The organism is Lachnospira rogosae (ex Hitch et al. 2025), assembly GCF_040096455.1.
GTDB classification, from domain to species: domain Bacteria; phylum Bacillota; class Clostridia; order Lachnospirales; family Lachnospiraceae; genus Lachnospira; species Lachnospira rogosae.
Window position 1 is genome coordinate 1 of sequence record NZ_JBBMER010000007.1, and the last position, 57,671, is coordinate 57,671.

General features: G+C 36.2%; 53 protein-coding genes, 1 tRNA gene and 2 riboswitches (1 of these 56 running past the window's edge). Of the genes, 8 read left to right on the plus strand and 46 right to left on the minus strand.

Annotation, left to right across the window (positions count from 1 at the left end):
• Positions 1-345: 345 nt before the first annotated feature.
• From WMO14_RS09580 to hpf, 19 genes are all read right to left on the minus strand, one after another.
• Positions 346-431: transfer RNA gene (locus WMO14_RS09580), tRNA-Ser, on the minus strand.
• 412 nt (positions 432-843) lie between these two features.
• Positions 844-1,581 (minus strand): 2-C-methyl-D-erythritol 4-phosphate cytidylyltransferase, encoded by a 738-nt coding sequence (gene ispD / locus WMO14_RS09585; RefSeq protein WP_022503033.1) that lies wholly within the window; start codon positions 1,579-1,581, stop codon positions 844-846.
• Positions 1,578-2,609: a tRNA (adenosine(37)-N6)-threonylcarbamoyltransferase complex transferase subunit TsaD gene (gene tsaD / locus WMO14_RS09590; protein WP_022503034.1), complete on the minus strand. Its 1,032-nt coding sequence runs from the start codon at positions 2,607-2,609 to the stop codon at positions 1,578-1,580. Before tsaD ends, ispD begins: the two co-directional genes overlap by 4 nt.
• A gap of 182 nt (positions 2,610-2,791) precedes the next feature.
• On the minus strand, positions 2,792-3,376 hold the full coding sequence (locus tag WMO14_RS09595) for a DUF6715 family protein (protein ID WP_022503035.1): 585 nt from the start codon (positions 3,374-3,376) through the stop codon (positions 2,792-2,794).
• Between the two features lie 3 nt (positions 3,377-3,379).
• Positions 3,380-4,294: a ribonuclease Z gene (locus WMO14_RS09600; RefSeq protein ID WP_055177292.1), complete on the minus strand. Its 915-nt coding sequence runs from the start codon at positions 4,292-4,294 to the stop codon at positions 3,380-3,382.
• 28 nt (positions 4,295-4,322) lie between these two features.
• Positions 4,323-4,760 carry a ribosomal protein S18-alanine N-acetyltransferase gene (gene rimI, locus WMO14_RS09605; protein ID WP_090140469.1) on the minus strand — a complete coding sequence of 146 codons (438 nt, stop codon included), beginning with the start codon at positions 4,758-4,760 and terminating at the stop codon, positions 4,323-4,325.
• Positions 4,761-4,762: 2 nt separating this feature from the next.
• Positions 4,763-5,464 (minus strand): tRNA (adenosine(37)-N6)-threonylcarbamoyltransferase complex dimerization subunit type 1 TsaB, encoded by a 702-nt coding sequence (gene tsaB, locus WMO14_RS09610; protein WP_022503038.1) that lies wholly within the window; start codon positions 5,462-5,464, stop codon positions 4,763-4,765.
• A gap of 1 nt (position 5,465) precedes the next feature.
• Entirely contained in the window at positions 5,466-5,903 is a 438-nt protein-coding gene (gene tsaE, locus WMO14_RS09615) for a tRNA (adenosine(37)-N6)-threonylcarbamoyltransferase complex ATPase subunit type 1 TsaE (protein WP_022503039.1), read from the minus strand.
• 12 nt (positions 5,904-5,915) lie between these two features.
• Positions 5,916-6,488 carry a YcxB family protein gene (locus tag WMO14_RS09620; RefSeq protein WP_022503040.1) on the minus strand — a complete coding sequence of 191 codons (573 nt, stop codon included), beginning with the start codon at positions 6,486-6,488 and terminating at the stop codon, positions 5,916-5,918.
• 106 nt (positions 6,489-6,594) lie between these two features.
• A complete protein-coding gene (locus WMO14_RS09625) occupies positions 6,595-8,913 on the minus strand; it encodes a Tex family protein (protein WP_055177285.1) in 2,319 nt (772 codons plus the stop codon).
• A gap of 269 nt (positions 8,914-9,182) precedes the next feature.
• Positions 9,183-9,656 (minus strand): hypothetical protein, encoded by a 474-nt coding sequence (locus WMO14_RS09630; protein ID WP_349153737.1) that lies wholly within the window; start codon positions 9,654-9,656, stop codon positions 9,183-9,185.
• A 30-nt stretch (positions 9,657-9,686) separates the two neighbouring features.
• Positions 9,687-11,006, minus strand: coding sequence for an aspartate kinase (locus tag WMO14_RS09635; protein WP_055177283.1), 1,320 nt, complete (start codon positions 11,004-11,006; stop codon positions 9,687-9,689).
• 157 nt (positions 11,007-11,163) lie between these two features.
• Positions 11,164-12,387 (minus strand): homoserine dehydrogenase, encoded by a 1,224-nt coding sequence (locus WMO14_RS09640; RefSeq protein ID WP_349153738.1) that lies wholly within the window; start codon positions 12,385-12,387, stop codon positions 11,164-11,166.
• Positions 12,388-12,475: 88 nt separating this feature from the next.
• Positions 12,476-12,925, minus strand: coding sequence for an ACT domain-containing protein (locus WMO14_RS09645; RefSeq protein WP_055177278.1), 450 nt, complete (start codon positions 12,923-12,925; stop codon positions 12,476-12,478).
• A 531-nt stretch (positions 12,926-13,456) separates the two neighbouring features.
• Positions 13,457-13,550: riboswitch (cyclic di-GMP riboswitch) on the minus strand.
• Between the two features lie 59 nt (positions 13,551-13,609).
• Positions 13,610-15,229, minus strand: coding sequence for a 4-alpha-glucanotransferase (gene malQ, locus WMO14_RS09650; protein ID WP_349153739.1), 1,620 nt, complete (start codon positions 15,227-15,229; stop codon positions 13,610-13,612).
• A 42-nt stretch (positions 15,230-15,271) separates the two neighbouring features.
• On the minus strand, positions 15,272-15,748 hold the full coding sequence (locus WMO14_RS09655; protein WP_022503047.1) for a chemotaxis protein CheW: 477 nt from the start codon (positions 15,746-15,748) through the stop codon (positions 15,272-15,274).
• A gap of 57 nt (positions 15,749-15,805) precedes the next feature.
• The gene (gene prfB / locus WMO14_RS09660) at positions 15,806-16,930 is read right to left on the minus strand and encodes a peptide chain release factor 2 (protein ID WP_022503048.1); all 1,125 of its coding nucleotides are present in this window, start codon (positions 16,928-16,930) and stop codon (positions 15,806-15,808) included.
• A 310-nt stretch (positions 16,931-17,240) separates the two neighbouring features.
• The gene (secA, locus tag WMO14_RS09665; RefSeq protein ID WP_055177274.1) at positions 17,241-19,808 is read right to left on the minus strand and encodes a preprotein translocase subunit SecA; all 2,568 of its coding nucleotides are present in this window, start codon (positions 19,806-19,808) and stop codon (positions 17,241-17,243) included.
• Between the two features lie 306 nt (positions 19,809-20,114).
• On the minus strand, positions 20,115-20,645 hold the full coding sequence (hpf, locus tag WMO14_RS09670) for a ribosome hibernation-promoting factor, HPF/YfiA family (RefSeq protein WP_022503050.1): 531 nt from the start codon (positions 20,643-20,645) through the stop codon (positions 20,115-20,117).
• Between the two features lie 632 nt (positions 20,646-21,277).
• Between hpf and ymfI the strand changes: the two genes are divergently transcribed.
• A complete protein-coding gene (ymfI, locus tag WMO14_RS09675; protein WP_349153740.1) occupies positions 21,278-22,018 on the plus strand; it encodes an elongation factor P 5-aminopentanone reductase in 741 nt (246 codons plus the stop codon).
• Positions 22,019-22,039: 21 nt separating this feature from the next.
• On the opposite strand, the gene WMO14_RS09680 is transcribed toward ymfI, so the two are convergent.
• Positions 22,040-23,206 (minus strand): cation diffusion facilitator family transporter, encoded by a 1,167-nt coding sequence (locus tag WMO14_RS09680; RefSeq protein WP_022503052.1) that lies wholly within the window; start codon positions 23,204-23,206, stop codon positions 22,040-22,042.
• Positions 23,207-23,519: 313 nt separating this feature from the next.
• On the opposite strand from WMO14_RS09680, the gene WMO14_RS09685 reads away from it, so the two are divergent.
• A complete protein-coding gene (locus WMO14_RS09685) occupies positions 23,520-25,010 on the plus strand; it encodes a serine hydrolase domain-containing protein (RefSeq protein WP_349153741.1) in 1,491 nt (496 codons plus the stop codon).
• Positions 25,011-25,219: 209 nt separating this feature from the next.
• On the opposite strand, the gene WMO14_RS09690 is transcribed toward WMO14_RS09685, so the two are convergent.
• From WMO14_RS09690 to WMO14_RS09710, 5 genes are all read right to left on the minus strand, one after another.
• On the minus strand, positions 25,220-26,389 hold the full coding sequence (locus tag WMO14_RS09690; protein ID WP_070101794.1) for a glycosyltransferase family protein: 1,170 nt from the start codon (positions 26,387-26,389) through the stop codon (positions 25,220-25,222).
• A gap of 702 nt (positions 26,390-27,091) precedes the next feature.
• Positions 27,092-28,387, minus strand: coding sequence for a 3-phosphoshikimate 1-carboxyvinyltransferase (aroA, locus tag WMO14_RS09695; protein ID WP_055306824.1), 1,296 nt, complete (start codon positions 28,385-28,387; stop codon positions 27,092-27,094).
• 30 nt (positions 28,388-28,417) lie between these two features.
• Positions 28,418-29,794 carry a citrate/2-methylcitrate synthase gene (locus tag WMO14_RS09700; protein WP_022503056.1) on the minus strand — a complete coding sequence of 459 codons (1,377 nt, stop codon included), beginning with the start codon at positions 29,792-29,794 and terminating at the stop codon, positions 28,418-28,420.
• A 215-nt stretch (positions 29,795-30,009) separates the two neighbouring features.
• Positions 30,010-30,633 carry a GNAT family N-acetyltransferase gene (locus WMO14_RS09705; protein ID WP_349153742.1) on the minus strand — a complete coding sequence of 208 codons (624 nt, stop codon included), beginning with the start codon at positions 30,631-30,633 and terminating at the stop codon, positions 30,010-30,012.
• Positions 30,626-31,171 (minus strand): YcxB family protein, encoded by a 546-nt coding sequence (locus tag WMO14_RS09710; RefSeq protein ID WP_055306826.1) that lies wholly within the window; start codon positions 31,169-31,171, stop codon positions 30,626-30,628. Before WMO14_RS09710 ends, WMO14_RS09705 begins: the two co-directional genes overlap by 8 nt.
• Before the next feature lie 139 nt (positions 31,172-31,310).
• Here WMO14_RS09710 and WMO14_RS09715 point away from each other — a divergent pair, with 139 nt between their 5' ends.
• Both WMO14_RS09715 and WMO14_RS09720 read left to right on the plus strand, forming a co-directional pair.
• A complete protein-coding gene (locus tag WMO14_RS09715; RefSeq protein WP_116444183.1) occupies positions 31,311-32,102 on the plus strand; it encodes an SDR family NAD(P)-dependent oxidoreductase in 792 nt (263 codons plus the stop codon).
• A 20-nt stretch (positions 32,103-32,122) separates the two neighbouring features.
• Positions 32,123-33,172: a tRNA-dihydrouridine synthase family protein gene (locus tag WMO14_RS09720; RefSeq protein ID WP_022503060.1), complete on the plus strand. Its 1,050-nt coding sequence runs from the start codon at positions 32,123-32,125 to the stop codon at positions 33,170-33,172.
• 72 nt (positions 33,173-33,244) lie between these two features.
• Here the strand turns inward: WMO14_RS09720 and WMO14_RS09725 are convergent, their stop codons facing one another.
• The 7 genes from WMO14_RS09725 to WMO14_RS09755 form a co-directional block, all read right to left on the minus strand.
• Entirely contained in the window at positions 33,245-34,573 is a 1,329-nt protein-coding gene (locus WMO14_RS09725; RefSeq protein WP_349153743.1) for a M18 family aminopeptidase, read from the minus strand.
• 117 nt (positions 34,574-34,690) lie between these two features.
• Entirely contained in the window at positions 34,691-35,956 is a 1,266-nt protein-coding gene (locus WMO14_RS09730; protein ID WP_022503062.1) for a M26 family metallopeptidase, read from the minus strand.
• A gap of 125 nt (positions 35,957-36,081) precedes the next feature.
• Positions 36,082-38,358 carry an EAL domain-containing protein gene (locus tag WMO14_RS09735; protein ID WP_349153744.1) on the minus strand — a complete coding sequence of 759 codons (2,277 nt, stop codon included), beginning with the start codon at positions 38,356-38,358 and terminating at the stop codon, positions 36,082-36,084.
• A 119-nt stretch (positions 38,359-38,477) separates the two neighbouring features.
• Positions 38,478-39,665, minus strand: coding sequence for an MFS transporter (locus tag WMO14_RS09740; protein WP_022503064.1), 1,188 nt, complete (start codon positions 39,663-39,665; stop codon positions 38,478-38,480).
• Between the two features lie 101 nt (positions 39,666-39,766).
• Complete coding sequence (locus WMO14_RS09745; protein WP_349153745.1) at positions 39,767-40,945, minus strand: cation:proton antiporter domain-containing protein; 1,179 nt, start codon at positions 40,943-40,945, stop codon at positions 39,767-39,769.
• Between the two features lie 53 nt (positions 40,946-40,998).
• A riboswitch (Fluoride riboswitch) is annotated at positions 40,999-41,098 on the minus strand.
• Between the two features lie 228 nt (positions 41,099-41,326).
• The gene (locus tag WMO14_RS09750; protein ID WP_349153746.1) at positions 41,327-43,060 is read right to left on the minus strand and encodes a methyl-accepting chemotaxis protein; all 1,734 of its coding nucleotides are present in this window, start codon (positions 43,058-43,060) and stop codon (positions 41,327-41,329) included.
• A gap of 54 nt (positions 43,061-43,114) precedes the next feature.
• Entirely contained in the window at positions 43,115-44,377 is a 1,263-nt protein-coding gene (locus WMO14_RS09755; protein ID WP_349153747.1) for an extracellular solute-binding protein, read from the minus strand.
• A 515-nt stretch (positions 44,378-44,892) separates the two neighbouring features.
• Between WMO14_RS09755 and WMO14_RS09760 the strand changes: the two genes are divergently transcribed.
• Entirely contained in the window at positions 44,893-45,333 is a 441-nt protein-coding gene (locus tag WMO14_RS09760) for an Hsp20/alpha crystallin family protein (RefSeq protein ID WP_055177205.1), read from the plus strand.
• A 134-nt stretch (positions 45,334-45,467) separates the two neighbouring features.
• On the opposite strand, the gene WMO14_RS12940 is transcribed toward WMO14_RS09760, so the two are convergent.
• The gene (locus tag WMO14_RS12940; protein ID WP_439655302.1) at positions 45,468-45,602 is read right to left on the minus strand and encodes a DUF7724 family protein; all 135 of its coding nucleotides are present in this window, start codon (positions 45,600-45,602) and stop codon (positions 45,468-45,470) included.
• 275 nt (positions 45,603-45,877) lie between these two features.
• Between WMO14_RS12940 and WMO14_RS09765 the strand changes: the two genes are divergently transcribed.
• Together WMO14_RS09765 and WMO14_RS12920 are read left to right on the plus strand one after the other, a co-directional pair.
• Positions 45,878-46,855: an AEC family transporter gene (locus tag WMO14_RS09765; protein ID WP_349153748.1), complete on the plus strand. Its 978-nt coding sequence runs from the start codon at positions 45,878-45,880 to the stop codon at positions 46,853-46,855.
• 274 nt (positions 46,856-47,129) lie between these two features.
• On the plus strand, positions 47,130-47,240 hold the full coding sequence (locus tag WMO14_RS12920; RefSeq protein ID WP_090140441.1) for a helix-turn-helix transcriptional regulator: 111 nt from the start codon (positions 47,130-47,132) through the stop codon (positions 47,238-47,240).
• Positions 47,241-47,723: 483 nt separating this feature from the next.
• Here the strand turns inward: WMO14_RS12920 and WMO14_RS09770 are convergent, their stop codons facing one another.
• Positions 47,724-48,035 carry a hypothetical protein gene (locus tag WMO14_RS09770; protein WP_349153749.1) on the minus strand — a complete coding sequence of 104 codons (312 nt, stop codon included), beginning with the start codon at positions 48,033-48,035 and terminating at the stop codon, positions 47,724-47,726.
• 152 nt (positions 48,036-48,187) lie between these two features.
• Here WMO14_RS09770 and WMO14_RS09775 point away from each other — a divergent pair, with 152 nt between their 5' ends.
• Positions 48,188-49,036 carry a helix-turn-helix transcriptional regulator gene (locus WMO14_RS09775; RefSeq protein ID WP_349153750.1) on the plus strand — a complete coding sequence of 283 codons (849 nt, stop codon included), beginning with the start codon at positions 48,188-48,190 and terminating at the stop codon, positions 49,034-49,036.
• Positions 49,037-49,163: 127 nt separating this feature from the next.
• On the opposite strand, the gene WMO14_RS09780 is transcribed toward WMO14_RS09775, so the two are convergent.
• The 12 genes from WMO14_RS09780 to rpsK form a co-directional block, all read right to left on the minus strand.
• Positions 49,164-49,658: an ATPase gene (locus WMO14_RS09780; RefSeq protein WP_349153751.1), complete on the minus strand. Its 495-nt coding sequence runs from the start codon at positions 49,656-49,658 to the stop codon at positions 49,164-49,166.
• Positions 49,648-49,878: a hypothetical protein gene (locus tag WMO14_RS09785; RefSeq protein ID WP_055287312.1), complete on the minus strand. Its 231-nt coding sequence runs from the start codon at positions 49,876-49,878 to the stop codon at positions 49,648-49,650. Before WMO14_RS09785 ends, WMO14_RS09780 begins: the two co-directional genes overlap by 11 nt.
• A 171-nt stretch (positions 49,879-50,049) precedes the next feature.
• The gene (gene rpsI / locus WMO14_RS09790; protein ID WP_022501116.1) at positions 50,050-50,454 is read right to left on the minus strand and encodes a 30S ribosomal protein S9; all 405 of its coding nucleotides are present in this window, start codon (positions 50,452-50,454) and stop codon (positions 50,050-50,052) included.
• A gap of 31 nt (positions 50,455-50,485) precedes the next feature.
• Positions 50,486-50,914 (minus strand): 50S ribosomal protein L13, encoded by a 429-nt coding sequence (gene rplM, locus WMO14_RS09795; RefSeq protein WP_022501117.1) that lies wholly within the window; start codon positions 50,912-50,914, stop codon positions 50,486-50,488.
• Between the two features lie 314 nt (positions 50,915-51,228).
• Positions 51,229-51,966, minus strand: a complete 738-nt coding sequence (gene truA, locus WMO14_RS09800) for a tRNA pseudouridine(38-40) synthase TruA (RefSeq protein WP_116444197.1) — start codon at positions 51,964-51,966, stop codon at positions 51,229-51,231.
• Positions 51,967-52,294: 328 nt separating this feature from the next.
• On the minus strand, positions 52,295-53,098 hold the full coding sequence (locus WMO14_RS09805; protein WP_055177156.1) for an energy-coupling factor transporter transmembrane component T family protein: 804 nt from the start codon (positions 53,096-53,098) through the stop codon (positions 52,295-52,297).
• Between the two features lie 32 nt (positions 53,099-53,130).
• On the minus strand, positions 53,131-53,991 hold the full coding sequence (locus tag WMO14_RS09810; protein WP_116444198.1) for an energy-coupling factor transporter ATPase: 861 nt from the start codon (positions 53,989-53,991) through the stop codon (positions 53,131-53,133).
• Positions 53,992-54,041: 50 nt separating this feature from the next.
• Positions 54,042-54,896, minus strand: a complete 855-nt coding sequence (locus tag WMO14_RS09815) for an energy-coupling factor transporter ATPase (protein ID WP_022501121.1) — start codon at positions 54,894-54,896, stop codon at positions 54,042-54,044.
• A 264-nt stretch (positions 54,897-55,160) separates the two neighbouring features.
• Complete coding sequence (locus WMO14_RS09820; RefSeq protein WP_022501122.1) at positions 55,161-55,697, minus strand: bL17 family ribosomal protein; 537 nt, start codon at positions 55,695-55,697, stop codon at positions 55,161-55,163.
• Between the two features lie 93 nt (positions 55,698-55,790).
• Positions 55,791-56,759 carry a DNA-directed RNA polymerase subunit alpha gene (locus WMO14_RS09825; RefSeq protein ID WP_022501123.1) on the minus strand — a complete coding sequence of 323 codons (969 nt, stop codon included), beginning with the start codon at positions 56,757-56,759 and terminating at the stop codon, positions 55,791-55,793.
• Between the two features lie 150 nt (positions 56,760-56,909).
• Positions 56,910-57,503, minus strand: coding sequence for a 30S ribosomal protein S4 (gene rpsD, locus WMO14_RS09830; RefSeq protein ID WP_022501124.1), 594 nt, complete (start codon positions 57,501-57,503; stop codon positions 56,910-56,912).
• A gap of 20 nt (positions 57,504-57,523) precedes the next feature.
• Positions 57,524-57,671: the 3' portion of a 30S ribosomal protein S11 gene (rpsK, locus tag WMO14_RS09835; RefSeq protein ID WP_022432687.1), read on the minus strand. Its footprint extends 248 nt past the window's final position; the window shows 148 of its 396 coding nt (coding positions 249-396); its start codon lies off the right edge, out of view — the gene reads right to left on this strand; the stop codon is at positions 57,524-57,526.

Sequence of the window (57,671 nt, forward strand, 5' to 3'; positions counted from 1 at the left end):
AATGAATTATTGTACTCATCTCGAAATTCTAAAAAGAATTTTCAAGGTTGTCTTTCTGTTCAGTTATCAAAGTTCATTATCAAGAAGCGTTTGCTTCTTATCTGTTAGCAACCAGCGTTTCTCGCTGACAGCTATGATAGAATAACATTTTGTTTGATGTTTGTCAACAAGTTTTTTAAACTTTTTAACTTTAGTTTCTATATTGTTGGTATTGTACTAACGTGTACTCACATTGTATCAGATGCCTTCAATATATAATCAATTATGTTATCCGTTCCATCACTAGCAGCTACCTGCAAGCTTTGGCATAAAAAAACCATCTAAGTTATGATAGATGGTTTTCAGCGGAGAGGATGGGATTCGAACCCATGCGCCCGTGAAGACAAACGGTTTTCAAGACCGCCCCGTTATGACCACTTCGGTACCTCTCCATATTCCACATATTCATCTGTGTTTTGTTCGTCTCGCTGACGACTTAGTTATATTATCATTCGTATTATGTTTTGTCAACACATTTTTCAAACTTTTTTAAACTTTTTTATGTTTTTCATCTTCAATACCATTTTACGAGCTTCAAAAGTGGCTATTTCACTGGGTTTCAGACCAATATTTCCATTTCAGCTTTCCAATCTGTTTTCAGAGATACCAATGCAAAAAGACTGATAAAAATAATATAAATCTATATATCTGCTAAACACCTTAAGGCAAATCCTGAAGGCAGGCTGGTGAAACAATATAAATCTATATATTATAATTAATATATAACACATAATAATCAATACATAATACTATACCACTACATATTACCATATCACTACATATTGTCTGGCACAGGTAATTTGCCTATGCCTTTAAAAATATCCTTGCTATGTCCATATCTTCTGGCGTTGTTACTTTTATATTCTTATAGTCTGCCATTGTCATTTTCACAGTCCTATCCATATAGTGCTCCACAACCATAGCATCATCTGTTATGTTGCCTGCTGTCGTATCATTATACAGCCTTTCGTATGCTTCTTTTATAAGACCAGCTTCAAACACCTGTGGTGTCTGTATCTGCCACAGTGTGCTCCTATCTGGTGTATTAACAGACATTCCAGCTTTATCAGCCACCTTTATTGTATCTTTTACCGGTACTGCTGCCACACACGCTTTATATTCCATTACATCCTGCATACAATTATATATTATCTGTGCAGTTACGCAGGGTCTTGCCCCATCGTGGATAAATATATAGTCCTCGCCTGATAACCATTCTTCATCCCTTGATAACTGCCCAGCCCCACTGCTCATCAGTGTTTGAATAAGCTCAAGTCCTGAATGTACAGAGTCGTAGCGTTCTTTGCCGCCCAAGGCTATACCTGCTATCTTTTTATAGCCATTTTCTTTAACAAGGGCTTTCATATAACCTGTATAGTCTTGGGATGTGACAATTATTATAGCATCTATAAACGGACTTTTCTCAAATACATCAAGGCTGTAGCTTATCAAAGGCTTTCCACCAACCACAAGGAACTGCTTTGGTATCTCACTATTCATTCTGGTTCCCTTACCACCAGCAAGAACTATAGCGCAATTCATATTCGTTCTCCTAATTTAAGGTTAGGTACTGCATTAAGGTCATATCCATGTCTTGTACCTGCCATATACTCATAATAAGCTGCACAACCAATCATAGCTGCGTTATCCGTACATAATATTGGTGATGGTGAATAGAACTTGATATTGTTCTTATCGCACTCTTCTGATAATGCTTTTCTAAGTGCAGAATTAGACGCAACTCCTCCTGCTACTGCAAGCTGGTTCATTCCTGTTTCTTTAGCAAGACTGATTGCTCTTGTTACAAGTGCTTCTACAACAGCTTTCTGGAATGAAGCCGCCACATCTGCCCTGTTAATTGTCTCACCTTTCATCTCCGCTGAATTAATGTAATTTAACACTGACGATTTAATTCCACTGAACGAAAAATCATATGGTGCATCATCAACATGTGCTCTTGGGAATACTATAGCATCAGGATTGCCCTCTTTAGCTATTTTATCAATCTTTGGTCCGCCAGGATAGCCAAGCCCTATTGCTCTTGCAACCTTGTCAAATGCTTCTCCTGCCGCATCATCTCTTGTTCTTCCTATTATCTCGTATCTGCCATAATCAACAACCTTTACAAGATGTGTATGTCCGCCTGATACTACAAGTGCAACAAATGGTGGTTTAAGCTCTTTATTCTCTATATAATTAGCCGCAATATGTCCTTCTATATGATGAACTCCTACCAATGGCTTGTCTGTTGCAAACGCTATAGCTTTAGCTTCCGCCACACCTACAAGCAATGCACCAACAAGCCCCGGTCCATATGTTACTCCTATAGCTGTTATGTCATCTAATGTGACATCTGCTTCTTTAAGAGCTTCTCGTATTACCGGATTAATATTCTCTATATGCTTTCTTGATGCTATTTCAGGCACAACTCCACCATATTCAGTATGAATTGCTATCTGAGTATTTATTACATTTGATAATACTGTTCTTCCGTTCTTTACTACTGCCGCTGCAGTTTCATCACAAGAACTCTCTATTGCCAGTATCAGTACATCTTTCTCATTTTTCATTGAATTACCTCTCATCTGCCCAAAAATACCTTCTATATATTGATTAATCAATAATTGAATCGTCCAAAATTCTGCTTATAACCATTAAAATTGAACTTAAATATATTAAAATCATACTCAATCCATTAAGATTATACCTAATTTATTAATTTCAAGCTTAATCCATTAAAGTCTAACTAAAATCAGCTTAAATCCACTGAGTCCACTAATTCCCAGTAAAGTATCTTCCATTTACCTGAGTTATCTCTTCTAAGCGTGAATTTAGTGCCTGATGTTCTTAGCTGTGTGCCTTCACGAATATAGTATACAAGCTCTATAGAAGCATACTCTCTGTTGTTAAATTTGGTATATCTGGTATTATTAGCCGTCTGTATATTAAAACTGCTTATTTTGGCATTATTATTTCTGTAAATGCTTATATCTTCTTTTAAAGCACTTAAAAATTCATCTTCTGTCTGGGTATTCTTTAATTCGTCATCAAATAATATGCGTGCCTGTCTGCCAAGCTTTTCTATATTCTCTTCTGACACATCAGACTCATAATAAGCTTTTGTTATTCTTGCATACAATTTTACAACATCTCTTACTGACTCTGGATAGTTATCTTCAATATTTCTGGATACAAGATATGACAACTCACTATTACTATCTGCAACAGACTCTGTTGCATCCTTATCTGCTGGTTTATTGGCAAGATAATAATAGTACGCAACACCCATAACCGCTAATACAATAATCGCAATTATCCATCTTAAATGTTTTTTCATAGGCTACTCCTCATCTTCAAACGTAAGTGTCACGCTCTGTCCATCTTTAGCCGCACATACATTTGAATATACAGACTTGATATTCTTTACATAATCTGACGGACGGACAAGCGATGGACTATAGTGTGTAAGCCACATTTCCTTAACTTCTGCTTTCCTTGCTATATCTGCCGCCTCATAAAATGTCATATGCTTATATTCCCTAGCCTTTGCCTCTTTATCTTTTTCTCCATACATACCTTCACATATGAATAAATCTGAACCTGCTGCATTATCTACTATTGACTGCACAGGTCTTGTATCAGTACAGTAAGTAAGCTTAATACCCTTTCTTGGTGCTCCCATAACCATATCCGGAGTATATGTAACCCCTTCCATAGTAACTTCTTCACCATGCTGTAACTTATTCCAGACCCTGCACGGAATACCCAGCTCTTTCGCCTTATCAGCATTGAATTTGCCTATTCTCGGAATATTAATTGAGTATCCATAACAGGTAACTGCGTGGTTTACACGGAATGCATCAATCTCATAGCCCTTGACTGATAAATGTTCCTGCTGCCCTGTCAGTTCTATCGTCTTTATTTCAAATGGAAGCTCCGGTGCAATAACTCTCAATGCTGACACTACTCTGTTAAGTCCCTTAGGACCTACAAGCGTCAATGGCTCTTTCCTGTCAGAATTGCCTATTGTAAGCAGCAGACCCGGAAGTCCGCTTATATGGTCAGCGTGGTAATGTGTAAAGCATATAACATCTATCGGATTATAGCTCCATCCTTTTTCTTTGATAGCTATCTGTGTTCCCTCACCACAGTCTATTAAAAGACTGCTGCCGTTATAGCGTGTCATTAAAGATGTAAGCCATCTTCCAGGCAAAGGAAGCATTCCGCTTGTTCCTAATAAACATACATCTAACATATCGTCTCCTTCCATCTTGTTAATAATATTATGATTTGGACATAACTATTGCATCTTCAACCGGCTTTTCATAAAATCTCTTTCTTACACCGATTGGAGAATAACCTAATTTCTCATAAAGCCTCTTGGCTGCTTCATTGCTCTGTCTTACTTCAAGAAAGAATACAGTCACATCTTTTAATCTTGCCCGTCTTTCAAGCTCCTTAAGAAGTGCTTCTGCAACACCACTTCTTCTATATGAAGGAGAAACCGCAATATTGGTTATGTTGCCCTCTCCTAACACAGTCCACATACCACAGTAACCTGCTATCTCTCCTGTACACTCACATACAAGATATACATTTTCTGGTGTATTAGCTGCATCTGCAAAGGATTTAGCCGACCACGGAAGGGAAAATATACTTTTTTCTATCTGTTCAACTGTTGAAATATCTCTGTCTTCCATTGGTCTTATATGATATTCCATAATTATGCCCTCTTCCCACTATGTTCTCTTTCAGCCTGTGATGGACGAAGATAATCTGGCTTTAACATATCTGATCCGATTGTCTTTCCCTCATTAGCCATATCAATAGCTGCAAGGGCAACCGATGAAGCCCTCTGTGTCCTTAAACCGGCTGGGCTGAATGTGTAATTGCAGGTAAGATTATCCTTAAAATAGTCCTTAGCTGCCGCTATTCCATCTCCAACGAACACAACCTTTTCCTTTACTTCATTAAGGATTCCTGCAAGCTCTCCATATGATATAAGGCACTGTTCGTGGACAGTTATAAGCTTTCCATTCTCAAAACGGTAAAGACCACTATACAGATGTGCCCTTCTTGCATCCATAACAGGACATATAATCCTGTCATCACCATAAAAGTTGTATGCCATAGCTTCAAGCGTAGGAACTGCCACCATTGGTTTATCAAGTGCAAGTGCAAGACCCTTCCCTGTTGCCGCACCAATTCTTAAACCCGTAAATGAACCCGGACCATTGGATACTGCAATTATATCGCAGTCCGCCGCATTATTTTCTGTCATACGGCATATTTCATCTATCATAGGAAGCAATGTCTGGGAATGTGTCTTTTTATAATTAATTGTATATTCTGCTATAAGCGTATCTTCCGTCATAATTGCAACAGAAGCTGTTACAGCAGAACTTTCAATTGCCAAAACCTTCATACTAATCCTCCATTTCTTTAGTGGCTACTTCTACCTTTCTGTAATCAAAACCTTTTGATAAATCTTTACTTATTGAGATATATGTTGTATTGTCCGGAAACAGCTCATCTATAAGCTTTCCCCATTCAACAAGGCACACTCCGTCTGAGTAAAAGTATTCTTCATATCCTATTTCGTCCATTTCTGACACATCACTTATTCTGTATACATCAAAATGGTATAATGGAATACGTCCTTGTGTATATTCCTGTACTATTGTGAAAGTCGGACTATTAATAGGTTCTTCTATTCCAAGGCCCTTGGCAAAGCCTTGTGTAAATACTGTCTTACCAACTCCAAGCTCGCCGTCAAGACAATATATATCTCCTGCCTTTGCCTCACAGCCAAGCTTATAGCCAAGTTCATATGTCTGCTTTGAATCAAATGTCTCTATTATCATATTTAATTCCTTTTATGCTACTTTATTCATTTTCTTAACATCAACTTTTATCTGGAATGGCTTCAGATGCTGCTGTGCCATTCTTATAAACTCATCTGCCCTGCCGTTAAAATCCCTTACAGGAATAATATTGGCATTGACTGTTGTCATATAAACATCGATATTAGCACCATCAAATTTAATCTTGTAAATCTTGTCCCAGCCAAGTGTTTCTGTTACATCATTAAGACTCACAGTTATGCCTTTATTATCTATTCTATAATGCACCTGCTCCTTAAATGTAACAACCTTTTCCATCTGTCTTTTAGCCCTGTGCTTCATATCAACCGATGGGAACACAAGAAAGAATACACCAAACACACCTACCATAAGTGAATATGAAGCGTTAACCCTGCCTATTGATATAACACAGAGAACTATCATTATCAGGGCCAGCATTATCTCTGCCATACCTGATATTGTGTGATACTTATGATAAAACTTAAATCTAAGTAAATCCTTTTCTGTGACCTTGCTGTCAAATTCTATTACATTATTGTCTGCATTATTATCTTTTGCATTATCATTCATAATATTATCAGCCATACACCTTCTCCTTAACAAAACGCATTCCAATCATCTTAAATTTCAACCTGCCTATAAGCCTGTTTACGGCTTTCTGTATACTTTCTTTGCTGTCAGTGCAGGATAATTAGTGCATAAACTTCTCAAGGCCTCTTAAATTAAGCCCCTGCTGTTTAGATGACTTTCTGCCAGCATTATTTTTATTATTCCTGCTGCCATTATTCTTATTATTCTTCTTGTCGCCATTCTTGTCTGAATTGTTCTTATAGCTTCTATTGGCAGCTTCCTTTTCATCTAAAATCATAGATAATGATATTCTACCCTTGTTAGTATCAACATCTATAACCCTGACATCTACAATATCTCCAACGCTCACGATATCAAGAGGGTGTTCAATTCTTCTTTCTGCGCTCATCTGTGAAATATGTACAAGTCCGTCCTGATGTACTCCGATATCGACAAATGCACCGAAATCTATAACATTTCTTACTGTACCTTTAAGTATCATACCCGGTGTAAGATCTTTCATATCAAGAACATCTTTTCTAAGTATTGGCTTTGGCATTTCATCTCTTGGATCTCTTCCCGGCTTTTCAAGCTCTTTAACGATATCCTCTAATGTCATAGTTCCTATTCCAAGTTCATCTGCAAGCTTACTCATATCTTCAATTCTTGATTTAAGACCGATAAGTTCTCCTGAGCTTATCTGGTTAATATCATAGCCCATAACCTTTAAAAGCTTAGCAGCAGCTTCATAGCTTTCTGGGTGAACGCTTGTTGCATCAAAAGGATTATCACCGCCTGTTATTCTCATAAATCCTGCACACTGTTCAAATGCCTTAGGTCCTAACTTGGCAACCTTTAAAAGCTGCTTTCTGTTAGTGAATCTTCCGTTAGTTTCCCTGTAATCAATTATGTTCTTGGCAACTGACTTAGATATTCCAGAAATGTATTCAAGAAGTGAAGCTGAAGCTGTATTAAGATCTACACCAACCTTATTAACGCTGTCTTCAACTACTCCTCCAAGCGTCTCACTTAACTTCTTCTGGTTCATATCGTGCTGATACTGTCCTACACCTATTGATTTAGGATCAATTTTAACAAGCTCTGCAAGTGGATCCTGCACTCTTCTTGCTATTGATACGGCACTTCTTTGGTTCACATCAAAATCAGGGAATTCTTCTGTAGCAAGCTTACTTGCCGAATATACAGATGCTCCTGCCTCATTAGTTATAACATAATCTACGCCTGCAAGATTATATTCCTTTATCATATCTGAGATTATCTGTTCTGACTCTCTTGAAGCAGTACCATTTCCACAAGATATAAGTGTAACACCATATTTCTTAATAAGGTCTGCTACTATTTTCTTAGTCTCCTCAACCTTGTTAAATGGCTCTGTTGGATATACAACCTTAGTTGCAAGCACCTTTCCTGTGGCATCAACTATAGCAAGTTTACAGCCATTTCTAAAGCCCGGATCCCAGCCTAACACAACCCTGCCTGCTATTGGTGGCTGCAATAAAAGCTGCTCTAAGTTCTTTCCGAACACCTTGATAGCCCCGTCCTGTGCATTATCTGTCAATGTGCTTCTTATCTCTCTTTCTATTGCTGGTGCAATAAGTCTGTCGTAAGAGTCTTCTATACATGCTGTAAGATATGGTGTTGTAAATTCATTATCTGCTGTTATCTCCTGCTTGGCAAGATATCTTAATATTCTGTCCTTAGGTGCTTCGACCTTTACTGTTAAGAACTTCTCGCTCTCTCCTCTGTTGATAGCAAGTATTCTGTGTCCTGGAATAGAGGCTATAGCTTCATTGTAATCATAGTAATTCTCATATACCGAGTCTGCATTTTCGTCCTTGGCAGTTACTACAAGCTTGCCCTCTTTAAATGTTATATCTCTTATATATGTCCTGTAATCAGCGACATCTGATATCTGCTCTGCAATTATATCAAGTGCTCCTGCAACAGCTTCATCTGCCGAATTTACTTCCTTACCTTCTTCATCAGATATATACTTAGCAGCTTCTGTTAATATATCTTTAACAGCATTCTGTTCTTTAATATAAGCTGCTAATGGCTCAAGACCTTTTTCCTTGGCAATAGTTGCTCTTGTTCTTCTCTTCTGCTTATATGGTCTATATAAATCCTCGACTAAAACCATAGTTTCAGCCTTTATAATCTGTTCCTTTAACTCCTCTGTGAGCTTTCCTTGCTCCTCTATACTTGCTATAACCTGCGTCTTTCTATCCTCAAGATTACGAAGATATTTAAGTCTGTCATCAAGAGCACGGAGCTGTTCATCGTTCAATGCACCCGTAACTTCCTTTCGGTATCTTGCAATAAATGGTATTGTGCAGCCCTCATCAATAAGCTTGACTGCTGCATCTACCTGTGATGTCTTAACTTCAAGTTCTTCCGCAATTTTCTTAATAATATCCATTATTAAACTCCATTCAACTATATATTTATAATAATTATCTAACGATTAATTATACCAATTGAGCAATCTATTATCAAGCCACATTAAATTGTAAGCCTTAAATGAAAAAGCACCATATAAGCAATATCTTATTATACCGTGTATACAGTATGATTTAAGATACAGCTTATATAGTGCTGTTTTATGCCGTTTGAGGCATTTTTTATTGTGAATATATCATCCCTTAATAAATATTTATCATTCCACCAATATTGGTTGTGAGCCTGTATTTACTTTATGTTCTTTTTTAACTGCTCAAGCTCATCATCAATATTCTTTACGCTTGATGAAACATCATCAGCTTTCTTATTTCCGCCTTTTCTGCCTTTGTCATCTGAGAAATTGCCAGCAAAAAGCACTTTTCCAACAAGTCCGGCACCGCCGAATATAAGAACAAGTATAAGTATCCAGTCATAAAGTGTCATTGCACTTAAATGTATATTAGTTGTCATAACAACCGATGCAATTATTATAATCACCGCTAATACTGTAAATACCTTTGAGGCGAAATTCGCACCGCTGACAAACATCCATACTATGCCTATTATCAATGGCACAACTATTAAACCGGAAGAAAATCTTCCTCCACCGAATGAGAAAAAGCCTGAAAATACAATTACCTTCTGAGAGAATATATACAAACCTACAACAAGCATTATTATGCCTGCAACAAACTGCATTAATTCATTCTTTGCTTCCTTCATATGTAAAACCCCCTTATATTATGTTTTTTATTATTTGTTATTAGGAACAAATACATCATAAATAGTCTTAATAGCATCTTCAAAGTATCTGTTTCTTACACCAATAATAATATTAAGTTCACTAGAACCCTGATCAATCATCTTAATGTTAATCTTTGCCTTTGCAAGAGCTGAGAATATATTAGCCGCAAGACCTGAGTTATTTCTCATACCACGTCCAACAACAGCAATAAGCGAAAGATCTGATTCAAGTTCAATGCTATCTGGATTAACTGCTCTGTGTAGCTGTGCAAGAACCTTCTGTTCCTTCTCAACAAATTCATCCTGATGTACAAATACAGTCATTGTATCAATTCCTGATGGCATATGCTCAAATGATATTCCATTGTCCTCGAACACCTGAAGCACCTTACGTCCAAATCCTATCTCCGAGTTCATCATATCCTTATCAATTGTGATTGATACAAAACCTTTCTTACCTGCAATACCTGTAATTATGCAGTCTGGCTTGTTACAAGTTGTCTCAACAATCATTGTACCCTTATCCTGTGGTGCATTAGTATTACGGATATTGATTGGAATTCCTTCCTTTCTTACCGGGAATATTGCTGATTCGTGAAGAACTGTAGCACCCATATAAGAAAGTTCTCTTAATTCCTTGTATGTAATAACTTCAATTGATCTTGGATTGTCCACTATTCTTGGGTCTGCTGCAAGAAATCCTGATACATCTGTCCAGTTCTCGTATACATCAGCCTTTATTGCCCTTGCAACAATAGAACCTGTAACATCTGAACCACCTCTTGAGAATGTCTTAACTTCTCCGTTAGGCATAGCACCATAGAAGCCTGGAATTACAGCTTTCTCAACATTAGCCAATCTGTCAGCCATAACTTTGTTAGTCTTCTCACCATCAAATTCTCCTTCTGGGTCAAAGCAGATAACACTTGCTGCATCTATAAACTCATAACCAAGATAATTAGCCATTATTATACCATTGAGGTATTCGCCTCTTGAAGCCGCATAGTCCTTGCCCGCCTTACTTTCAAAGTTCTTCTTGATTGTTTCAAACTGTTCCTTTAATGAAAGTTTTAAGCCAAGTCCTTTAATAATCTCATTGTATCTTTCTTCAATAGCCTTTAACTGCTTATCAAAATTCTTTCCAGCTTCTGCCTCTGCATAACACTTATAGAGCATATCTGTTACTTTGGTGTCCTCTGAAAATCTCTTTCCTGGTGCAGATGGAACTACATATCTTCTGCTTTCCTCAGCTCTTATTATGTTACCAACCTTCTTAAACTGATCTGCACTTGCAAGTGAACTTCCACCGAATTTAACTACTTTAACCATTACTAATTCTCCCTTATAATTATATCTTAATTGTTTAGTATTTATACTCTAAATATCTCAGCATTCTTATATATTCAGCACTCTCATACTTTTAGCACTCTTATATATTCAGCTCTTTCATATATCTATCATCCGACTATATTAACACCCATTGATATCACTGAAGCTTTGTATCGTCTATTCTTATTCTTGAAATCATATCTACATTAGATGCTGCTTTATCAAATGCTTCTTCTGTCATCCTGTCGGTTATAAAGCCGAATTCATTATCAAGACCATCAACTGTGATAATCTCTACATCACCGAACTGTTCTTTAACCATAGCTGTATCAGAAGCATTACCTTTAACTCTTACAAAGAAGCTTCTGACTTCATCTCTGGTAGGTGCAAGTTCGAGCTTTTCATCATCCCAGATTACACAGACATTAGTTCCCTTATGTTTAACACAATCTATTATATCTCCAACTACAGCACTTGCTGTTGGAAGCTTTCCTGCACCAGCACCAAAGAACATAACATCGCCTACCATATTACCATTAACATATATTCCGTTAAGAACTCCATTTACATTGTAGAGCGGATGTGTTGTATCAATAAGGAATGGTGCTGTAATAGCATATACCTTTCCGTCTTTTCTGTAACTTGTTGCCAAAAGCTTTATAACGCTATTAAGTTTTCTGGCATATGCAAAATCTTCATTGGAAATCTTAGTAATTCCCTCTGTTGTTATCTCCTCAAAATTAACCGTCCTGCCATCTGCTAAAGAAGTAAGAATAGCTATCTTTCTACAGGCATCATATCCTTCAACGTCTGCCTCCGGATTTCTTTCAGCATAACCTAATGCCTGTGCTTCCTTTAACACTTCTTCATAGGAACTTCCATCATTACTCATCTTTGTAAGAATGTAATTAGTTGTTCCATTCATAATACCTGTAATCTTAGTTATCTCATCTGCTGTAAGTGCCTGATTAAGTGGTCTGATAATAGGAATTCCACCGCCTACTGATGCCTCGAACATAAAGTTAAGGCTGCGTTCCTTAGCCATAGCAAGAAGCTCTGCTCCGTGTGCCGCAACAAGCGCCTTGTTAGATGTACAGACACTCTTCCCAGCTTCAAGTGCTCTCTTAACAAATGTAAATGCCGGTTCAACACCACCCATAACTTCTACTACTACATCTATCTCATCATCATTAATAACAAGGTCTATATCGTGTACAATCTTTTCCTGAATTGGATCACCAGGGAAATCTCTTAAATCTAATACACTCTTTACCTCAATAGGCTGGCCTGCCTTTTTTGATATTGACTCTGCGTTCGCATCAAGTATCTCTACAACACCTGATCCAACAGTACCATAACCTAAAACTGCTATCTTTGCCATACTATCCTCCATTTAATCTTATTGTTCTTCATTATGCAGGTTCAAGAAACTAATATGTTCACTAATATATCAGTTCCCCACCAATATATTAAAGTGACGCATCACTGCTTAATATCTTTAAATATCTTACTCCGTTAAGCTGTTCAATCTCTTCTATCATCATAGAAGCATCACCTGTCGTTGGAAGTATCTCAACACTAAGCGTAAGAGAAGCAATGCCATTAACAGGAATCGTCTGGTGAATTGTAAGTATATTTGCCTTAAATTCTGCAACTTTCTTAAGCACAACTGATAAAAGCCCCGGTTCATCTTCCATTGATAATACAAATGTTATTGTCTTACCTTTAGAATTGTCCCTGAATGGAAATATATCATCTTTATACTTATAATAAGAGCTTCTGCTTATTCCCACTTTTTCTGTCGCATCTGCTATGGAGATATTCTGATTTTCTATAAGTCTGTTAGCTTCTGCTACCTTCAACAGTACCTCTGGAAGAGCTTTCTGCTTAACAACATAATACTTAATATTCTCTTTCATACTTCTCCTTATATATATAGTCCTGCTGCAGCAAATTGTTCATCTCAGAAAGACAATTGTGCTACGCACAAAGAATGGTATCATAAATTACACTTAATTGCAAGAGATTTTCTATTACAAAAAAGAATGTGCTTTGCACATTCCCGCGCCGAGCGTGGTCGCTTGCGCCAAATTGCATCTTCACGCGAGTGTGCATCACCAGCACATAGTGCCTTTATTGTAACAGGAAATTCTATAAGAATTTCCTGTTACAATAAAAATAACCCTCGCACAACGGGAGAGGAATGCGAGGGTTAGTATATAAAAATAATGCTTATGCATCATCTTTACCAGATATTAAACGCAAAACAAAAAGCACCCGTTACCGGATGCTTTAAATGTATACTTCATAATATATCAAACAGACCTTACTAACATCAGCCACGCTAATAATATTACAGGCAAATGTTAATTAAACCATTATAATAACTCAATGAATAAACAGTGCAACCGGCTGTCTTTCCTTAACATAAGCAATATTAATATTCCTGCTGGTGTTACCAGGCTGCCATATAAATACTGCTATAAAGGTGAGGACCCTTTGGCTTTGCGTCACAGCTTTTCAACTGCTTTGCTAAAATATTAACTTATGAAGTAGACTATATACATTTTACTTTTAATTGTAAATAGTACCTTAGTACCACATCAGTTTCTTTCTCTGTCGAATACACTTGCCAGATATCTCATTGCATTAAGATGATCCCAGTTAAGCTGCCCTTTCTGCATACGCCATTTCCAGTTATTACCAAAGCTTGATGGGAAGTTCATTCTTGCTGAATTATCAAGCTTTAATATATCTTGAACAGCAAATATTGTAAGCACAGCAACACTTGAATATGCAGCTCTGAACACCATATCTACCATTCTGTACTTATCCCTTGTATCAAGATAATCAAATGCATAACCTAACTCGCCATCATTTCTGTCATTAAAAAATCCAAGAAGTGTTTCATTGTCGTGTGTTCCACCGTAGCATACACAATTATTAGTGTAATTATATGGAAGATGTGGATTCTTTCTGTCGCCACCAAATGCGAATTCAAGCACCTTCATTCCCGGATAATTATTATCCTTTAATATCTGGTCAACCTCCGGCATACATACTCCAAGATCCTCTGCTATTATCTTCTTATCGCCGATTGATTCATTAATAGCATCAAGAAGCTTCTGCCCTGGTCCCTGCTCATATGAGCCCTGTCTTGCATCAGGCATTTCATATGGAATAGTATAATATTTAATAATACCAAGAAAATGGTCTATTCTTATAATATCATACAGGCGTGCAGAATTAGCCATTCTCATTCTCCACCATCCAAAATCACTGTTCTCCATCTTAGCCCAGTCATATAATGGATTGCCCCACTTCTGACCCATATCTGAAAATGCATCTGGTGGAACTCCTGCTACCTTTACCGGTGTGAGATTCTCATCAAGTTGGAATTCTGCCTGATTGGCCCATACATCAACACTGTCGTAGCCCATATATATAGGTATATCGCCAATTATCTCAATTCCGTTAGAATTAGCATATGCCTTTAACTTACCCCACTGTGTATAGAACTCATACTGGATAAAATTCCAAAATCCTATATCATCAGAAAGTTCGTCCTCATATCTTTGCATAGCCTCTGGTTCTCTGAACTTAATATCCCTGTCCCATTCTCCCCATGCTTTCTGGTTAAAATACTCTTTCAAAGACATAAACATTGCGTAATCCTTAAGCCAATATGCATTATCCTTAACAAAATTATCAAAACGCTTGTAAAGTGGAAGTCCCTTATCAAGGGTAAGCTTTGCTGAAACACATTTTCCCTTAAAACGCTCATATGCTTTTCTAAGTACATTAAATCTTTCATTATACATTTTCTCATAACTTACATATCGGTCATCACCAAGATAGCCGTCATGGTTGACTGGATATCGGTTATTGACCGCATCATCTTCTGACACCTCAACCGGTATTATTCCATCTCCCCAGTCAACTGCTATAACCTCTGATTTAAGAAGAAGTCCTTCTTCTATCAGCATATCCAGATCGACAAAATAAGGATTACCCGCAAACGCCGAATATGGCTGATAAGGACTGTCACCGTATGTTGTTGGTCCTACCGGAAGTACCTGCCAGTATTTATGATTGCTGTCCCTTACAAAATCCACAAACTCATAGGCATCTTTTCCTAATGTTCCTATTCCATAAGGTGATGGAAGCGAACTGATTGCCATAAGAATACCTGCATTTCTTTTAAATACATTGCTATTACCCATATACACTCCTTCTCGCTATACACTTAATTAACAGTTACTGTATTAGTCGTTCCTGCTCATCTGTTCAGCAAATTCCCTAACGCCCTGTGCTTCATCCTCTGATAATATCTTGTTAATATCAAGAAGAATAACTAAATCACCATCTACACTTGCAACTCTGTCAAGGTATTCTGTTTCCTCATTCTTAGCAAGTCTTGGCATATCAACAATCTTCTCTGCGTTAAGTTCACCAATTTCAAGAACCTCATCAACCTCAAGTGCTATCTTCATATCCGGAAGATTAACGATAACTGTATTATTACCCTTAGATTCAGCGGTATCATCCATAGAGAACTTCTTCTTAAGACTCATTACTGGTATTACTTCTCCTCTAAGATTAACAATTCCACTTATGTACTTCATAGCATTAGGAACTGGAACAACATCTACCTGTCTTTCAATTGACTGAACGAGGTTAATATCCACTCCAAACTTCTGACCTCCAAGTGTAAATACTACCGGTCTGATATAATCTGCCATAATTACTCCTTTCTTAATGCCACTGCATTTTATAGTTATTATAAATTAATTATCTCATTATTCTTCATCAGCTTTCTTTCCTGTCGATATCCAGTTAAGATATGCGTTAATAAATGGATCTATATTGCCATCTAACACACTTGCTGCATTACCAATATCTTTATTAGTTCTATGATCTTTTACCATTGTGTATGGCTGTAATACATAACTTCTTATCTGATTGCCAAAATTAATATCTTTAACATCACCTCTTATATCTGATGACTTCTGTGCATTTTCTTCCTGCTTCATCATATAAAGCTTTGCCTTTAACATCTGCATTGCCTTATCTTTATTCTGGTGCTGTGATCTCTCATTCTGGCACTGTACAACTATTCCTGTTGGAAGATGTGTAATTCTGATTGCTGATGATGTCTTGTTGATATGCTGTCCACCCGCTCCACTTGAACGATATGTATCAATTCTTAAATCATCATCATTAATCTGTATATCAATATCCTCATCTATATCAGGCATTACATCACACGATACGAAAGATGTCTGTCTCTTTCCGGCCGCATTAAATGGAGATATTCTTACAAGCCTGTGAACCCCATGTTCTGACTTAAGATGTCCATATGCATTATCTCCTGAAATCTCTATAGTAACAGACTTTATTCCAGCCTCATCGCCTTCAAGATAATCAATTGTCTGCGTTGAATAGCCGTGCTTTTCTGCCCATCGCGTATACATTCTAAAAAGCATCTGACACCAGTCACAGCTCTCTGTTCCGCCTGCTCCGGCATGTAATGTAAGTATTGCATTACATTTATCATATTCTCCTGAAAGAAGTGTCTCTGTCCTTATTGAGTCCATTTTCTCCTCGAATACAGTTATCTCATCTTCTATCTCAGAAATTAATGAGTCGTCCTGCATTTCATCTGCCATCTCAATAAGTGTATTAATATCCTCAAGCCCTGACTTTAAGCTGTTATAACCTTCAAATGAGTCCTTTAAAGTCTTAAGCTCTTTCATAGCCTTATTGGATTTATCTGGATCGTCCCAAAATCCGGGTGCTTCCATATCTGCTTCCAGTTCTTCTATTCTTTTCTTCTTACTGTCAAGGTCGAGCGACTGTTTTATATTCTCAATCTGTGCATCATACCCTGAAATCCTATATTTAAACTGATCTAATTCTACCACTATATACCTCTTTTATTAACTTACTTATTCTCTTATTAACGCTCTTGTTCACAGGCTCATTGCTATCCGTATATAATTACAAATCACCATTCTATATTAAGGTCCTATATTAAAAAAGGAGCTGCACACTATGTTAAACATTCCAAGTATTATGATTAAGTGTCAAAGCCTTAACTCTTTTAATATATTAACATAATATATTAACACTTACATCATATTATAATACCACAAAATGTCATATTCGCATAGTGTGACAGCCCCAATCCGTCAAATATTATAATCTATAAATTACTATATCACTTCCCGGACATTATGCCTGACGTCCACAACAATTCTTATACTTCTTCCCACTTCCACAAGGGCAGAGGTCATTAGGATAAATCTTCTTATCTGTACGTCTTACAGGTCCTTTTACAGAAGGTCCTTCGTCTTTGTTAGTGCCTGTAACTTTAGCTACCTGCTCTCTTTCAACCTTTTCTTCTACCTGAATGTGCATAAGAAGTCTTACTGTATCTTCTGTAATAGCTCTTGTCATCTCATCAAACATATCATATCCCATCATCTTATACTGTACAACAGGATCTTTCTGTCCATATGCCTGAAGTCCAATTCCCTGCTTAAGCTGATCCATATCATCAATATGATCCATCCATTTTCTATCAATAACCTTAAGAAGAACAACTCGTTCAATCTCTCTTATTGTCTCTGGTTCTGGGAATAAAGCTTCCTTATCTTCATAGAATTTAACAGCTTTCTCTTTCAATGCATGAATAAGTTCATTCTTGTTCTTTATATTCTCATCATACGCAACTGGTGCTATAGGTATAGTTGGAAGTAAAAGCTCGTTAATCTCATCATAATTCCACTCATCAGCACTCTTATCTTCGCTGACACTTCTATTAACAACGCCCTCAACGAAATCAGTTATCATCTTCATAATTGAGTTACGCATACTCTCGCCATTAAGAACTCTCTTTCTCTCGGCGTACATAATCTCTCTCTGTTCATTCATTACCTGATCATATTCAAGCAAATGTAATCTTATTCCGTAGTTGTTAGTCTCAATCTTCTTCTGTGCTGTCTCAATAGCATTACTTAACAACTTATGCTCAATCTGGTCATTCTCACCAACACCTAATCTGTTAAATGTATTCATAAGAGTCTCCTGAGCGAATAATCTCATAAGATTATCTTCAAGAGATATATAAAATCTTGATTCACCTGGGTCACCCTGACGACCTGCACGACCTCTTAACTGATTATCAATTCGTCTTGACTCGTGTCTTTCTGTACCAATAATCTTAAGTCCTCCTGCCGCTCTTGCTTCCTCATCAAGCTTAATATCAGTACCACGTCCTGCCATATTAGTAGCTATTGTTACAGCTCCGTGCTTACCTGCATCGGCTACAATCTGAGCCTCAAGCTCGTGATACTTGGCATTAAGTACATTATGAGGTATTCCTCTTTTTCTAAGCATTTCACTTAAAAGTTCTGATGTATCAATTGTTATTGTACCAACAAGTACAGGCTGTCCTTTTTCGTGTGCCGCAACAACTTCTTCTACAACAGCATTGAACTTGCCCTTCATAGTCTTAAATACAGCATCATTATGGTCAATTCTTGCTATTGGCTTATTAGTAGGGACTTCTACAACGTCCATATTGTATATTCCCCTGAATTCCTTCTCTTCTGTAAGAGCAGTACCTGTCATACCAGCTTTCTTATCAAACTTATTAAAGAAATTCTGGAATGTAATAGTTGCAAGTGTCTTACTCTCTCTCTTAACCTTAACGTGTTCCTTAGCTTCAATAGCCTGATGAAGACCATCTGAATAACGACGTCCTGGCATAATACGTCCTGTAAATTCATCTACAATAAGAACTTCATCATCTTTGACAACATAATCCTTATCCCTGAACATAAGATAATGTGCTCTTAATGCAAGTGTTACATTGTGCTGTATTTCAAGGTTCTCAATATCAGCATAGTTATCAATATGGAAGAACTGTTCAACCTTATGGACACCCTGTTCTGTAAGATTAACAACCTTATCCTTCTCATTAACGATAAAGTCACCATCTTCCTCTATCTCTTCCTGCATCATAACCTGCATCTTAGTACGTTCACCATGGTAAGTACCCTTTACAAGCTGTCTTGCAAGTACATCACAAAGTTCATATAACTTAGTTGACTTGCCGCTCTGTCCTGAAATAATAAGAGGTGTACGTGCCTCATCAATAAGTACTGAATCGACCTCATCGATAATACAGTAATGAAGGTCACGGAGTACAAGCTGCTCCTTATATATAGCCATATTATCCCTAAGATAATCAAATCCAAGTTCATTATTAGTAACATATGTAATATCACTTGCATATGCCGCTCTTCTTTCATCATCTTTCATATCGTGAAGAACTATACCTACTGAAAGTCCAAGGAAATTGTGTACCTGTCCCATCCATTCAGCATCACGCTTAGCAAGATAATCATTAACTGTAACTACTAATACTCCCTTTTCTTCAAGTGCATTAAGATATGCCGGAAGTGTACATACAAGTGTCTTACCTTCACCTGTACGCATCTCTGCAATACGTCCCTGATGAAGAATAATACCACCGATAATCTGTACTCTGTAATGTTCCATCCCAAGAACTCTCTTGGCAGCTTCTCTTACAGTTGCATATGCTTCCGGAAGCAAATCATTCAAAGTCTCGCCTTTAGATAATCTTTCCTTGAATTCTTTAGTCTTTCCTTTAAGCTGTTCATCGCTTAACTTACCATATTCTTCCCTATAGCTTTCTACTTTATCAGCAATAGGATAAATTCTCTTTAACTCATGTTGACTATGTGTTCCGAATATTTTCTGAACTAAACCCATTACATACTCTCCTTACTTTACCTTTTCCACATTACGAAAAGCTGAAATTATTGTAATTGTATCACCATTTATATAATTAGGCAAGCATCACCCATAACAAGAAAGAAGTGCAGATATACTAAGATACTGCACTTCTTTTAGATAATCTTTAATTAATTAAATTACTATAAACATATACCTTATAATTAATGTAAATTCATCAACTATATCTAATATAGTACATTACATATAATTCATTAATCACACCATAAAGACTTGAATATAATTATATAAATCAACTATAATTCATAATCAGCTGCATTATAATTAGTCAAGTTCTGGCTCTATAAGACCATATGTATTGCCTTTTCTCTTGTATACAACATTAACTTCTTCTGTCTCTGAGTTGAAGAATACATAGAAATTATGACCTAATAATTCCATCTGGACACATGCCTCTTCAGGATCCATTGGTTTGATACCAAATCTCTTAGTTCTTATAATCTTAACCTCATCTGTTGGCTCATATTCATTCTCTACATATTCCTTGGCAAATGCGGCTTCATTATGATGCTTATCTACAATCTTGTTCTTATACTTCTTTAACTGTCTCTCAATTACTTCCTCAACAAGATCTATAGACACATACATATCACTGCTTACCTGTTCACTTCTTATAATGTTACCTTTAACAGGTATTGTAACTTCTATCTTCTGCCTTTCTTTCTCAACACTTAATGTTACATTGACTTCTGTCTCTGGTGCAAAAAATCTATCCAGCTTACCTAACTTTTCCTCCACTGCTGATCTTAAACCATCTGTTACATCAATATTTCTTCCTGTAATAATAAAACGCATGATGTCCAACTCCTTCTATCACTTTATTATCGTGTTGCCTGATCAAGGAATGTTGCCAATTCAATTGTGCTTCATTGTGCTTCACGACTTTTGATAATGTTATTATAACACAATTTCACATTTAGACAAGTAAGTTCACACAATTTACAGATATTTTATTAATTTAGTAGTCAAAGAGCCGTGAACCCCCTGTAATACTGGCATTTCAAATGTCAAGCACTAATACTGGTATTTTTTTAACAATTTAAAATTTTGTATAATTGAACAAAACATTTATTCTATTATCCACGATATAATCCACAGTGTTTATCCCCATATCAAATTGTGGATAATGTGGATAACTCGGTGTATAACTATTTTTCTAAGCAATTCCACACTTTTTATCTGTGGATAACTTCTTGATTATCTGTCAATTTGTGTCGAATAACTTTCTGAGTTTTTTGTAAGCATTTACAAATTTAGTAAGTATGCACAAATCATTAAATGTCAAGCTTGCCCAATGTATTTTTTTGATATAGAATGATAAATATAGTATATGCTCACATTTGCATTATTATGTTTAAATATCAGATTATTCTGACACAATAAGTGCTGATGTGTGCAAAAATCATTCATAGAAATGAGGATTTATTATGGAAACTAATGTATCCACTGTCATAGTGGTAACCGGTGCTTCACGCGGAATTGGCAAAGCTATTGCTTTAAGCCTAGCAGCACCTGATACAGCACTTATTATCAATTGTTCCAAAAGTGCTGGCAGGCTTGAACTTGTCAAAGAAGAAATTATTAAAAAGGGAGCATTGTGTGAAACCTTTGTCGGGGACGTCAGCAATTATTCAACAGTTAATGAAATGTTTGACCTTGCCATAAGCATTTATGGAAAAGTAAATGTTCTTATTAATAATGCAGGAATTGCATCTATAGAACTATTTCAGGATATGACACCTGATATGTGGAATAATATAATGTCTGTCAATCTCAATTCTGTATACAACTGCTGCCATTTTGCAGTGCAGGATATGTTAAGACGTCATTGCGGAAAAATCATCAACATATCATCAGTGTGGGGCTTGTATGGTGCAAGCTGTGAAGTCGCCTACTCTGCTACCAAAGGGGCAATCAATTCTTTTACCAAAGCTTTAGCTAAAGAACTTGCGCCAAGTAACATACAGGTTAATGCAATAGCCTGTGGAGCTATAGACACTGAGATGAATGGACATTTAAGCCCTGAGGAGCTTCAAGAATTAGCAGAAGAAATTCCTTGTGGAACACTTGGCTCACCTTATGGGGTTGCCAATCTTGCAAAGCTTATTTTAAACTCCGACAACTACCTTACCGGACAGATAATACAATATGATGGAGGCTGGATATAATCCCAGTCTCCATCATTAATTTCAGAACATTTTCTTATCAACCTGTATTACTGCTCTCCAGTTCTCGTGCTTATCGCGGAGTGCATCTTTTATCCTGCTAACTATCTCATCGTCTTTCATATCAAATCCAAATGGAACTAACACATCAAATATAAGATTAGTTATATGTGGTCCTTTTATTGTTCTGAAATCATGCATGCTTATATCCGGTGATATATCATCAATTATCTCCTGAACAACCGCTTTCTGTTCATTAATAACCTCATCATCTGTTATTACAGGATCCATATGTATGCTTATAAAACAACCCATTCGTTTTTCTATGCGGCGTTCTGCCATATCCACACAGTCGTGTGCCACAAGAATATCCATATCTGCCGGAACTTCTGCGTGTACTGATACGAATACTCTTCCCGGTCCATAATTATGAACGATTAAATCGTGGACACCTATGATATGTTCGTCCTCTAATATTAATCTTTCCAGCTCCTTTACGAATTCCTTTGATGGCGGCTGGCCAAGAAGTGGCGAAAGCGTTTCTTTAGCTGCTTTAAATCCTGCTATTATTACAAATAATGCGACAAACGCTCCTGCATAGCCATCGATATCTACATTGGAAAACTGTGTAATAAGCACGCCGAACAATACAACGGTAGTGCTTATGCAATCTGATAAGCTGTCTGTTGCTGTGGCTTTCATTGCCGCAGAATCTACTTTATCTCCAAGCCGTTTGTTAAATTTAGCCATCCACATTTTTAAAAGAATAGAAAAAATCAGTATTATAATTGAAATAAAGCTGAATTCCAGAGGCTGTGGATTGAATATTTTCTCAACTGAGCTTCTTAACAGCTCAACACCCATTACAATAATGAGCATTGATACAATAAAGCCTGATATATACTCTATTCTTCCGTGCCCATATGGATGTTCCGAGTCCGCCGGCTTGGATGCAAGCTTAAAGCCCGCAAGTGTTACTATTGATGAACCTGCATCTGATAAGTTATTAATTGCATCTGCCATAATTGACAATGATGATGTAAGAAATCCAGCCGTAAGCTTTGTAAGAAATAGTACAATATTACATATAATTCCAACAATCCCTGCAAATATTCCATACTCCAGCCTTACTTTGGGATTTTTCGTATCTTTATAATTCTTAACAAATATTCTGCATAATACATTAATCAACTCAGTTCCCCCTTTTTTATAAATCTACATAATAACTTAAATAACAATTTAAACAATAATAATCCGTATACTATTACATTTTCTTAATATTACTATCCTTCCTGTGAATTTATACTACATTCTATACCTCAATAATTCCTTACATTATATATGATTTGAATACATTTTTGAAGTTAAATTTTGAAAAATTATATTATCATATAGACAGCTGATACATTTTTGACACTCTCATATTTGTATTGTAATATATATTATATTAAGCTTATTAATGAACGAACACTTGTAAAATAATTAACCAACGGAGGATTTAATTATGCAGACTAAATTTAATTATGTTAAACCAAGCGAATGTAATATCGACTACCACAATCTTATTAATTATGCAAAACGTCTTGAAAATCAGGATATTCCTATGCACAGCCTTATAATTATGCGTGGAAACAATATATGTATGGAAAGCTATTACAAGCCTTACGACAACAATTCACTTCACCGTATGTTTTCTATGACAAAGTCTTTAGTATCTTTGGGCATTGGCTGTCTGTATGGCGAACACAAGTTATCATTAGATGACCATATTGTTGATTATTTTAAAGATAAACTTCCCCAAAATGGAGCTTATGATTATATGAAAATGCTTACTATAAGGGATATGCTTACTATGAGAACGTGCCACGACAGCACCACTTATAAAACTGCTGGCATAACCGACTGGGTGGGCTCATTCTTTACAGTCAAGCCTGTTCACGCACCTGGCACACAATTCTCTTATGACACTTCATCAACTCACGTTCTTGGTGCTCTTATCGAAAGACTATCTGGAATGAGACTTATTGACTATCTTAAAGAAAAGTTCCTTAATGAACTGGGATTTTCTGAAGATACATTTATTCTTCCTGACCCTTGTGGAATTCCTATGGGCGGTTCTGGAATATGTGCAAGACCTGTTGATATGCTTAAAATAATCTATCTTATATCTAAAGATGGTGTATACAACGACAAGCAGCTTATTCCAGCAGATTACATCAAAGCCGCAAGAATGAAGCAGAGCGATCCTTATGGAAAGAGCGGTACCTTGGAGGAAATGCAGGGTTATGGTTATCAGATATGGATCACACGCAACGGCGGATATGCCCTCTATGGTATGGCGGGACAGCTTGCGCTTTATGTTCCTGATAAGGACATCTATATGGTAACAACCGCTGATACCCTTGGACGTCAAGGCGGCGTACAGTGCATATATGATGCCTTCTGGGAAGAAATCTATAATAAAATCGATGACGAAACATCTGTTAATAACGAAACTGATGCACAGCTTGCAGAATACAATACCTTTATTAACAGCCGTGAATTGTTCTGCCTTAAGGACAGCACTGCTTCCTCATATGAGAATTTAATCAATAATGTTACATATGTATGTGATGAAAATGTATGTAACATGACCGCTGTAAAAGTTACAATTCATAATGCAGACAATGCCAGCACGGACACTAATAACACTACCAGAAAATGGGGAACAATAACCTATACTAACGAAACAGGCACACATAGCATTGACTTTGGATTTGGTTATAACATCGTATCTGAATTTCCTATATACAATTTCAGATGTGCTGCTTCTGCTGTTTGGAAATGTGACAATAACCTTCTTATTAAAATACAGATTATAGACTCTGCTATTGGCAACCTCTATATATCTTTATCTTATAAGGATAATTATGCTTCTGTATTCTTAAAGAAATATGAAGAAACATTTTTCAATGAATTCAATGGTGTGTTTGGTGCAATCAGAAGCCTACAGTAACCTGATTGAATATTATTACAGTAACATAACTAACGAATCATATAATAAAATGACATAGCGGCAGTGATTTATTAGTTCACTGCTTCTATGTCATTCTTATTACAATCTTTAATTATTATAATACCAGTGGCGGTATTTCTTTTTAACTATCACATCATATTATAATGATAATACTCACGCCTTACCGCAATCGTGATAATCACATTTTATTAATAATTTACTATATCAAGAATTGTGGCAATTCTCTGTATATAACTGTGCTTTTGTTTAACTATGTTATAGCCGTTGAGTGCAATCAGTCTGCGCTCATCTTCGTGTGCCAGATAATATTCCGCTTTACGGCAGCAGTCATTAATGTCCTCATAGTACACGATATCTTTTCCATTTTCAAAATAATCCGGGAGTTCCACCTGAAAATTCGTAAGCAGAAAACCTCCTGCTCCTAATATGTCCCACACTCTTAATGGTATGCCCGTCCTTATATTTCTTATTGTCATATTAAGATTAATTCTCGAATTGTTAAATACAAGTGGCATATGTGTCATATAAGCTACTGCACCCCTGTAGTCAACGCCTTCCAGCTTACTGTCAATCGTGTCTGTATACAAGGCAGTATTATGACCCCTTAACGTCTTTGACAACCTGTTAAGCGTACTTACACGTTCTATATTAGCAAGCTTAAAGCCCAGAAATGTAGACTCAAACACAAGCCGTATATCAGAAAATGCCCTGTCCCCCTGCCTGAAATCTATTATCTCCGACAATTCCTTTAATATATCTACTGTCAGCAAATCGTCTATTATGTTATCCCCATATATATTAAGCTGTGCAAGCATTGCCGCATCAAAATACCCCTTCATATATGGCGGCAGTTTATCTTTAATATCATCATAGGAATTCTTATGATACATACTTCCAACGAATGAAACATCAGCCGCAAACCTCTGCCGATCTTCTTTGCTCTGCCGACCAATCAGCTTATCAAGCCTTTCTGTATTAACAGCAAGCGGAAGATAGTATACATTTCGGACACCCATCTGCTTTAATTCATAATAAAAGAACTTATCAAATATAAATATATAATTACACGAATTAAATACAGACTGGTGATAAAGAGATATAAGTGGACTGTCTACTGTCCATGCAATATACTTCTTTCCAAGCTTTTCACATACATCTGATATATGCGGAAAGTAGTTAAGAGAAAATACTATATCATATTCTGAAATCACATCTGATATCTCTTTCATATCGTGTTCTTTATAGCCTGTGATACTGTTACTGTTGACAGGCTTTTCTTCATACATATCAACGGTATGTCCGAAATATTCAAACGCTTCGGCTACATCGCTTTGATTGTATACTTTCCATTTGTACATTAGGATTTTCAAATTGGGGGTCACCTGCTTTTCTTTTAATTTGTGGGAGTACTTTACAAAACTTTTGTGGTGGCGGTGGTGGACGGACGTTGTGCGGCATTAATATATTACCGCTGGGCACGCTCCCGCTACTTGAAGCCGCAGCGGACACTAAGCGGCTAAAGGACAGCCGCTAAGTGCCGGCGGCTTCAACAGTACCCAGCTTGCAATATATTAATGCCGCACAACTGCGATTGCCAGCCGGAAGTTTTGTAAGTGCTTGCCGTAATTTATTTCGTGGAGTGGGGCTGTTGTTCTCTCGGCTAAGTAGGACCTATCAACGTGTGTAAATTAAGCAGTACCCAGATATAAGGAACGAAAAAATCAAGGGAGGGTGGCTGGGGTGAGGAGGTGGTCCTTTAAACATATTGTGATATTTCTTAGGCTTTCCCTCTACGTCCAACAGCACTCGTACAAGGATGTACGAGTGAGCGAATACGAAACACGGATGTTTCGTCTGAACGGCTGTGTCCCTATCAACAACCTTCACAGAAAATCTTAGAAATATCCAATCTGTTTACCTGACCATCACCTTATCCCAGCAGCCCTCCCTTTTTTCGAGCCTTATATAGTCCGGCTAATCCATAACCTCCAGCTTAACACCTTAATATCGTGCCTTATATCGTCCGAAGTCCGACTAACCAAAAGCTGCCCCCTCTCGCATTACTCTCGTGTAGCCCTGTCAAGCACCTGAAAATAATCCTCAAAGGTCTTCGCACAACACTCATAATCATCAATTATAATGCCATCCACTCTGAGCCCGATAAGTGCAAATGCCATAGCCATTCTATGATCGGAGTATGTCTTTACAACGCCTGGTTTAATATGTCCTGGAAGAATTTCTATTCTGTCTCTTCCCTTCTTAATATCTATGCAGAGGCTGTTAAGTTCATTAGCAATAGCCTCTATTCTATCTGACTCCTGAAGTCTTATATGTTCAATATTTCTTATAATTGTTGGTGTCTTTGCAAATGGAGCAATTGCCGCAAGTGTCATTGTCTGGTCTGAGAAGTCATTCATATCTACGTCTACGCCATTGTATTCACCATTAGCAGGACCTGTAACACTTATTCCTTCATGCTCTTCCTCAACTTTACAGCCTAACTGCTTTAACACCTCAAGGAACTTCATATCTCCCTGCATTGAAGTATATCTTACATTCTTAACAAGGGCATAACCACCTGTAAGTGCTGCTGCCGCATAGAAATAGCAGGCTGCTGACACATCAGGTTCAATCTGATATGTACCTGCAACATAATTGTCATCAGCAGGTATCTGATATACAGCCCCTTCGTGTACAACCTCACAGCCGAACTGCTTCATCATATTAGATGTTATTCTTATATATGAGCCATCTGTCTTCTTGCTTGTAATATTAATCTTAAGACCACTGTCAAGCATTGGTGCTGTCATCATAAGTGCACTTAAGAACTGTGTACTCTCACTTATGTCAATTGATACCTCTGCCTTAGGCTTATTACCGCCAAAAGCTGCACCTGTTACCTTTACTGGAAGATGTCCGTTTTTTTCAAGGAACTCAAAATGTGCTCCCATATCTTCAAGTGCATTAAATAAAGGAAGCATTGGTCTTTTCTTCATCTGCTCAGAACTTTCTATTGTATACTGTCCATCAGAAAAAGCTAACATTGCCGTAAGAAATCTTGCTGCTGTTCCTGCACTGCCTACATTGATAACGCCCTCTTTCTTAGGAATATTGCCACCATGTCCTTCTATGATTGCATATTTGTCAACTTCATTTACCTGTATAACATAACCTAATGCTATAAGACTTGAAAGAAAATGTCTTGAATCATCGCTGAATAACACTCCATTAAGTCTGCACTCTCCATCTGATAACGCTGCCATAAGAAGTGCTCTGTTCGTAATACTCTTAGAACCCGGCACTTCAACAACACAGTTAATTGGCTTATTTAACTTTCTTACCTTATATTGTGACATTTTGATTAATACCTCTTTAATTGCTAATTATTATTTGCGTTCTTCCATCTTAGGATAATCCCTATGCCAGCCTACATACTTATAAGCAGGACGAATAATCTTTCCTGCATTGACAAGCTCTTCAAGACGATGAGCACACCAGCCTGAAATACGAGCTGTTGCGAACATAGGAGTAAACATTTCTTCTGGAATACCAAGCATTGAATATACAAATCCACTGTAGAAATCGACATTGGCACATACCGGCTTGAACATTTTTCTTTTGTTCATAATAAGCTGTCCTGCTTCTTTTTCTACTGTCTCATAAAGAGCATACTCCTTCTCCATTCCCTTTTCAACAGAAAGATTTTTCGCAAAGCTCTTAAGTATAACTTCTCTTGGGTCAGAATTAGTGTATACAGCATGACCCATACCATATATAAGACCTGCACCATCAAATGCTTGTTTATCAAGAATTTTATTAAGATATGCACAGATTTCTTCTTTATTATCCCAATCCTTGCAGTTAGCTTTTATATCAGCGAACATTTCCTGAACCTTAAGGTTAGCACCACCATGCTTAGGACCTTTAAGGGAAGCGATTGAAGCTGCCATAGCTGAATATGTATCAGTTCCTGATGATGTTACAACGTGGTTAGTAAATGTTGAGTTATTACCACCACCATGCTCTGCGTGGAGTACAAGACAGATATCAAGAACCTTAGCTTCAAGCTCTGTGAACTGTCCATCATCTCTTAACATATAAAGAATATTCTCTGCCGTTGAATATCCCTTCCTAGGATTCTTAATCATAAGCGTTCCGTCTAATTTAAAATGTCTGTATGACTGATACGCATATACTGTAAGCAAAGGCATCTTAGCTATAAGCTGTAACGACTGCCTTAATACATTAGGAATTGATATGTCATCCGGATTTTCATCATATGAATAAAGGCTTAAGATACTTTTCATAAGTGAATTCATAAGATTAGTACTTGTTGCCTTCATAATTACATCTCTGATAAATGCACCTGAAAGTTCCTGTAAATCAGCAAGTATTCTAAGGAAACTGTCAAGCTGTTTCTCTGTAGGAAGATTACCAAATAAAAGAAGGTAAGTTGCTTCTTCAAAACGGAATCTATCTCTTGTAGAGCCTTTAATAATATCCTGGACATTATATCCCTGAAAATATAACTGTCCATCGACAGGTATCTTTCTACCATGAACATTCTCATTACCACATACATCAGATATTTCTGTAAGTCCTGTAAGAACACCATTACCATTGCTATCACGAAGACCCCTCTTAACATCATATTCGATATATAAATTCTGGTCAATGGAGCCTGATCTTGTACACTCTTTAACGAGTTCTTCAAATTCACTTTTATCAACCGTTGTTAGTTCCATCATTTCCTGATTGTTCATTGTAATCCTCTTTTCTGCGCAATCTTTAGTACCTGCCTGATAAATGCCTGATGCGCTAGACATATACCTGCCAGAATATGAATAATTATACATATTCATACGTCATATTATGCGATAACTAATCATATTTTGTCAATTAGTACACTTATTATTTTTAAGGTGTTATTACATTTTCAAAAGATTATTAACTCAATCAAAGCTTTTACTTATTATTATTAATGAAATCTTACATTCATATCCACGAATTGATCTCCGAAGAAATCCCTATATACAGTATCTGTTATCTCATCCATATAGTCATCTTCTACTTCATCGCCTGCATACAATATTCTATATTCATTACCAAGGAAATAACAGCTTGTATTGCTTAATTTCATTCCATTCTTCTTATAAAAGCCTATTCTCTTAATCATATAATCCTTAGCTGCACCCTCATCTGCATAGTCAGGATTTTCAACCTCTAACATTAAGAGCCTGTCATCATTTACTGCAATATTCTTTAACTCCTGTAAAAATGTTGAACCTAAATGCTTTGAACGCTTATTCTTAACTATCGCAAGATAATCAAGAAGATATACATCTTTATTACTGCATTTTATAAAATACGCATATCCTGCAAGCTCTCCATTATCCTCAAACATTCCATATACAAAATACTGTCCTTGCTCTCTCTTTCTTAACATCTGACTAAGAGGCTTAACCTCTGATGCCGGAAAGTCTGTTACTATATGTTCATTATATATGTCTGTAATCTCGTCAGTCTCTAATATTCTTATGTAAAGACCATTTGCATTATCCTGTGTATCTGTGTTATTAATTCTAACGCTTATATTATTCATTAATATTCTCCTCATCATCCCTAAGTCCCATAACTGCTGTTGCAAGTTCGATTAAATCTTTATATGTCCCTTCAACAAAGCCTTCCTTATTAATTACAAGGCAGTCATCAGCAGACACAAAAAGATATATATTTTCCGTATCCTGATTCCATTTAATTATATCGTCCCAGCTGAATGTGTCCTTGTCGTCTTCCTCATCGGTTACAACAATATATTCTGCGTCGATATCATATGTAAATGTAATTCCAACCATTCTTGAATATATATTATGGTACTTTCTTTTACTGCTTCTGTCCATTCCAATCATTCCTATATAAAGGAATACAGCCGCAGCACACGCATAAAATATTACCATAAACCAGTCGGCTTCCTCGCTCCCCATAATCTGGAATATAAGATATCTTATACAGCCCATTCCAAATAAAAGTCCGAAGATGTTGTATATCATTTTAAATATTTTGTACTTATTATTATCAAAATTGCTCGCTCTCATTGCCGCATCAATGTACTCTTGTTTAAATAAGGTTCGATTTTTCATACTTCTCTCCTATTGTTTTATGTTATAATGTTTCTATTGTAATGCAGTCCATTTAATTTTACAAGTGGAGTAATCGTGTCTGTGCGCACCTGACACTAAACTGTTATGCTTTAATCTGTGCGCAGAAATGAGGTTTAATATGAATAATATTAATAATTCCAATAAATCCAGCCGTGCCGTTGCCTGCATAACCGGTGCAAGCTCTGGTATCGGCCGTGAAATGGCAAAGCTTTTAAGCAAGAAAGGCTATGACCTTATCCTTGTATCTAGAAATACTAAAGAAATGCTTCTTCTCTCACAGCAGTTATCTACAAGATGTGAAATAATAACCTGTGATTTATCTGATGAAAATGCCTGCATTAAGCTTGGCAGGACATTGGCAAAGAAGAATATATATATCTTCATTAATAATGCCGGATTTGGCGACCTTGGAAGCTTTGATAAAACAAGCCTTAATAAAGAATTATCTATGATTAATGTAAATATCAAGGCAACCCATATTCTTACCAAATATATGGTTAAAGCTTTCAAGAAAAGAAACCGTGGTTACATTATGAATGTGGCTTCTAGTGCAGGACTTCTTCCTGGCGGTCCATATATGTCTACTTATTATGCTACTAAAAGTTATGTGACAAGTCTTACCAGTGCCATTAATGAAGAACTACGAGAGGCTAAGAGCAGGGTTCACATATGTATGTTATGTCCCGGCCCTGTTAACACCAACTTTAATAATGTAGCTAATGTAACCTTTGCACTTCCGGGAATATCAGCCACTTACTGTGCTTCTTATGCATTAAGACAGATGTTTCGGGGCAAAGTCACAATTGTTCCTACTCTAATGATGAAGCTTGGCACAACTGTGGCAAAATGTGTACCTAGACAAATGGTTACTGCCATAACTGCAAGACAGCAGAAAAAGAAAATTATGTAATGTACAGGAAATGAGGAAATATGTCTAACACCAAAGTATATCTTGCCCCTATGGAGGGACTTACGGATTATATGTTCCGTAATGCCTTCGATGAATTCTTCGGACACGGCAAAATTGACAAATATTTTATGCCATTTATATCACCTAACCAGACAGAGAAATTTCTAGCAAAGGAAATGCGTGATATTGACAGAAATAATAATTTAATCAATTCAATACCACAGATAATGACTAATAATTCAGAGGATTTCATATGGACAGCCCATATGCTTTTTGATAACTTCGGATATAATGAAATTAACCTTAATGCAGGCTGTCCCTCTGGAACAGTCGTTTCCAAATCCAAAGGCTCAGGAATGCTTGCAGATACTGACAGGCTTGAACGCATACTTTATGAAATAATGTCCGATAATTACATTCAGGACAACAATATAAAAGTATCTGTAAAGACACGTATCGGAATTGAATCACCTGATGAATGGTACAATATCCTTGAAGTATATAATAAGTTCAGCCTTGAGGAATTAATTATCCACCCAAGAGTAAGAACTGATTATTACCGTGGTGATGTTAATAAGGAAGCTTTCAGGCTGGCAATTAAAGAAAGCCGCAACCCTGTATGTTACAATGGTGACATATTTACTCGAAATGATTATATTGCATTTCTTAAAGATTATGCTTATACAGATGAAAATAGCAAATCACCACTGCCACACTGCATAATGCTTGGTCGCGGACTTGTCGCTGACCCAGGACTTATCAATGTACTTATAAGTGATAATCCTTATGAATATGCAAGAAACCTTAAAGAGGATAAAGATAATATGCGAAAGCTCCATAACTATGTGTATGAAGAACGCCTTAAGATAATGTCAGGTGATAAGCACGCTATCCACCGTATGAAAGAAATGTGGTGCTATATGGAATACGCATTTGGTGACTGCAAAAAAGAAGCCAAGGCTATTAAAAAGGCTCAGAAAATGAGCGATTATAAAGATGCTGTAAATGTATTCTTTACTAACTGCCATTTATCTGAGCCTGCACATATTCTATTTTCCAAAAAATTCTAACATTAAAATATATATTATATTCTGTATGATTAATATATATTTACATATATCAGTTATTAAACTATTAAATTACTATCTTAAAAATACGCCTGTCAGTGCCTCTATCATATAAGTTGTATCTTTCACACCTGCTGTTTCATATGCTGAGTGCATTGCAAGCTGTGCAAGCCCTATATCAACAGTATTAACTGATACGTGTGAATTAGATATATTGCCAAGTGTTGAGCCGCCGGCTATATCCGACCTGTTAGCATATGTCTGGTATGGGACATTTCTTTTGTCACATATGTCCTTGAATATGGCATAAGATATACTGTCAGTCGTATATTTCTGATTGCCATTAAATTTAATAACAATTCCTTCATTCATATATGGTCTGTTTGTCAGGTCTGCCTTATCTGTGTGGTTAGGGTGTACAGCGTGTGCATTATCAGCAGATACCATATATGATGAAGCTATTGCCATCATATACTTTTCCCTGTCCAGACCATAAGCTATGCTTATTCGTTCTAACACATCTGATAAAAATGTAGAGTCTGCTCCCTGCATAGTTGTGCTTCCGACTTCTTCATTATTAAATACACAGCATACATTTACTTTATCATAATCATCTGAAATCTCACCCAATGCCTTAATATAAGCCATTAAAGATGAATACGCACATTGTATGTCATCTAATCTTGGTGCTGATATATATTCATCGTTGCAGCCCCATATTCTGCCTTTTTCCCTGTTATATAAGAAAAGTTCTGTTGTAAGGCTTTCATCTGCAACGCTTTCTTTATCCTTGTCTTCAGATTGTATACAAGACTTTATATACTCATCAAAGTTATCCTTGGCATTAATATCACCAAATAAAGGAAGCATATCCTTCTGTGGGTTAAGACTTGTGTTATCATTGACACTACGATTCATATGTATTGCAAGGTTAGGTATTACAAGCAGGTCCTTATCTGCATTTACAAGATATTCTTTAATGCCTGACCTGCCAATTGCTACTGCATATCCTGCAACTGACAATGGTCTGTCAAGCCACGTTGACATTATCATTCCGCCGTATTTCTCTACATTAAGGCTTATGTAATGTTTATCTGTTGTTATCTCTGGATTTTCTTTTATCTTAAAAGATGGAGAATCACTGTGGCTGGCTGTTATATTATACCCCTTATAGCTTTCTGCCTTTGGCATATTAAAAGCTATAATTGAAGAACCACCTCTTATTACATAATAACGTCCTGACGGATTAATCTTCCAGGCTTTACCCTCACTTAAGCGTATAAATCCGTTTTCATTAAGAACTGCCGCTATATTATTAACAACGTGGTATGGACTTGGACTTTTATATATAAAGTCTATCAACTGTTCAGAGTCTTTCTTAAACTGTTCATCTGTAAACTGCATTTTTTACATCTCCATTCCAACTATACATTTTTATTCAGTGCCTGTTTTTTATTTATTTCTTCTGAATTTCCCTGTACTGTTTCTTTGTGCTATTTTTTTACTTCTTTAATGATATTTTTATTTCTTTCTGCTTTTCCTTATCTTTCCTGCTATATAATAATAGATACCAACCGCTGCTGCTATCATTACTACAATAACAATAACCCTTACTGGCATGCTCATATTTAATACATTGCTATGCGAAGCATTATTAGTGCTTCCTGTCTTAATAAGTCCATTATCACTGCTCTCTGTACTGTTATCCTCTGAACTGACAAGCTTCTGCTCATTCTCATATGGATTATCTACAGAATATGTCTTTCTTACATAATTGTCAGGCTTTAAATCTACTGTATAATCATACACCTCATTTCTTACAAAATTATCTGTATTAGCAGCAGAAGTTGAATAAAGATTCATTCTTTCACCGGCAACAGCCTTGCAATATGCACGTCTGTCTGTATTATCCTCAAAAAATGTTATCTTTCCATTGATTGTATTGCCTGCAATATCAGCAACATAACTTCCCGTAACTGGATATAATATATAAAGTCCTGTGATTCCGCCTGAATGAACATATCCATGTTCTGATATATAGCCGTCAATATTAACTACGCAGTCACTTACATTGATATAGCCATCGGCATATATACCACCCATAAACTGCTCATCTCTGTCAGCAGAATTCTTATCTGCATCTGTACATACAAGTGTAACATCTGCCTCACAACCACTTATATTTCCGTTACCAAAGCCTGCAATACCCGCAGTTCCCCACATAGCTGCTGTTGATTTGAGGGATACATAACCTTCCACTTTACAGCCTGTGATTGTCGTATTATCCATATAACCTGCCAATATAGCAGCTAATATGCTCTTATTACGATTACCATCCTCATTCTCGCTTATATTTACATATGCACCTTTTATATTAAGATCCTTAATAACCGCATTCTTCGTTATCCCAAAAAGTCCGGCATAATAAGTATCATATTCTTTAAGGTTGCCATCATAAGCCTTTTCTGTAACATCTGTAACAGTATTAATGTCCATATTGTAAAGTGTATGTCCATTGCCATCAAATGTTCCATTAAAATTCCAAGGCTTCCAGCCGTCCACCCCAAATACTGACATATCAATATCAGCCATAAGGACATAACTGCCATCACTATTCTTAGAGGCTTCCAACAAATCCTTTGAGGTTCTTATCTCTATAGCCGATGTGTCATTATCTGCTGCGTAACACACAGCATTTTCTGGCTGATATACTGCCAGTACGCCTATTACTGCTGCAAGAACTGTAATTAACATTTTCCAATTCTTCTTTATTGTGCCTGTTATCATATATATCCTCATTTCTACGCACATTTTGGCTTATATAACGCTTGTATCAAGTGCGCTGTGACACTTACGCCTATCATTATATTAGGCTGCCACAAAATGCAGCAGCCCAGAATACAATTTACTTATTACTTAATGTTATACTTCTTCTCAAACTCATCAACCGGTATTGGTTTAGAGAAATAATATCCCTGATACATATCACACCCCATCTCTACTAACATATAGAGCTGTTTTTTTGTTTCAACACCTTCTGTTATAACTTTCATTCCAAGCTTTCCAGCAAGTGTTATTATACTTTCAAGAATATCAAGCCCTTTCGCCTCATTTTCTGAGGCTCTTAAGAAGCCCATATCAATCTTTAATACATCTGCACTTATGTCCTTTAACATATTAAGTGATGAGTATCCACTTCCAAAATCATCAATCTCTATATTAAATCCGTAGTTCTGCAAAAGCCTGATTATACCCATATTCTTGTCAAAATCGGACATTAATGTTGTTTCTGTAATCTCTATATTAAGATTAACAGGGTCAATGTCATATTTATCAACAAGCCCGACAAATGTTTCGTATACATCCACAAGATAAAAATCCTTAGTCGATATATTAACCGATATGTGATACTGGTCTTTTCCCTCTTTCTTCCATTCGCTAAGCTTCTTAGCTGCTTTATCCCACATATATCTGTCAAGCTTATATATAAAGCCTGTCTTTTCAAGAACATCAATAAATATTGCCGGAGATAACAGTCCTCTTTCAGGGTGCTGCCAACGCACAAGTGCTTCTGCTCCGTATAAATTACCGCTAGAGTCTACCTGTGGCTGTAAGTACATTTCAAACTCATTATTACTTATTGCCCTCTCGAATTCTCCTATAATTCTTCTTTCTTCAATAGAGCTTTCAAAAAGTCTTTCTGTATAATAAGCTATATTGCTCTTATATTCATTCTTAATAGTTTCACTTGCAAGATTAGCCTTATCACACATAATACTTACAGGCTCTTCCAAATCATTTATATCATACACACCTGTAAAAATGTGCAGATGGAATGAACTATCTTTAAAATAATCCTGCATTCTGTGAATTATGGATAATATCATATCTACACTGAAACTCTTCTTAGGAATAAGCATAGCAAAACGGTCACTGTTAATTCTTGCTGCTATGATATCATCACTGGCATATTCTTTCATTATCTCTGCCTGCTTTACAAGAACTTCGTTACCTTTTTCTATTCCAAATAATTCATTAACGAACTTAAAGTCCCTTATATTACTGCATAACATACAATATGGCACATCTGCATTTCTATGAAGGATCTTGTATGTTTCTACATAGAACTGATCCTTGTTATAAAGTCCCGTAAGCCTGTCGTGGGTTGCTTTATACTTTTCTTTCTCAAGTGACTGTATGTCTTCTGTCTTATCATTAAATATAAAATAATCGCATACAAAATTATTCTTATCATCAAATATTCTCTTATATACAACCTCATAATATTTCTTAATATCGTGAAAAGATACTGTTGTTTCAGTCTTCATCGTATCTTTTCTGTCACTTCCACGCTCATTAAGCCATTCTGAATATTTTCTCTCAACATCAATATATTCTGTTCCAATATTATAAATATTCTTTAATATGTCATTACAGTATATACATCTTCCCCTGTTATCAAAGCACACAATTCCACTATTCATATCTTTAATAATAAGGGACAGCGTATTCTCTATAAGCTCATTAGGTATATATCTTAACGTGAAATAGTATATAAGCATACACATAATTCCGTATGCCGGCATAGACACATCATATATTGACTGTGACCTTATTGTCACAATGTCAAGAATAAATCCAATCAGAAGTGCTATAAATATTATCTCGTATCTGAAACTGTAGAACTTAGACGAGTTCGCTATCATAAACATAAAGGATAAAAGCAATAATAAGATAACAAGATAATTATATATAAAATGTGCCTTATAAAAGAAATTGGTCTTCACAAATTCTGTTACAATCTCATAATCATTAATCTCTGTTATAGTAAATATCTGATGATTCCATACATTGGCAATAAGCATAACGCTGTCTATTGCTGAAAAGGCAATCATTGCCTCTTTAATAATCTTAACTCCATGAAACAATCCTGTATAATATTGCGTGTAGTACATTAGAAGAATAAGAATCCAGTCAAAGCATATCAATGTAAGGCTCTTGCAAAGCGTTGTGATAGTTATTCCTGGAACATATATATACACAAGAAATACTATGCCACAAAATGCTGCAACAGCTTCATATATAAATACTATCTTTGCCAGTCTGCCTTTCTTATTCATTGCTTTATATGAACATATTCCCATAAGAATAATCTCAATAGCAATTAACAATCCATACATTATTCTCATCTGTAATCTGCACTTCCTCACCGTCAGTATAAATATACCTCTTCACTACCATTATTATACATTTATATGCTTTAATTTGTAAATATAAAATCACATAAAATTATATTTCATATAGTCATTTATATATGTGTTTCTTTTCTTCTCATCAACACATTAGTTCCTGACATTATAAGCATACCTGCAGCGTTGAACGCTAATACAAGTATTGCCGCTGTCATTCCTATTCTGTCAGCAAGGAAACCTACTATCTGTGGTGTAACAATTCCGCCTAATGCGGCAATGGCCAGAAATAATGACATTCCTGTTGTTGAACCTTTAATTATATTGCCAACACTTGATACTGTTGTTGGATATATTCCCGCAAAGAAGAAGCCAAGTCCTGCAATAGCTACAGTAATAACTGCAAGATTATGGGTTGCTGTAAGTAATATAAAGAATACTGTTGTAGCAACGCAGTATCCAGATATAAGCTTATTCTTATCAACCTTTGATGATATCTTAGCTGTGAGAAGTCTTCCAAGCATAACCATTATCCAGGTAACCGATACAAGGTTGGTTGCATATGTACTGCTCATTATATCCATACTCTTAAAATATGTTACAAACCATCCATTTACGCAATTCTCAAGTCCAAGATATAAGAATAATAAAAAGCCCATTATATAAAAAATGCTATTTTTATAAAATGGCTTTGCTTTGCTGTCAGAAGAATTTTCCTTAGCCTTCTTAGACTCCAGCGGCCAGTTATAGTCTATTCTCATCCACACATATAATATAACTGATAATGTTGAGCCTATAATTATTGTATATGCAGCTGCTCTCCAGCCCAGACCAAAGCTTGTGTAAAGCGAAGTAATGAATGGAGCAATAAATGCACCTGCCGCAAATGTCATATGTAAAAGGTTAAGTGCGGCTGGTCTGCCGTTAGAATTATCATTAACAACTGCATTATTGATTATGCTTACTGAGCCTCTGCCTATTCCAATAAGTATAAATGCTGCATATATAACCGGCACTGGTGGAAGAAATGTTATAACAAGCAGCATTACTGGTATAAATGCTGAAAATACAACAATTGTTGCTTTTCTTCCTATCCGTGAAGCCATCGGCGGATTGACAAAGCTCGCAAGAAGATTGCCTATTGCAAATGCCGATAAAAAACCTCCTGCTACGCTGTAATTAATTCCTGCTTCTTCTATAATATATGGAAGTATTGCTCCAACTAACAATACCATTGCTCCATTTACAAAAAATGAGAAGTAGCACGGAAATAATAATCTGAATTGTGATTTTGCTTTAGTATCCATATTTTCTCCATTCTATTTTCTATTAAACTTCTTTTAACCACTATTAGCTGCTATGAGTCTTTCTTATTTCTAGTAAACTATCTGATTCATCTTAATTCTATCTAACTTTTCTTAAGCAGCTTTCTATAGGTCATATCAATGGCAAATGCACCAAGCGGTGCTGTTATTATTATTGCTAATACTGCTACTGTAAGCACTGTATTGCCACACGCAAGTCCCATTGATAATGGAACTCCGCCTATCGCCGCCTGAACGGTTGCCTTAGGTGTGTATGCAAGCATACAGAATGCCCTTTCTTTCAGCTTCAACTTAGTTCCTGCCATACACAAAGCAACTCCTGCCATTCTGAAAATTAACGCTCCTATTATAATCACGATTGACGATACACCGGCATATGCCACATAGCCTATATCAACTGTTGCACCTACTAGCACGAACAGCATAACTTCTGCCCATACCCACATTTTATTATACTTCTGTGATAACCTGAATGCCACCTCTGGTCTGTCCTTTTTAAGTGCAATTCCAATAAACATTACAGATATTAATGAAGCAAATGTAATTGGAGTATTTAATGATGCCTCAATATCCACAAGCAGAAGTGCCACACTTAAAAATATTGCAGCCTTTACTGTATCCCTGATATGAACCTTCCTCCAGACTACTGCAAGAGCTTTTCCTATTATAATTCCTATAATTATGCCAAATATTATTGATACTGGTATATTAACGAGGCTCATAACTGAAACATTGCTGCCTTGTGCCAGTGATGTAAATGCAGTGAACATAACTATAACATAGACATCATCAACAGATGCACCTGCTAATATAAGCTGTGGAATTCCCTGCTTTGTTCCATATCCATCTTCCATAATCTTTATCATCTCAGGCACAACTACAGCTGGCGATACTGCTGCCACAACCGCACCTATTACTGCCGCTTCAATCAGGCTTACATCAAGCAGACGTGGTGCAAGTATAATCATACCAATCATCTCAAATGTCGCTGGCACAAAACACATAAGAAATGCTGGTCTTCCAACTTTTTTTAAATCTTCTAAATTAAGTGTCAGTCCTGCTCTTGTAAGAATAATTACAAGTGCTATCTTTCTTATATCTGCCGACACTAGAAGAATTGACGAATCCAGCATATTAAGAACATACGGTCCTAATATAATACCTGTAAATAACATTCCAAGCAGTCCCGGCAGCTTTACCTTGCGGCATACCCAGCCTGTAGACATTCCAATTAACATTATCAGCGCTATACTTTTTAACATAACAATCCTCTTTTCTAAATAAATATTAGCGCAAAAAGAGCTGATAGCTCCTGCACTTTGCAGAAGTCATCAGCTTTATAATCAAGCGGTTATGAACGAAAAATTTGGCTATTTCTATCTCGTTCCTGGGAGAACCTCATTCCCAGTAATATTTCATCAACTTGTTAAGTATACAATATTGTTGGAATACTGTCAATATTCATAGTAATATATAGGCTTTGAAAGGTAAATTTATTCTATAGTCTGCCCATTTTTTAAAACTGGCAGATGAAAATTGTAAATATTTATTATATGATGATGTCGGGGGCAAAAGCCCCCGACTTTGATACCTACGAATTGTTCCGTGCTACGCACTCCCGCAATTCTCCCCAATATTCAAAATCAGAACTTTGCAAATATGTTAGTACTATTCTTAAGATTCTGGGCAATACCCTTGTTTTCTATCATTTTATTGCTGATATTGACTATATCCTCAACAAGACCCTGTGTGCTTATAGCCGCATTATTAACTCCAGCAGCACCATCATCAACTACTGTTGTTATCGTATTGATGGAATGAGCTATTTCATCCATATTTTTCTTCAGGACATCTGTTTTCTCAACGAATTCATCCATTGCATTCTCTATATATGAAGCATTTTCTTTATATTTCACGCCGCCATCAACAAATGTCTGAAATTCAGGAAGAATAGTCTGCTGAAGATACGAAACCAGATTATTAGCATTATCTGATAGATTATTAACAGCAGCAACAACAACCGAGTTAATACTTTGTATCTTGTTGGCAGTTTCACGGCTTGAATCTGCTAACTGACGAATCTCATCTGCCACTACTGCAAAGCCCTTACCCGCTTCACCTGCTCTGGCAGCTTCTATTGAAGCATTGAGTGCTAACAGATTCGTCTGGCTTGATATATTAAGAATATCATTCGTAAGGTTATTTACCTGGTCAACGCTCTTACTATCTTCTATTGCCTTATTAAGAACATCTAATATATTCCCAACCTTTTCACTTGTCTGAACCATATTATATCTTGCATCACTCTCTATTTTTTCTGCATTTGCCTTCATTTCCTTTGAGAACTGATTAATATCATCTGACTTTGTCGCTATAATCTCGACATCTTTTAGTATATTATCAGCATTATCATTAATAGTATTAACAGAAAGCCCTACATCCTGCATAGTTGCAGATAATTCCTCTGTCATAGCAGATAAATCAGAAGCACTGTCATTGGATTTGACAACACTGCCATCAACCTCAGCAACAACATTTTCCATATAGTTAGTATTCTCTATAATCAGCTTTAGTATTTCCTGCAGCTTATCCATAAAAAGATTGATACCGTTACCAAGGTCTGCTATCTCGTCATTAGATATGACTCTTACGCGCTTTGTCAGATCTCCTTCTCCATTATCGATTCCATCAATAATATCCCTGATATCTTTATTGGTTGCAATAATTGGTTTGATAACATACTTCATAACACAGTATATTGCTACAATAATTAATATAGCGCTTATAATAATAACTATACCATTACTGACAAGTGAGCTTATATACACACTGGTAAGCCTTTCCCTTGCCTCAGAAGCTGTATCATTGGCATGTGTGCTTAGCACCTCAATATCCTTCTGGATTGCTGTGCTGCTATCACTTACAACTCCGTTAGCAATAGCATATGCTTCCTCATTCTTGCCTAAAGCACTGTATGCCATAATGTTTCCAAGCTCATATTTCATAGTATTATAATTACTTACTAATGAATTATATGTATCCATATCATCATTCTGGACATATTTCTTATATTCATCCAGCTTTTGTTCTAATTCTTCCTGATTATCATTAATCTCGCCTACTACTGATATCATAGTATTAAGATCTGTTGCAATAATATGTGATAATCCAAGTGTATGAATAACCTGTATATCATTCTTTATTTCACCAAGATCTGAAACACTCATCATACAGTTATCTGTTATATCAGCGGCATTAGAGTTAACAGTTCTTATATTGTTTATAGCCATAACATTACATATTATTGTTAAAGCACCTAGTATAAATACTGGCAATAATATCAGTGTCTTCAGGCTCGTTCTTTTTTTATTATTCATGCTTGTTCTCCAATCTTTTCTACTCACAGTAAATCAACTTTGGTCAACTTACTGTTACTTAATAGCAGAAGCTGTAATTTCATTAACTAACGTATCCATAACTTCCTGATCTGATAAACCACCATTATTACCACTAAGCACCGTATTAGCAAACTTCTTACAGGCATCCCAGTAGCTGTTTCCTACTCTTTGTAATGTTCCATACTGGGACTGTGCAATGATTGCCTGTATTGCAGCCACTTTTTTGATTTCTTCTGATTCTGCTGCCTTACTGTTAGATGGTCCCTGATTTTTCTCTTTAAACCTAAGTTCCTGATTCTGCTGATTAGTCAGCCAGTCAGCAAGCCTGCATGCCCATTCTTTATTCTTTGAATAAGAATTCACTCCCATCATCTTATAGCCTGTAAATGAAGACATCTGAACTTCCTTTCCCGCAACTGTATATGTTGGCAGCTTACAGGCACCATAATTCTCTCCCCAGGCTTCCTTTACATTCATAACATCCCATACACCACTTATTCCTGCTATAACATCACCACTTTTAATGTGTTCAGCTATATCTCCGTTAGGCATACTTACAAACCCTGGATTAGCTGCTATACTATTGAGAGCCTGTTTTATAGCTGCTCCAGTTATATCACCTGTCTGCGAATTCCAGTTACATTCATTAGTTATACCATCTGGTTTAATAGAAAGACTAAGTCCTGTATTTCCGAAAAATGTATAAAGATACCATCCTGAATCAAACTCCATAGCAACTTTTTTATTGTTAGCTGCTGCAATTGACAACATTTTATCTAATGACTTAACATCGTCTTCTGAAAAATATTCTTTATTATAATACATAAAATATCCATTATCTGCTGTCATAGGATAGCCGTATAATGTATCATTCAGAGTCGCTGCTTCGACTGACTCCTTTACATTAGCTGCTGCTATTTCATCTGCATTGGGTACCTCTGTCAGAACTCCGCCAGCCGTTAATGATATAATCTGATCATCTGGAAATGAAAACACATCTGCACCATTGTGTACATCTGTAAGCATAACATCACGAACCTGTGAATCTGCCTGGATTTCAACCGTTATATCAAACTCTGCTTCATCTTTATATTGTTCCTTAAAGCTGTCTAGCATTTTGTTCATGACATCCAGACCATCCTTTTCTGTCCACACCTTTAAAGAGACAACTTTATCTGTACCACCTGATAACTCCTCTCTGTTGCCACCTATTATACCTGCATTACCACATCCAGATAAGACAATAGAAGATATCAAGCCAACAATGCACAATTTCCTTGTTATTCTTTTGTTCATATTAATATACCCCTTTTGTATAAATTTACGTTCTTAATATACCGATTAGAATCTAATAATAAATGTAAAATCGAAATCACAATCCAATTTCCTTTAGATTACTTCACACGAATTTGACAAATCATAATAGAAATTAATTAACGTACTAATATATTATATTTATTGTAGACTTTATAACAGTATTTGTCAATCAATTTACCTGCTGACCGGCTTATCCTGTACAGTCTTTTCAACACTTCTGAAAATAGTAAGAATTGAAATAATTATAAACTATTTATAAATTATTAGCACTCACCTATTGACAGTGCTAATGATTAGGTATATAACATAGCCAGAACAAAGGAAAGGGAGTTAAGAAATAGTAATTAAGATAACGCCATTCCAGATGTTCCAAAGAAACAAGGTAATAGTTCAGATGAATATGTAATCCTGGGGATTGGTTATTTATATATCCAATCTGAATGAACGAAAGGTTCAGCCGAACAAATAGTTTATTAAAAAAGGAGCGATGACTTATGTTAATGCCTAGTATTTTTGGAGAGAATTTATTTAATGATGATTGGATGAACTTCGGATTTCCTGAAGTTGAAAAAGCTTTGTATGGTAAACACGCCAGCCACGAAATGAAGACTGATGTCAGAGAAACCGATTCCGGCTATGAAGTTGATATTGATTTACCTGGCTTTAAGAAAGACGAAATCAATATACAGCTTGATAATGGATACCTTTCAATCAGTGCCGCTAAGGGTCTTGATAAGGACGAGCAGGACAAGGAAGGCAAGTATATCAGAAAGGAACGTTATGCCGGCTCTATGAGCAGAAGCTTCTACGTTGGTAATGCAATTACTCAGGACGACATAAAGGCTAAATATGAAAGTGGTATTTTAAGACTCTCTGTACCAAAGAAAGCTGCTGAGGAAATTGAAAGTGCTAAGAGGATTGCTATTGAGGGATAATCCGTACAGAAATGTGTGAATTGGACTAATTGATAGTGCACTTAGCATCTGTGACTGCTGTTGCTAATGTAGTCCTTAGCCAAGATATGAGTTGTAATTGAATAATTAAGAAATGCCAGTCCCTAAGGTTGAACTTAGAGACTGGCATTTTTATATTTTGCCATAACAAGATATCCATTATCCCACTCAACTACTTTCGTATATCTCTCCAATTTATCAGAAGTGATAAAACGAACTCTTTGATTATTAAATTCAAAAATTGTACACACAGAACACCTAAAACGGAATATAATGGTGTGAACACGCTATTTTATGGGAGTTTGAGGTGTTCGATGACTGCGGGAATTGCATAGCAATGAAGCAATCCGGTTACATCAGCGAGTAGCAAAATTTACTTTTGACACTCTCATCATTTATATTGTATCATTAGATTTAATGATGCCGATGTCAAAAATCCACGGCTTTAACGCTTACGGATTGTTCCGTGCTACGCACTATTATATTTAATTTTAGCAGAATCAGTATTGTGAAAATGGAGGGCAGTATGGCTATTGTTGTTGCTGAAAAAATAATTGAAATGTTTTTTATAATGCTTTGCGGAATAGTTCTATATAAAACTGGTCTGATTGATGATAAGACTGTTCCAAGGCTGTCAAACATTCTTCTTATGCTGGTTTCACCTCTTATGATATTCCAATCTTACCAGATGGACTTTGATGGACATCTTATGTGGGGGCTTGGTCTTACACTCATTGCAGCTTTAACAACATTTACAGTTATTATAATATTAACAAATATACTAATCAGAAATACTGAATATAGCAGAAACGGTATAAGTATAAGTTCTGCTTATAATCTGCAAAAAAACAAAATTCCTGTTGAGAAAATTGCCCTTATATATTCAAACAGTGGTTTTATAGGACTACCTCTTATCAATGGCGTCATTGGCCAGGAAGGTGTTTTCTATATGACAGCTTACCTTACTGTATTCAATCTGTTATTATGGACACATGGCGTTATAGTCATGGGTGGAGCAGGTGACTTCAAAACTATATGCAGGAATCTTTGCACACCAACCATTATAGCCATATTCGCTGGTGTTATATGCTTTGTTACCGGCATAAAAATACCTGCTGTTATAGATAATCCGATTCAATACATAGCCAATATGAATACGCCACTTGCTATGCTTATAGCTGGTGCTAATCTTGCACAGAGCAATATTGTAAGCAGCCTCAAGAGTCTGCGTATGTACTATCTTTGTGCTCTTAAGCTCATCATATTTCCTGTAATCGGTATGCTTATTCTTTATATTTTCAACTTCCAGAGCTTTGATTTTAATGTACCGTTTACCGTATTCATAGGAATGGCCTGCCCTGCCGGAGCATCTGCTATTATGTTTGCAGAAAGATATGACAAGGATTCACTTTACGCGACAGAAATATTCGTGCTTACAACTATATTGTCACTCATTACAATACCTTTGTTGTCAATATTTGCGATAAAGCTGTTTGGTCTGTAAGTGAATTATGAAGCCTGTCTGTAAAGTCTATCTATGAAGCACGTCTGTAAAGCCTGTCTATAAGGTATGTCTGTGAAGTCTTTTTATGAAGTCTTAGAACTACTTACTGGAATAATGCTTTTGGCAAATACTTATGTATGCAGCACTTGCTCTTGACTGTCTCCTTGCAGCATCAGACTTTGACTTAACCTGTTTTAAACTTGGATATACACCCTTTTCCACTCTCTCAGATTTACACCTATTTTCTTATAAATATGTGCTCTAATAGTTTCTTGTGGATTATCAGGATGATATTAATGCAGATATTATCTGTAAAAAATTTGGCTTTTCCCAGTCTCACTTTTCAAGATTGTTCAAGCAGAATACAGGGGAATTATCTCTTTGAGAACTAGAATTATCGTTTTGATATCCTAAAAAGCCCATAAATAGGGGATTTATATCTGGTAGTGTTACATATCTGTTGTATGCGTAGCACTACCCACAGATTTCCAGAACTGCTCATTACTTTATTGAAGAAAGAATATTATTCCATCTCAATGCCAATGTTATTAAATGTGTCGACTTCTAAATCCACAAGTATCATATTAACTCTAATATATCAACCATCCGCAACAAATGCTTACACCGCCGTAATACTAGCATTTTTAATTTTAGTCTCTGATAGGTTTTCATTCCACCTGACTGTACATTCTGTTTCATAATGATATTTTATAAAATCAATTTGAGCTTTGACCCGCACTTTTGCCCCTTCCTTATTAAGGCTTAGAAGCTCAGATGATATCCATTTAAATTTTGCCTCTTCATCAGATGGCCACTCATAGCCAGCGATAAAATCACAGCTATATAAGCACTTATCCTCGTGCTCAGCTTATATTTTTTCATCTGTTAAATCTCCCTTTATATTTCTACACTGTAAACGATATCCATGAATCCTGACAATACTTACTATAAGCAGTGCCAATACTACAATATAAATAATCAGGCTCATCATTACCGTGTCAGGAACTTTAAAATTAACAAATGCTATAATCAAGGCAAACACAATGTCGGCAGCAGCTATAAAATACCATTTATGTATATTCCGTTTATAATCTTTAATAAGTTCATTACTATTCATTCCCTTATCATTATAACCAGCATCAAGTTTATAAATGTTAATTGGCATTCTCTCATTATTCATTACTAATCCCTCCGCAAAAAACAACTGCTTAGTTACATATGTATTATACATTATTAATTTGTCGCTTTCTTTATAAAAAATATCACTTTACAATTAGAATTTAAGATATTATGCTATTTTATATTTAATATCATTAGATGGAAGTAAAATGTATGCCAAGACCTATAAAAGATTGTAATAATTTTGAAATAAACAGAAGTATCGTTTATAACGGAAAAGATATTAATTTTCATATGCCATCAATGAGTGCATGTATAAAACATTATGAGATTGGTTTTCAGATATCTGGCAGTCATCATGTATACTCAACTGATGGAGAGTGGGATATTCTCAGAGGATATGTTGGAACAATGCCTCTTGGATTACATCACCAGACCTTTTATACCAGCAATGAAACGCATAACAGCATACTTATTAAATATTCATTTGATATAGCTGATTATATAAAGTCAGAAATATCTGCTGTTGCATTTAACAGATTCTACGCTGAAAAATACCACATTCTGAATCAGGAAGACCAGCAAGTTGTCCGGAATATTTTTGAAAAGATGCTGACTGAGTATAATATTAATTCACCATACTCAGATTCTAAATTAAAGGCATTGCTTACATACTTAATTATATTTATTATTGAGCATGAGTTATCTCATGATATAAACGGCAGTCAGGGCAAGAAAATAAACAAAAATATCAATGATGTTATGAGATATATAGACTCTAATTATATGACTGATATAAATGTGGATAATATTTGTAAATTATTTAGCTTTTCCAGCTCTCATTTTTCAAGGCTATTCAAACAAAATACAGGAGAAGCTTTTTCAAGATATTTATCTAAGGTAAGATTAGAACATGCTATAGTTTTACTGTCAAATACTGACAAACCAATAGATCAAATTGCATATGAATGCGGATTTAAAAGTACCAGCTACTTTAGTTATTCATTTAAAAAAGAATTCCTTGTTTCACCGCTTAAGTATAGGATGCAGATGAAGGGTTAATGTAATTAATGTCAAAAAACACACCAGAACCGAAATTCTGGTGTGTAATAAATTGTATTGGTATTCCAAGATAAGATAACAACAACATTATTCCATCAATCCTAATATATCCTGTTCACTCCAATATTCATTTGGATATATTGATAGTTCTTCTTTCTGGTGATTTGGTATTATCATAAACATGCATAATATCGCATATATCAAGTAACTCTTTTATGTTATTAATTGATTTATAATATCTTTCAATAACTTTACTGCTATCAACATTATGTCCACCTGCTGCCACACGAGATTCTATTCTGGCAATATTAATTTGTGGGTCAACTGTCAACACAAATACACATTTTATAAAATATCCCTCTTCTTTTGCTTTTCTTAAAATGTTTAACTTATGTTCAGATGACAAGACTGTTTCAAATGTAAAATCTTCTTTCTTGGCAATTGATTCATATCTCATCCTGTCAACCAAAACAGCAGCTTCCATATTATTCATTCCTGTAGTCGCAACAACATCATCAGCATTAGTATACTTACCAACTTTATCAAAAAAAGTGGTTATTGTACTTTTCCCCGAGCCATTTGGTCCTGCTAATACAAGAATCATCGGTTTTCTATTCTGCATACTTTCTTTCCCCATTCGCATACTCTACATAAGCACGCTTTTTTTCTTTATCATAACCTGCTATAGGTTTTTTACAAATCTTAGCTTTATTTATCGCTGCCTTAACAGCTTCAACCGCTCTTTCGTCCATTTCACTGTCTGATTCAGTCAATGTACTCTTCTCTTCTTCTCTGGATACAACTTTTATAATTCTACCACTCTTTGTGCTTACAGTTGTCATATAAATATCTCTCCATTCTAATTAATACGAAAATAGCTTTTTAATTACACTTAATACTTAACTATTATAATATATTCTATCACATTTTATATAAAAAAACACCCCGGAACCGAAATTCCGAGGTGTAATATACTTTTCTGAAACGCCATAAGACGCTTTGGATTGTAAATATTATCTCTTTGAGAACTGAGGAGCACGACGAGCTGCCTTTAAACCGTACTTCTTTCTTTCCTTCATTCTTGGATCTCTTGTTAAGAAACCAGCCTTCTTAAGTGATGGACGGTATTCTTCTGAATCAACCTGAAGAAGAGCTCTTGAGATACCGTGTCTGATAGCACCAGCCTGACCTGTGTATCCGCCACCGTGTACGTTAACGATTACATCATACTTGTCAGCTGTCTCTGTAAGAACTAATGGCTGTTTAACTACAACCTTAAGTGTTTCAAGACCGAAATATTCATCAAGTGATCTCTTATTTATTGTAATATTACCATTACCTGGTACTAAATATACTCTAGCAATACTGCTTTTTCTTCTACCTGTTCCGTAGAACTTTCCGTTTGCTTTCTTAGCCACTGTTAATTCCTCCTTATGATATGTCCTTTAATTAAAACTTTAAAACTTCTGGCTTCTGAGCTGCCTGTTCATGATCTGGACCTGCATATACATGAAGCTTTGTGTACATCTGTCTTCCTAAAGGTCCCTTTGGAAGCATACCCTTAACAGCAAGTTCAATAACTCTTTCTGGATGCTTTTCCATCATCTCCTTAAGAGTTGTTTCTTTCATACCACCTACATAATCTGAGTGATTGTAGTAAATCTTCTGATCTAACTTCTTACCTGTAACCTTAATCTTTTCAGCGTTGATTACGATAACATTGTCACCACAGTCAAGGAATGGTGTATAAGTAGGCTTATTCTTACCTCTTAATACAGCAGCAACCTGTGATGCTAAACGACCTAATGTATAATCTGCAGCATCTACAACATACCATTTTCTTTCGATGTTAGATGCACTAGCCATATAAGTACTCATTAGTTTTCCTCCTAAATATTGCTTAAATGCATAATTAATTGTTCTAATTAAATAAATGTTAATATATATTAAATGCTTCTCCGGGGCATATGGTGAAACACCTAATTCTGATTAACTTATGTCAAGGCGCACTTGTTACGCCACATTAAAGAATTATATAACACACAGCCTTGTGTGTCAATCAGAAAATGTATTTTTACCATATAATTTTCAAGAAATTATCCACAGAGATTTTATTCTGCAATGTATTTATCAACAACTTGGTTAAAAATATAAACTATGTATTTAATTATTAAAATTACCAATATCAAGAATTACAGATACTCTATTTTCATAAGTGTAAGCCCCTGCGGTGGTGCTGTCTGGCCTGCCTGTGTCCTGTCCTTTGCATCAAGCATTTCCTTTACATACTCTGGATTAAATTTCCCTTTTCCGACCTGTATAAGCGTTCCTGCTATTATTCTTACCATATTATATAAGAAACCATTACCTGTAACTGTTATTAATATTTCATCACCTTTTCTATCTACATCAAGCGAATATATCTTCCTTACGGTTGTTTCTGTCTGTGTACGCACACAACAGAAGCTCTTAAAATCGTGTTCTCCTACAAGATACTCTGCCGCCTCCTGCATTTTAGAAATATCAATATTCCCTGGTACATTCCATGTATAGTTACGTTTCTTAGGAAGTCCAAACTCCGTATTTAATATACTGTAGCAGTATGTCTTTCTTGTATCACAGTGTCTTGGATGAAAATCAAATTCTACCTCATCTGACTGCTGTATTATTATATCTTCAGGAAGGTACCTGTTAAGTGCATATGTGAACTTGTCTGCTGGTATGCTTGAAGCAGTATCAAATACAGCGACATTTCCTAATGCGTGAACTCCTGCATCGGTTCTGCTTGCACCTGTTACATGGACATTTTCACCTGTAAGCGCGTATATAGCTTCATCAAGCTTTTTCTCAATTGTCGGTGCGTTAGGCTGTATCTGCCAGCCCGAATAATTCGTACCATCATATGCGACCCTTAATCTTATTCTTTTCATTCACTCCTCCTTAATTTTTTTCACACTTATTATTAATCGATACATACACTTCCTATTAATATCTTCATATACTTGTCATTAATCTTTCCGCGTACTTCTCTCTAATCTCTTTACATACTTGTCATTAATCTTTCTACACACTTCTCTCTAATCTCTTTACATACTTGTCATTAATCTTTCTGCACACTTCTCTCTAATTCCTCACTTCTTAACATAAAAGGGACTGCCACCTCAGACATAATCTATATAATACGTAGGTTAATACAACATTTCCTGACTTCCTACTATATAAATAATGCTTCGTGCTACAGCCCCTTTTAGCGACTTACTATGCAGCTATAATCTTGACAATGATAATAACTCCAAGGTACAGAACCATACTGATATAGGCAATTCTGTCTCTCTTTTCATATTTTAAAGGCTTCATCTTTGTCCTGCCCTCTGAACCGTGATAACATCTTGCTTCCATAGCCATTGCAAGCTCATTGGCTCTTCTGAAGGCTGACACAAATAACGGAACAAGTATTGGAACCATTGCTTTGGCTCTCTTTATAAGACTTCCATTCTCAAAATCCGCACCTCTTGCCATCTGTGCTTTCATAATCTTATCAGTTTCTTCTATAAGTATTGGTATGAATCTTAATGCTATCGACATCATCATCGCTATCTCGTGAACTGGTACTTTGATAACTTTAAGAAATCCAAGCCCCTTCTCAAGACCGTCTGTTAAGTTATTAGGCGTTGTAGTAAGTGTCATCAATGATGTGCCTACAATAAGATATATAAGCCTTACAACCATAAATATAGCCATTTTAAGACCCTGATAAGTTATTGTCAGCTTCCATATCTGTATAAGCACGTCTCCCGGTGTCAGAAACAGGTTAAACACCGCACTTATAATAATCAGTATTACTATTGATTTAAGTCCTCTAACCATAAATTTGAGAGGAATTCTGGACATTTTAATAACTACCGCCAATGCTACCGTGACAACAGCATATATCCATATATTCATTCCCATAAACAACGAAATTATAAAGATAAGAGTACCCATAAGCTTAACTCTTGGGTCTAATCTGTGAATGACAGAATCAGCTTTATAATATTGTCCAATTGTTATATCTCTAATCATACAATCTCCATTCCTGCCTGTTAATATTACCGCTACGCCTTTGCATTACGCTTAAAATGTGACAGAATACTTTCTTTTGCTTCCGCAATTGTTATTGCATCTGGATTTACATTTATTCCAGCCCTTATAAGGTCATTCATTATATAAGTAACCTGTGGTGCTGCAAGTCCTATCTGCTCTAACTGTCTGTAATGTCTGAATACATTTTGTGGTGTATCATCATATTTTAATACGCCATCATCCATAACCATAATTCTGTCAACATATTTGGCTACATCTTCCATACTGTGAGATACCAGGATTACAGTAATTCCAGTTTCTTCCCTTAAGTATTTAAGGCAGTCTAAAATGTCATCCCTTCCTTTAGGGTCAAGTCCTGCTGTTGGTTCGTCTAATATAAGAACCTCCGGCTTCATAGCAAGCACGCCAGCTATTGCAACTCTCCTCTTCTGTCCGCCTGACAAATCAAATGGCGACTGATAATAAAGGTTCTCATCAAGCCCAACAAGTCTTAAGCTCTCAAAGGCTCTAAGCTCGTATTCCTGTCTTGATAAACCTAAATTCTTAGGTCCAAAGCACACATCTTTAAATATGTCTGTTTCAAAAAGCTGGTGTTCCGGATACTGGAATACCAGTCCGACCTTGCTTCTTAATTCTTTCATATTAAATCCAGCATCATATATATCTTGTCCATTAAAATATATATGTCCCTCTGTCGCCTTAAGCAGCCCATTAAGGTGCTGGATAAATGTGGACTTACCAGAACCCGTATGTCCTATAAGACCTACAAATTCTCCGTCATTAATTGCACACGACACATTGTCCAGAGCTCGTCTTTCAAAGCCTGTTCCTGCTTCGTATACATAACTGATTTTATCAACAATTATTGACATTGCACTCTCCATTCTAATGTACATTCTGCCCACTGGCAGTAACATCATTTTTATTTATCCAGTCTTTTTAATTCTTCCACTAATTCTTCATTTCTTATTATGCCATCTTTAATAGGAAGACCTGCCTTTTTTAATTCATAAGCAAGTTCCGTCACTTGTGGCACATCGAGCCTCATACTCTTTAACATCTCAACCTGTGTGAATATCTGCCTTGGAGTTCCGTCCATTACAAGCTTTCCACCATCCATTACATACACATAATCTGCATCTATTACTTCTTCCATATAATGCGTTATAAGTATTATAGTAACATTTTCTTTTCTGTTAAGCTCGTGAAGAACATTTAATACTTCTTTTCTTCCAAGAGGATCAAGCATTGCTGTAGGCTCGTCTAACACGATACATTTAGGTTTCATAGCTACTATGCCTGCTATTGCGACACGCTGTTTCTGTCCACCTGAAAGCTTATTAGGAGAAGCACTACGAAACTGATACATTCCAACCGCCTTAAGGCTTTTTTCTACTCTTTCCCATATTTCTTCTGTTGGAACTCCTATATTCTCTGGTCCAAATCCTACCTCTTCATCTACAAGTGTACCAACTATCTGATTATCCGGATTCTGAAATACCATTCCTGCTGTCTGTCTTATTGAAAGTGTATTGCCGCTGTCCTTAGTATCCATTCCATCGACATACACTGTTCCCTCTGTCGGCATAACAAGGGCATTAAGATGCTTGGCAAATGTTGATTTGCCTGAACCATTGTGTCCAAGCACTGCAACAAAATCTCCTGCTTTAATATCTATATTTACATTATCAACTGCTGTAGTTATTCCCTCAACATTACCCTCTTCATCTCGTCTTATATATTCAAATGTCAAATTCTTCGCTTCTACTATTCCCATAACAGTCTCCTGTTCCAGTACTCCAGACATTTCCGGACATACTTGCTGATATTATATCTTCACAGATAATTCCCCTGTAATGATACATTTTTATTCTTTCTTTCAAATAATTGCATATTACTATATAACTTTATAAAAATCAATTTTATATACTAAATTCATTGAAATAACGTGAAAAAATACAAAACTTTCTAATATATAATTCAACCTTAAAAAAGCGGATATGAGTTACCCCATATCCGCTAATAATACGCAATGATGTAATTATACTAATTCAAGAAGAACTTCCATTGCTGCATCACCTTTTCTTAAGCCAATCTTAACGATTCTTGTGTAGCCACCCTTACGGTCAGCATACTTAGGTGCGATTTCGTCAAATAACTTATTAGTAAGGTCAACAGTCTTAGTATTCTTCTTCTTTCCAGCAGCATCAGCAGGAACTTCTGTTACCTTGTAAAGAACCTTATCCATCTGCTTTCTAGCGTGAAGCTTTGAAGGGAGATCCTTCTTGATTTCCTTCTCTACTGTTTCATATACAGTAACCTTCTTGCCATCAACAACTTCCTTAACTCTCTTGCCATCAGCATCCTTCTTTGCAACCTTAGCAGATACTGTAACTGTTTCGTAGTTGTCCTTTTCCTTAACTGCAAGTGTAATAAGCTTTTCAGCCTGCTTACGAACTTCCTTAGCTCTTGCTTCTGTTGTAACAATCTTACCATTCTCGATTAAAGCTGTTACCTGGCTTCTTAATAAAGCCTTTCTCTGGCTTGATGTTCTACCAAGCTTTCTATACTTTGCCATTGATTTAACCTCCATTTGTAACGTCTATACACGCGCATATGGTCTTACTGTATAGATGTTTTTTCTACAAACTCTAATATTACGCTTTAATTTTTAGTCTTCACTAGATCTAAGATGTAAATTTAACTGCTTAAGCTTTAAAAGCACCTCATCTAAAGACTTCTTACCAAGGTTTCTAACCTTAATCATATCATCTGGTGTCTTATTGCAGAGTTCTTCAACAGTGTTGATACCTGCTCTTCTAAGACAGTTAGATGAACGAACTGATAATTCAAGGTCTTCAATACTCATTGAAAGAACCTTAGTTGACTCATCAACCTGCTGTTCAACCATAATCTCTGCGTTAGCAGCATTCTCTGAAAGGTTAATGAAGCCCTTAAGATGCTCACTAAGAACCTTAGCTGCAAGGCTTAATGCCTCATCTGGAGCTATTGTTCCATTAGTAAATATATCAAGTGTAAGCTTGTCAAAATCTGTATCCTGACCTACTCGTGTATTCTGAACAGCCATATTAACTCTCTCTACTGGTGTGTAGATTGAATCTACAGCGATAACGCCAACTGGCTGGTCTTCTTTTTTATTTCTTTCTGAACTTACATAACCACGTCCGTTAGTGATTGTAAGTTCCATAATTAACTTGCTGTCTGCACCATTAAGATGTGCAATAACAAGATCTGGGTTAATAATCTCTATATCAGGGTCTACCTGAATATCAGATGCTCTAACTACACCCTCGCCTACGAACTCAATATGAGCTTCCTTAGGCTCAACGGAATTACCATTGTTCTTGATTGATAACTGCTTGATGTTCATCACTATCTCAGTAACATCTTCCTTAACACCAGGAATTGAGCTGAATTCATGAAGAACGCCCTCAATCTTGATACTGCTTACTGCTGTACCAACTAATGAAGAAAGCATAATTCTTCTTAAAGAATTACCAAGAGTAAGTCCATAACCTCTTTCGAGCGGTTCAACGACAAATCTACCATACTTTCCATCTTCTGACTGCTCAGTCATCTCAATCTTTGGCATCTTGAAATTAAAATCTGCATCAACCATGTATAGCCCCTCCTTTTATGGGTTTTAATAAGTTTATTCCTTCTATCCATAAGACAACAGAACGCATATATAGCATTCTGTTGTCTTATATAAACGTATCTGTCCACAAGCAACCTGCAAACTGAAACGTCTAAACATTTAATTAATGGATTACTTAGAATATAACTCGACGATAAGCATCTCGTTTACAGGAACGTCAATAGCTTCTCTTGTAGGTAATGACTTAACAGTACCCTTAAGTGCTTCCTTGTCAGACTCTAACCACTCTGGGACTAATCTTCCATTAGTAGCTTCAAGTACTTCCTTGTATCTAGCACAAGACTTTGACTTTTCTCTGATTTCAATAACATCTCCAGCCTTAACTAAGTATGAAGGGATGTTTACACACTTGCCATTAACAAGTACATGCTTGTGGTCTACGATCTGTCTTGCTTCTTTTCTTGTTCTAGCAAAACCTAATCTGAAGATAACATTATCAAGTCTGAGTTCAAGAGTAATCATAAGGTTCTCACCAGTCATACCCTTCTGCTTCTCAGCCTTCTTATAATAATTTCTGAAAGGCTTCTCTAATACGCCATAGATGAACTTAGCCTTCTGCTTTTCGCGAAGCTGTAATCCGTATTCGCTGATCTTTCTTCCAGCATTCTTAGCCTTTCTTCTAGACTTCTTATCTATTCCTAAATATAAAGGATCTAAATCAAGAGATCTACATCTCTTGAGCACAGGTGTTCTATTAACTGCCATTGTAATCTTACCTCCCTAAATTAAACTCTTCTACGCTTTGGTGGACGACAACCGTTATGTGGAACTGGTGTAACATCCTTAATACTTGTAACTTCGAGACCACAAGCTGAAAGGGCACGAATAGCTGCCTCTCTACCTGAACCTGGTCCCTTAACCATAACGTCTACA

What these genes read in the sequence shown, in the direction of transcription:
- WMO14_RS09810 (WP_116444198.1), bottom strand. Translation starts at nt 53,991, where the DNA reads ATGTCAATAATTGTTGATAAAATCAGTTATGTATACGAAGCAGGAACA.
- WMO14_RS09640 (WP_349153738.1), bottom strand. Translation starts at nt 12,387, where the DNA reads ATGGCAAAGATAGCAGTTTTAGGTTATGGTACTGTTGGATCAGGTGTT.
- WMO14_RS09685 (WP_349153741.1), top strand. Translation starts at nt 23,520, where the DNA reads ATGCAGACTAAATTTAATTATGTTAAACCAAGCGAATGTAATATCGAC.
- hpf (WP_022503050.1), bottom strand. Translation starts at nt 20,645, where the DNA reads ATGCGTTTTATTATTACAGGAAGAAATATTGATGTAACAGATGGTTTA.
- ispD (WP_022503033.1), bottom strand. Translation starts at nt 1,581, where the DNA reads ATGAATTGCGCTATAGTTCTTGCTGGTGGTAAGGGAACCAGAATGAAT.
- WMO14_RS09595 (WP_022503035.1), bottom strand. Translation starts at nt 3,376, where the DNA reads ATGAAAAAACATTTAAGATGGATAATTGCGATTATTGTATTAGCGGTT.
- WMO14_RS09820 (WP_022501122.1), bottom strand. Translation starts at nt 55,697, where the DNA reads ATGGCAAAGTATAGAAAGCTTGGTAGAACATCAAGCCAGAGAAAGGCT.
- WMO14_RS09760 (WP_055177205.1), top strand. Translation starts at nt 44,893, where the DNA reads ATGTTAATGCCTAGTATTTTTGGAGAGAATTTATTTAATGATGATTGG.
- aroA (WP_055306824.1), bottom strand. Translation starts at nt 28,387, where the DNA reads ATGTCACAATATAAGGTAAGAAAGTTAAATAAGCCAATTAACTGTGTT.
- WMO14_RS09750 (WP_349153746.1), bottom strand. Translation starts at nt 43,060, where the DNA reads ATGAATAATAAAAAAAGAACGAGCCTGAAGACACTGATATTATTGCCA.
- malQ (WP_349153739.1), bottom strand. Translation starts at nt 15,229, where the DNA reads ATGGGTAATAGCAATGTATTTAAAAGAAATGCAGGTATTCTTATGGCA.
- WMO14_RS09770 (WP_349153749.1), bottom strand. Translation starts at nt 48,035, where the DNA reads ATGAATAATGAGAGAATGCCAATTAACATTTATAAACTTGATGCTGGT.
- WMO14_RS09765 (WP_349153748.1), top strand. Translation starts at nt 45,878, where the DNA reads ATGGCTATTGTTGTTGCTGAAAAAATAATTGAAATGTTTTTTATAATG.
- WMO14_RS09645 (WP_055177278.1), bottom strand. Translation starts at nt 12,925, where the DNA reads ATGAAAGAGAATATTAAGTATTATGTTGTTAAGCAGAAAGCTCTTCCA.
- WMO14_RS09690 (WP_070101794.1), bottom strand. Translation starts at nt 26,389, where the DNA reads ATGTACAAATGGAAAGTATACAATCAAAGCGATGTAGCCGAAGCGTTT.
- WMO14_RS09740 (WP_022503064.1), bottom strand. Translation starts at nt 39,665, where the DNA reads ATGGATACTAAAGCAAAATCACAATTCAGATTATTATTTCCGTGCTAC.
- WMO14_RS09730 (WP_022503062.1), bottom strand. Translation starts at nt 35,956, where the DNA reads ATGATAACAGGCACAATAAAGAAGAATTGGAAAATGTTAATTACAGTT.
- WMO14_RS09655 (WP_022503047.1), bottom strand. Translation starts at nt 15,748, where the DNA reads ATGGCAGATTATATCAGACCGGTAGTATTTACACTTGGAGGTCAGAAG.
- rimI (WP_090140469.1), bottom strand. Translation starts at nt 4,760, where the DNA reads ATGGAATATCATATAAGACCAATGGAAGACAGAGATATTTCAACAGTT.
- tsaB (WP_022503038.1), bottom strand. Translation starts at nt 5,464, where the DNA reads ATGAAGGTTTTGGCAATTGAAAGTTCTGCTGTAACAGCTTCTGTTGCA.
- WMO14_RS09805 (WP_055177156.1), bottom strand. Translation starts at nt 53,098, where the DNA reads ATGATTAGAGATATAACAATTGGACAATATTATAAAGCTGATTCTGTC.
- rpsD (WP_022501124.1), bottom strand. Translation starts at nt 57,503, where the DNA reads ATGGCAGTTAATAGAACACCTGTGCTCAAGAGATGTAGATCTCTTGAT.
- WMO14_RS09700 (WP_022503056.1), bottom strand. Translation starts at nt 29,794, where the DNA reads ATGAACAATCAGGAAATGATGGAACTAACAACGGTTGATAAAAGTGAA.
- secA (WP_055177274.1), bottom strand. Translation starts at nt 19,808, where the DNA reads ATGGGTTTAGTTCAGAAAATATTCGGAACACATAGTCAACATGAGTTA.
- WMO14_RS09815 (WP_022501121.1), bottom strand. Translation starts at nt 54,896, where the DNA reads ATGGGAATAGTAGAAGCGAAGAATTTGACATTTGAATATATAAGACGA.
- WMO14_RS09775 (WP_349153750.1), top strand. Translation starts at nt 48,188, where the DNA reads ATGCCAAGACCTATAAAAGATTGTAATAATTTTGAAATAAACAGAAGT.
- WMO14_RS09825 (WP_022501123.1), bottom strand. Translation starts at nt 56,759, where the DNA reads ATGGTTGATGCAGATTTTAATTTCAAGATGCCAAAGATTGAGATGACT.
- WMO14_RS09715 (WP_116444183.1), top strand. Translation starts at nt 31,311, where the DNA reads ATGAATAATATTAATAATTCCAATAAATCCAGCCGTGCCGTTGCCTGC.
- WMO14_RS09780 (WP_349153751.1), bottom strand. Translation starts at nt 49,658, where the DNA reads ATGCAGAATAGAAAACCGATGATTCTTGTATTAGCAGGACCAAATGGC.
- tsaE (WP_022503039.1), bottom strand. Translation starts at nt 5,903, where the DNA reads ATGATAATAGAGACATTTGATTCAAAGCAGACATATGAACTTGGCTAT.
- WMO14_RS09720 (WP_022503060.1), top strand. Translation starts at nt 32,123, where the DNA reads ATGTCTAACACCAAAGTATATCTTGCCCCTATGGAGGGACTTACGGAT.
- WMO14_RS09625 (WP_055177285.1), bottom strand. Translation starts at nt 8,913, where the DNA reads ATGGATATTATTAAGAAAATTGCGGAAGAACTTGAAGTTAAGACATCA.
- WMO14_RS09635 (WP_055177283.1), bottom strand. Translation starts at nt 11,006, where the DNA reads ATGGTTAAAGTAGTTAAATTCGGTGGAAGTTCACTTGCAAGTGCAGAT.
- ymfI (WP_349153740.1), top strand. Translation starts at nt 21,278, where the DNA reads ATGGAAACTAATGTATCCACTGTCATAGTGGTAACCGGTGCTTCACGC.
- WMO14_RS09785 (WP_055287312.1), bottom strand. Translation starts at nt 49,878, where the DNA reads ATGACAACTGTAAGCACAAAGAGTGGTAGAATTATAAAAGTTGTATCC.
- tsaD (WP_022503034.1), bottom strand. Translation starts at nt 2,609, where the DNA reads ATGAAAAATGAGAAAGATGTACTGATACTGGCAATAGAGAGTTCTTGT.
- WMO14_RS09725 (WP_349153743.1), bottom strand. Translation starts at nt 34,573, where the DNA reads ATGCAGTTTACAGATGAACAGTTTAAGAAAGACTCTGAACAGTTGATA.
- WMO14_RS09710 (WP_055306826.1), bottom strand. Translation starts at nt 31,171, where the DNA reads ATGAAAAATCGAACCTTATTTAAACAAGAGTACATTGATGCGGCAATG.
- WMO14_RS09705 (WP_349153742.1), bottom strand. Translation starts at nt 30,633, where the DNA reads ATGAATAATATAAGCGTTAGAATTAATAACACAGATACACAGGATAAT.
- rplM (WP_022501117.1), bottom strand. Translation starts at nt 50,914, where the DNA reads ATGAGTACTTATATGGCTAGTGCATCTAACATCGAAAGAAAATGGTAT.
- WMO14_RS09630 (WP_349153737.1), bottom strand. Translation starts at nt 9,656, where the DNA reads ATGAAGGAAGCAAAGAATGAATTAATGCAGTTTGTTGCAGGCATAATA.
- WMO14_RS09755 (WP_349153747.1), bottom strand. Translation starts at nt 44,377, where the DNA reads ATGAACAAAAGAATAACAAGGAAATTGTGCATTGTTGGCTTGATATCT.
- WMO14_RS09620 (WP_022503040.1), bottom strand. Translation starts at nt 6,488, where the DNA reads ATGGCTGATAATATTATGAATGATAATGCAAAAGATAATAATGCAGAC.
- truA (WP_116444197.1), bottom strand. Translation starts at nt 51,966, where the DNA reads ATGAAAAGAATAAGATTAAGGGTCGCATATGATGGTACGAATTATTCG.
- WMO14_RS09745 (WP_349153745.1), bottom strand. Translation starts at nt 40,945, where the DNA reads ATGTTAAAAAGTATAGCGCTGATAATGTTAATTGGAATGTCTACAGGC.
- WMO14_RS09735 (WP_349153744.1), bottom strand. Translation starts at nt 38,358, where the DNA reads ATGAGAATAATGTATGGATTGTTAATTGCTATTGAGATTATTCTTATG.
- WMO14_RS09600 (WP_055177292.1), bottom strand. Translation starts at nt 4,294, where the DNA reads ATGTTAGATGTATGTTTATTAGGAACAAGCGGAATGCTTCCTTTGCCT.